This is a genomic window from Xanthomonas sp. LMG 8993 (assembly GCF_009835065.2).
Taxonomy (GTDB): Bacteria; Pseudomonadota; Gammaproteobacteria; order Xanthomonadales; family Xanthomonadaceae; genus Xanthomonas; species Xanthomonas arboricola.
This window is the reverse complement of record NZ_QVIF02000005.1, coordinates 228,682-285,050: the sequence shown is the minus strand read 5'-3', so window position 1 is coordinate 285,050 and position 56,369 is coordinate 228,682. Positions and strand designations below refer to the sequence as shown.

Annotated in this window: 46 protein-coding genes, 6 tRNA genes and 2 pseudogenes; 18 read left to right on the top strand and 36 right to left on the bottom strand. The window is 66.1% G+C overall.

Annotation, left to right across the window (positions count from 1 at the left end):
- The 4 genes and pseudogenes from DYQ94_RS12390 to DYQ94_RS12375 all read right to left on the bottom strand — a co-directional run bounded on the left by DYQ94_RS12390 (position 1) and on the right by DYQ94_RS12375 (position 3,905).
- On the bottom strand, positions 1-570 hold the full coding sequence (locus tag DYQ94_RS12390) for a 4'-phosphopantetheinyl transferase family protein (RefSeq protein WP_505414908.1): 570 nt from the start codon (positions 568-570) through the stop codon (positions 1-3).
- Between the two features lie 627 nt (positions 571-1,197).
- Positions 1,198-1,344, bottom strand: a pseudogene (locus tag DYQ94_RS12385) (SDR family oxidoreductase); the annotation flags it as partial.
- A gap of 142 nt (positions 1,345-1,486) precedes the next feature.
- Positions 1,487-3,292 (bottom strand): transmembrane repetitive protein, encoded by a 1,806-nt coding sequence (locus tag DYQ94_RS12380; RefSeq protein ID WP_160955142.1) that lies wholly within the window; start codon positions 3,290-3,292, stop codon positions 1,487-1,489.
- A gap of 13 nt (positions 3,293-3,305) precedes the next feature.
- On the bottom strand, positions 3,306-3,905 hold the full coding sequence (locus DYQ94_RS12375; protein WP_024938663.1) for an NfuA family Fe-S biogenesis protein: 600 nt from the start codon (positions 3,903-3,905) through the stop codon (positions 3,306-3,308).
- An 89-nt stretch (positions 3,906-3,994) separates the two neighbouring features.
- Here DYQ94_RS12375 and DYQ94_RS12370 point away from each other — a divergent pair, with 89 nt between their 5' ends.
- The 3 genes from DYQ94_RS12370 to zupT all read left to right on the top strand — a co-directional run bounded on the left by DYQ94_RS12370 (position 3,995) and on the right by zupT (position 5,862).
- Positions 3,995-4,351, top strand: a complete 357-nt coding sequence (locus DYQ94_RS12370) for a 4a-hydroxytetrahydrobiopterin dehydratase (RefSeq protein WP_039815276.1) — start codon at positions 3,995-3,997, stop codon at positions 4,349-4,351.
- Positions 4,348-4,770 (top strand): energy transducer TonB, encoded by a 423-nt coding sequence (locus DYQ94_RS12365; protein ID WP_039527161.1) that lies wholly within the window; start codon positions 4,348-4,350, stop codon positions 4,768-4,770. Before DYQ94_RS12370 ends, DYQ94_RS12365 begins: the two co-directional genes overlap by 4 nt.
- Before the next feature lie 273 nt (positions 4,771-5,043).
- Entirely contained in the window at positions 5,044-5,862 is an 819-nt protein-coding gene (gene zupT / locus DYQ94_RS12360; RefSeq protein ID WP_016904561.1) for a zinc transporter ZupT, read from the top strand.
- Between the two features lie 111 nt (positions 5,863-5,973).
- Here the strand turns inward: zupT and DYQ94_RS12355 are convergent, their stop codons facing one another.
- Positions 5,974-6,960, bottom strand: coding sequence for an RluA family pseudouridine synthase (locus DYQ94_RS12355; protein ID WP_016904562.1), 987 nt, complete (start codon positions 6,958-6,960; stop codon positions 5,974-5,976).
- Positions 6,961-7,370: 410 nt separating this feature from the next.
- On the opposite strand from DYQ94_RS12355, the gene DYQ94_RS12350 reads away from it, so the two are divergent.
- Positions 7,371-11,123, top strand: a complete 3,753-nt coding sequence (locus DYQ94_RS12350; protein WP_160955150.1) for an Rne/Rng family ribonuclease — start codon at positions 7,371-7,373, stop codon at positions 11,121-11,123.
- A gap of 587 nt (positions 11,124-11,710) precedes the next feature.
- Here DYQ94_RS12350 and DYQ94_RS12345 read toward each other — a convergent pair.
- The 3 genes from DYQ94_RS12345 to DYQ94_RS12335 all read right to left on the bottom strand — a co-directional run bounded on the left by DYQ94_RS12345 (position 11,711) and on the right by DYQ94_RS12335 (position 13,730).
- On the bottom strand, positions 11,711-12,358 hold the full coding sequence (locus DYQ94_RS12345; RefSeq protein WP_024938667.1) for a response regulator: 648 nt from the start codon (positions 12,356-12,358) through the stop codon (positions 11,711-11,713).
- 209 nt (positions 12,359-12,567) lie between these two features.
- Positions 12,568-13,329 (bottom strand): sulfurtransferase, encoded by a 762-nt coding sequence (locus tag DYQ94_RS12340; RefSeq protein ID WP_126966127.1) that lies wholly within the window; start codon positions 13,327-13,329, stop codon positions 12,568-12,570.
- A gap of 35 nt (positions 13,330-13,364) precedes the next feature.
- Entirely contained in the window at positions 13,365-13,730 is a 366-nt protein-coding gene (locus DYQ94_RS12335; protein WP_126966126.1) for a DUF6164 family protein, read from the bottom strand.
- A 61-nt stretch (positions 13,731-13,791) separates the two neighbouring features.
- Here DYQ94_RS12335 and DYQ94_RS12330 point away from each other — a divergent pair, with 61 nt between their 5' ends.
- The gene (locus DYQ94_RS12330) at positions 13,792-14,223 is read left to right on the top strand and encodes an FKBP-type peptidyl-prolyl cis-trans isomerase (protein ID WP_160955143.1); all 432 of its coding nucleotides are present in this window, start codon (positions 13,792-13,794) and stop codon (positions 14,221-14,223) included.
- 11 nt (positions 14,224-14,234) lie between these two features.
- The gene (locus DYQ94_RS12325; RefSeq protein WP_126966125.1) at positions 14,235-15,494 is read left to right on the top strand and encodes a TIGR03862 family flavoprotein; all 1,260 of its coding nucleotides are present in this window, start codon (positions 14,235-14,237) and stop codon (positions 15,492-15,494) included.
- Here DYQ94_RS12325 and DYQ94_RS12320 read toward each other — a convergent pair.
- Positions 15,478-16,770 (bottom strand): nucleotide sugar dehydrogenase, encoded by a 1,293-nt coding sequence (locus DYQ94_RS12320; RefSeq protein ID WP_126966124.1) that lies wholly within the window; start codon positions 16,768-16,770, stop codon positions 15,478-15,480. The genes DYQ94_RS12325 and DYQ94_RS12320 overlap by 17 nt on opposite strands.
- Positions 16,771-16,912: 142 nt before the next feature.
- Here DYQ94_RS12320 and DYQ94_RS12315 point away from each other — a divergent pair.
- A tRNA-Leu gene (locus DYQ94_RS12315) sits at positions 16,913-16,996 on the top strand.
- 538 nt (positions 16,997-17,534) lie between these two features.
- On the opposite strand, the gene DYQ94_RS12310 is transcribed toward DYQ94_RS12315, so the two are convergent.
- The 13 genes and pseudogenes from DYQ94_RS12310 to DYQ94_RS12250 all read right to left on the bottom strand — a co-directional run.
- Positions 17,535-17,610: transfer RNA gene (locus tag DYQ94_RS12310), tRNA-Gly, on the bottom strand.
- Positions 17,611-17,691: 81 nt separating this feature from the next.
- Positions 17,692-17,765 (bottom strand) — tRNA-Cys (locus DYQ94_RS12305).
- A gap of 68 nt (positions 17,766-17,833) precedes the next feature.
- Positions 17,834-17,909, bottom strand: a tRNA-Gly gene (locus DYQ94_RS12300).
- 36 nt (positions 17,910-17,945) lie between these two features.
- Positions 17,946-18,578, bottom strand: a complete 633-nt coding sequence (gene pgsA / locus DYQ94_RS12295; RefSeq protein ID WP_024938673.1) for a CDP-diacylglycerol--glycerol-3-phosphate 3-phosphatidyltransferase — start codon at positions 18,576-18,578, stop codon at positions 17,946-17,948.
- Complete coding sequence (gene uvrC / locus DYQ94_RS12290; protein ID WP_054592960.1) at positions 18,578-20,434, bottom strand: excinuclease ABC subunit UvrC; 1,857 nt, start codon at positions 20,432-20,434, stop codon at positions 18,578-18,580. Before uvrC ends, pgsA begins: the two co-directional genes overlap by 1 nt.
- Complete coding sequence (locus DYQ94_RS12285; protein ID WP_160955144.1) at positions 20,431-21,849, bottom strand: hypothetical protein; 1,419 nt, start codon at positions 21,847-21,849, stop codon at positions 20,431-20,433. The genes uvrC and DYQ94_RS12285 overlap by 4 nt, the downstream gene beginning before the upstream one ends.
- A 23-nt stretch (positions 21,850-21,872) precedes the next feature.
- A complete protein-coding gene (locus DYQ94_RS12280; RefSeq protein WP_047125313.1) occupies positions 21,873-22,337 on the bottom strand; it encodes a low molecular weight protein-tyrosine-phosphatase in 465 nt (154 codons plus the stop codon).
- The gene (gene kdsB / locus DYQ94_RS12275; protein WP_126966122.1) at positions 22,334-23,113 is read right to left on the bottom strand and encodes a 3-deoxy-manno-octulosonate cytidylyltransferase; all 780 of its coding nucleotides are present in this window, start codon (positions 23,111-23,113) and stop codon (positions 22,334-22,336) included. The genes DYQ94_RS12280 and kdsB overlap by 4 nt, the downstream gene beginning before the upstream one ends.
- A gap of 283 nt (positions 23,114-23,396) precedes the next feature.
- Positions 23,397-24,434 (bottom strand): tetraacyldisaccharide 4'-kinase, encoded by a 1,038-nt coding sequence (gene lpxK, locus DYQ94_RS12270; RefSeq protein ID WP_102581629.1) that lies wholly within the window; start codon positions 24,432-24,434, stop codon positions 23,397-23,399.
- Positions 24,431-26,200, bottom strand: a complete 1,770-nt coding sequence (gene msbA / locus DYQ94_RS12265) for a lipid A export permease/ATP-binding protein MsbA (protein ID WP_016902580.1) — start codon at positions 26,198-26,200, stop codon at positions 24,431-24,433. The genes lpxK and msbA overlap by 4 nt, the downstream gene beginning before the upstream one ends.
- Positions 26,197-26,661 carry an ExbD/TolR family protein gene (locus DYQ94_RS12260; protein ID WP_024938679.1) on the bottom strand — a complete coding sequence of 155 codons (465 nt, stop codon included), beginning with the start codon at positions 26,659-26,661 and terminating at the stop codon, positions 26,197-26,199. The genes msbA and DYQ94_RS12260 overlap by 4 nt, the downstream gene beginning before the upstream one ends.
- 3 nt (positions 26,662-26,664) lie before the next feature.
- Entirely contained in the window at positions 26,665-27,327 is a 663-nt protein-coding gene (locus DYQ94_RS12255; protein WP_039514427.1) for a MotA/TolQ/ExbB proton channel family protein, read from the bottom strand.
- Positions 27,221-29,767 (bottom strand): annotated as a pseudogene (locus DYQ94_RS12250) (DNA internalization-related competence protein ComEC/Rec2); the annotation flags it as partial. The pseudogene DYQ94_RS12250 and the gene DYQ94_RS12255, both read right to left, overlap by 107 nt.
- Positions 29,768-30,023: 256 nt before the next feature.
- Between DYQ94_RS12250 and DYQ94_RS12245 the strand changes: the two are divergent.
- Positions 30,024-31,088 (top strand): SDR family oxidoreductase, encoded by a 1,065-nt coding sequence (locus DYQ94_RS12245; RefSeq protein ID WP_039521715.1) that lies wholly within the window; start codon positions 30,024-30,026, stop codon positions 31,086-31,088.
- Between the two features lie 241 nt (positions 31,089-31,329).
- Here DYQ94_RS12245 and lolD read toward each other — a convergent pair whose 3' ends face one another.
- The 10 genes from lolD to DYQ94_RS12195 form a co-directional block, all read right to left on the bottom strand.
- On the bottom strand, positions 31,330-32,064 hold the full coding sequence (gene lolD, locus DYQ94_RS12240; RefSeq protein WP_160955145.1) for a lipoprotein-releasing ABC transporter ATP-binding protein LolD: 735 nt from the start codon (positions 32,062-32,064) through the stop codon (positions 31,330-31,332).
- Entirely contained in the window at positions 32,057-33,298 is a 1,242-nt protein-coding gene (locus DYQ94_RS12235) for a lipoprotein-releasing ABC transporter permease subunit (protein ID WP_024938683.1), read from the bottom strand. Before DYQ94_RS12235 ends, lolD begins: the two co-directional genes overlap by 8 nt.
- 23 nt (positions 33,299-33,321) lie before the next feature.
- A complete protein-coding gene (locus tag DYQ94_RS12230) occupies positions 33,322-33,774 on the bottom strand; it encodes a YgfX family protein (protein ID WP_104542253.1) in 453 nt (150 codons plus the stop codon).
- Positions 33,725-33,973: an FAD assembly factor SdhE gene (locus tag DYQ94_RS12225; RefSeq protein ID WP_016902588.1), complete on the bottom strand. Its 249-nt coding sequence runs from the start codon at positions 33,971-33,973 to the stop codon at positions 33,725-33,727. The genes DYQ94_RS12230 and DYQ94_RS12225 overlap by 50 nt, the downstream gene beginning before the upstream one ends.
- A 111-nt stretch (positions 33,974-34,084) precedes the next feature.
- A complete protein-coding gene (locus DYQ94_RS12220; protein WP_024938686.1) occupies positions 34,085-34,867 on the bottom strand; it encodes a succinate dehydrogenase iron-sulfur subunit in 783 nt (260 codons plus the stop codon).
- A gap of 16 nt (positions 34,868-34,883) precedes the next feature.
- The gene (locus tag DYQ94_RS12215; protein WP_024938687.1) at positions 34,884-35,093 is read right to left on the bottom strand and encodes a hypothetical protein; all 210 of its coding nucleotides are present in this window, start codon (positions 35,091-35,093) and stop codon (positions 34,884-34,886) included.
- A gap of 3 nt (positions 35,094-35,096) precedes the next feature.
- Positions 35,097-36,887: a succinate dehydrogenase flavoprotein subunit gene (gene sdhA, locus DYQ94_RS12210; RefSeq protein ID WP_016902591.1), complete on the bottom strand. Its 1,791-nt coding sequence runs from the start codon at positions 36,885-36,887 to the stop codon at positions 35,097-35,099.
- 33 nt (positions 36,888-36,920) lie between these two features.
- On the bottom strand, positions 36,921-37,307 hold the full coding sequence (gene sdhD, locus DYQ94_RS12205) for a succinate dehydrogenase, hydrophobic membrane anchor protein (protein WP_016902592.1): 387 nt from the start codon (positions 37,305-37,307) through the stop codon (positions 36,921-36,923).
- Positions 37,304-37,699, bottom strand: a complete 396-nt coding sequence (gene sdhC / locus DYQ94_RS12200) for a succinate dehydrogenase, cytochrome b556 subunit (RefSeq protein ID WP_026064344.1) — start codon at positions 37,697-37,699, stop codon at positions 37,304-37,306. Before sdhC ends, sdhD begins: the two co-directional genes overlap by 4 nt.
- A gap of 56 nt (positions 37,700-37,755) precedes the next feature.
- Entirely contained in the window at positions 37,756-37,926 is a 171-nt protein-coding gene (locus tag DYQ94_RS12195; protein ID WP_162839016.1) for a DUF1674 domain-containing protein, read from the bottom strand.
- A gap of 39 nt (positions 37,927-37,965) precedes the next feature.
- On the opposite strand from DYQ94_RS12195, the gene ygfZ reads away from it, so the two are divergent.
- A complete protein-coding gene (ygfZ, locus tag DYQ94_RS12190; RefSeq protein WP_126966120.1) occupies positions 37,966-38,856 on the top strand; it encodes a CAF17-like 4Fe-4S cluster assembly/insertion protein YgfZ in 891 nt (296 codons plus the stop codon).
- On the opposite strand, the gene DYQ94_RS12185 is transcribed toward ygfZ, so the two are convergent.
- On the bottom strand, positions 38,853-39,941 hold the full coding sequence (locus DYQ94_RS12185; RefSeq protein ID WP_024938691.1) for an ABC transporter ATP-binding protein: 1,089 nt from the start codon (positions 39,939-39,941) through the stop codon (positions 38,853-38,855). The two genes, ygfZ and DYQ94_RS12185, sit on opposite strands and share 4 nt — an antisense overlap.
- A 421-nt stretch (positions 39,942-40,362) precedes the next feature.
- Between DYQ94_RS12185 and zwf the strand changes: the two genes are divergently transcribed.
- From zwf to DYQ94_RS12160, 5 genes are all read left to right on the top strand, one after another.
- On the top strand, positions 40,363-41,793 hold the full coding sequence (zwf, locus tag DYQ94_RS12180; RefSeq protein ID WP_016902596.1) for a glucose-6-phosphate dehydrogenase: 1,431 nt from the start codon (positions 40,363-40,365) through the stop codon (positions 41,791-41,793).
- Entirely contained in the window at positions 41,790-42,797 is a 1,008-nt protein-coding gene (gene glk, locus DYQ94_RS12175) for a glucokinase (RefSeq protein ID WP_016902597.1), read from the top strand. Before zwf ends, glk begins: the two co-directional genes overlap by 4 nt.
- Positions 42,794-43,513 (top strand): 6-phosphogluconolactonase, encoded by a 720-nt coding sequence (gene pgl / locus DYQ94_RS12170; protein ID WP_126966119.1) that lies wholly within the window; start codon positions 42,794-42,796, stop codon positions 43,511-43,513. Before glk ends, pgl begins: the two co-directional genes overlap by 4 nt.
- Positions 43,514-43,636: 123 nt before the next feature.
- Positions 43,637-45,553: a phosphogluconate dehydratase gene (gene edd, locus DYQ94_RS12165; protein ID WP_160955146.1), complete on the top strand. Its 1,917-nt coding sequence runs from the start codon at positions 43,637-43,639 to the stop codon at positions 45,551-45,553.
- 52 nt (positions 45,554-45,605) lie between these two features.
- The gene (locus DYQ94_RS12160) at positions 45,606-46,265 is read left to right on the top strand and encodes a bifunctional 4-hydroxy-2-oxoglutarate aldolase/2-dehydro-3-deoxy-phosphogluconate aldolase (protein ID WP_102256618.1); all 660 of its coding nucleotides are present in this window, start codon (positions 45,606-45,608) and stop codon (positions 46,263-46,265) included.
- Between the two features lie 936 nt (positions 46,266-47,201).
- On the opposite strand, the gene DYQ94_RS12155 is transcribed toward DYQ94_RS12160, so the two are convergent.
- Genes DYQ94_RS12155 through DYQ94_RS12145 form a run of 3 tightly spaced genes read right to left on the bottom strand, consistent with a single transcriptional unit; the run spans position 47,202 to position 54,924 of the window.
- Positions 47,202-50,288 carry an efflux RND transporter permease subunit gene (locus DYQ94_RS12155; RefSeq protein WP_065031465.1) on the bottom strand — a complete coding sequence of 1,029 codons (3,087 nt, stop codon included), beginning with the start codon at positions 50,286-50,288 and terminating at the stop codon, positions 47,202-47,204.
- Positions 50,285-53,794, bottom strand: coding sequence for an efflux RND transporter permease subunit (locus tag DYQ94_RS12150; RefSeq protein ID WP_126966118.1), 3,510 nt, complete (start codon positions 53,792-53,794; stop codon positions 50,285-50,287). Before DYQ94_RS12150 ends, DYQ94_RS12155 begins: the two co-directional genes overlap by 4 nt.
- Positions 53,791-54,924 carry an efflux RND transporter periplasmic adaptor subunit gene (locus tag DYQ94_RS12145; RefSeq protein WP_160955147.1) on the bottom strand — a complete coding sequence of 378 codons (1,134 nt, stop codon included), beginning with the start codon at positions 54,922-54,924 and terminating at the stop codon, positions 53,791-53,793. Before DYQ94_RS12145 ends, DYQ94_RS12150 begins: the two co-directional genes overlap by 4 nt.
- Before the next feature lie 204 nt (positions 54,925-55,128).
- Between DYQ94_RS12145 and DYQ94_RS12140 the strand changes: the two genes are divergently transcribed.
- From DYQ94_RS12140 to DYQ94_RS12125, 4 genes are all read left to right on the top strand, one after another.
- Positions 55,129-55,521: a c-type cytochrome gene (locus DYQ94_RS12140; RefSeq protein ID WP_046342823.1), complete on the top strand. Its 393-nt coding sequence runs from the start codon at positions 55,129-55,131 to the stop codon at positions 55,519-55,521.
- Between the two features lie 8 nt (positions 55,522-55,529).
- Positions 55,530-55,991 carry a c-type cytochrome gene (locus DYQ94_RS12135; RefSeq protein ID WP_160955148.1) on the top strand — a complete coding sequence of 154 codons (462 nt, stop codon included), beginning with the start codon at positions 55,530-55,532 and terminating at the stop codon, positions 55,989-55,991.
- A 104-nt stretch (positions 55,992-56,095) separates the two neighbouring features.
- Positions 56,096-56,171: transfer RNA gene (locus tag DYQ94_RS12130), tRNA-Ala, on the top strand.
- 45 nt (positions 56,172-56,216) lie between these two features.
- Positions 56,217-56,292, top strand: a tRNA-Glu gene (locus DYQ94_RS12125).
- The last annotated feature ends 77 nt before the right edge of the window (positions 56,293-56,369 follow it).

The following is a 56,369-nucleotide window of genomic DNA, read 5'->3' as shown; positions in this document are numbered from 1 at the left end:
TTAGAGCGCAACTGGAGTCCGACGCGCCAGCGCCGCAGCGGACACGTACGCTTCCTGTAGCAGGAAGCGCACTGGTACGACCGTCCCCCGCATCCAGTCCGGGCTCCAATGCTCGCTCAGCTGCAAACTCAGCTCCTTGTCGTTGGCATCGACCAAGCGCGCAGCGGAAAATTCCATGAAGCGTCTTGTCGATGGGTAAAGCGCCTTGAATAGCGCCTCCTTGGCCGAAAACAGCAGTGTCAGTGCTCGCTCCGGCGGCAGCGCGACCAGAAGTTCCAGCTCTGCCTGGCTTGCAATGAGGCGACAGATTTGCCCGGCCTGATCTGCATTGATCCAATGCTCCACGTCCAGGCCCAAGGCCGTCCCTGGAGCGCGAGCGACAACTGCAGCTGCTGCGATGCCATCTGCGTGACTGATTGAGCCGGTCCATCCGGGCGGCCAGATGGGGAGACGATCGCTTCCCCGCGGGAGCCAACAGCCAGCTTCAGCACCTGCGGCCGCTAGCGCGCGCTCGGCGCAATAACGTCCAGCCAGGTATTCAGTAATCCGCTTGGGACTAACCTGTCGCATGTCGGCCGGAAGACGATCGGCAAACGCTGCAAATGGCATTTCGCCCTCGAAGCCGACAGCATGCCAAAACATCGTGAAGCCTGCGCCTGACCTCAGCAGCGGGCTCAACTCACTTGCTGGGCGGTCGCGGTAGTATGAATGTATTTCCGTCCCCGCGATCGGCTCCGCTCCGACATCAAACGGCGCTGTCATTTTTTGTGAATGCTCTGATGAGATTCTGCTGCCGATTCAAAATTGACTGCTTTCCGGTCGCCATACTACCGATAAATCCTTGGAGCCTTCTAGTCCGCTTGCGTTCCTGATTGCCCGAAGAGATTAAGGCATGAGGCGAGCCATCTCGGCTGACCCAATCAGCGCAACCAGCAGGACGAAGAATCCTCGACACTTGGATGATGCCTACGGCGGCGAGCGCAACCTTGCAAGGTCAGTCATCGATCCAATGCAAGCCCTTCTGTTGTTGCCTTGAATACCATGCAGGACCAGCCGTCATGGCAGATGGCAATCGACGGTGTAGAACGGCCTCACCCAGGTTGCGGCGCCTGATTGGAGCACGTACGCCCAGGAGTGGAGATCGGACATCGGGGAATATTCAATCGACACTGCTTCCGAGCGTTTGCCTCGCCCGGCTCAACTGGCGATGGCAAACACCGAGCCTGAGTCTATGCACACGCCGGCCCCATCGATGAAGCTGGCCCGCTCCGAATACAGGAATACGACCAGCGAGGCCATTTCCTATGACCGACCGAGCCGCCTGAGCACGATCCCGGAGCGCTCATAGAACCATTCGATGTGGGAATCGAACTCGAGGAAGAGCCATGCCTCGTACTGACCAGGGCATAGCTCGACGCGTATGCCAGTCGCGGAGAATGGGCAATAAGGATATTGAAGCGATAGAACTCTGGTGAGCTCATCTCTCTTAAAGAGTACGCTTGCGCATCCCGACATCCTCCTGCAGCTCCGGCTTGAACGGCACATCCGGCGGCGGTCTGGCTGTTGCCGGTTGATCGTTGAGGTTCGGGTCGCTCAGGCCGCAGCCGCCGCCGAACTGCAGCAACGACACCACGCAACTGATCTTGGTGGTCGTTCCCGGGATCGGGATTTCGATCTTCTTCAGGCCGCGCCGCACCCATTCCTGCAGCAGCGACTGGTTCGGCATCCAGTACTTGTCCAGCGAGGTCGGTGTGTAGCCGTACGGCGGACGTTTGAGCCAGGTGCCGCCCTGGGCGATCTGGTCGCGGGTCCAGGTATCGGTTTCGCTGCCTGGCGGTCCGCGATCACCGGCGCCGTTGCCGGCATCGCCGGCTCCGGCGGCGACGTGAACGCTGCCGTCTGCATTGAACATGCCGTTGCGTGCTCCATTGGCGCCTGTGGTTTCGCCGGCGCGACGACGGTCGGATTTGCTCCAGTCGTCCGCGTTGGCCGCGACATCCCAGCCGCCGCTGCGGTCTGCTGGCGCCGGACCGGCATTGCTGGTCGCCGGCTTGGCTGCCGATGCGGCTGCCGCCGTGGTGCTGCTGGGTTGCGCCGATCGCGCCGAATTCGCCTGTGCCTGATTGGGCTGCGTGGGGGCCGCCGATGGCTGGGTTGCTGCAGCTACCGACGTCGACGATGTCGGCGCTGGAGTCGTCGGCGTCTGCTGGGCTGGCGCTGCCGGTGCCGGTTGGGGCGTCGGGTCCGGCACGCTTGGCAACTCGGCCGTTCGAATGGCCACCTCAGGCATGCGCACCGTCGGTGTGATCTCGCGGCTGCGCACCGACGGCGCAACGACCTGGGGCCGGTCCGGCACGACGATTTCCCGCTCGCGCACCGTCGGTGCGGTGGCAGTGCGCATCGCGACGGTCGAAGCGGGACGCTGCAATTCGCGTAGCTGCGGTTGCTCGGTCACGGTCTGGACATCGCGCTGACGCACCTCGATCTGCGGTGCGGCCGGCGCGACCGGACGCGGCGCCACCGTGATCGTCGGCGGTGGCGGCACGACAAAGTCGTTCGTGGCCACCAGTGTTTCGGTGACCTGTAGCGGCGATTCGATCGTCACCGGCGGCACCTGCACGGTCACGCGTGGTACCTCCGGCGCCACCGGTTCGCTGGCAGCGGCAGCCACCGGTTCCGGCGCGGTGTCCTGGGCCTGGGCTGTGCTTGAAGGAGGGTCGACGGACTCGACAGGCGCAGGCACCGACGGCGCTGCGCTTGGCTTGTCGGTCGCAGCGGATGCACTGGACTGCGGCGCCGAAGCCGCATCGCCCGAGGCGGCCTGCGCAGCGTCAGCGGGCTGCCCTTGCCCACCGCCCTGCTCTGCCGCACCGTCGCCGATGAAGGTCATGCGCACCCGTGATTCGTCGCCGGTCTGGGTGTCATCCGGCGCCCAGCGCACCGTGACGACCCAAATGAGCAGTGCGATGAAGCCAAGATGGATCAACAGGCTGCCGAGCAGCGCCAGCCAGTGCTGTGGTCGCTGGTCTTTTGGTCGCGGCTCCCAGTGCTGCCACCACAGGCTGCGAAATGCCTGAAACGGCGACAACAACGCCACGCCAGCGCCTGCAGGCGGTGCTGGCCGTGCCAGCAGCACGCCCAACACCTGGTCATCGTCGAACGCAGCCGCCGGCCCGAGGCGGCTGCTCATCCAGGTTGCCCAGCCGTAAGGCAAACCGGTGCGCCGATCCAGGATGAGCTTGCCCGGCATGCGCGCGCGCAGTGCCTGCAGCAGATCGGCGGCCGTGGTCACCGGTGGCGCGGAATCAGGCCGCGCTGTCGCGCGGGATATACGGTGCGTCGCCGGTGGCGTGGTCGGTCGCGTCGCGCACCGCAATCACGCCGGGCACGCGCCCCATCAGGGTCTTCTCGATGCCCTGCTTCAAGGTCACATCGGCCATGCCGCAGCCGTGGCAACCGCCGCCGAAGCGCAGCAGCACGACACCCTCTGCCGAGACCTCCTGCACCGCCACGCGGCCGCCATGCGATGCCAGCTGTGGGTTGATCTCGTTCTCCACCACCCAGCGCACGCGCTCCACCATCGATGCGGACTCGGCCGGCGCTTCGCCCTTGATCTTGGGTGCCTTGATGGTGAGCTGCTGGTTGCCGGTGGACTGGGTGACGTAGTCGATCTCGGCGCCATCCACCCAGGGCACGCTGGCGGCGACGATATATAAGGTGAAGCCGTCGCAGTCGATCGCCCATTCGTCGCCGCTCAGGTCCGCCGGTTCGGCGAACTCCAGCCGGGCGTCGGCGCGCGGGGTGCCCGCATCCACCGCGCTCAGGCGCACGCCCATGCCGGGCACGCCCTCGCGTTCGATGAGCTTGCGGAAATAGGTTTGGGCTTTGTCGGATATCTGGATCATGCGGGTTATTCTACCGCTCAATGCGCCTGCGCTCATGGAACACCGTGATCCTGAGTGAACGCGCTGTCCGCCACCCCTGCGAGACTGTCATGACCGATCTGATTCCCCTGGAACAGGCCCATTGCCTGCCGCGCAAGGGCAGCGACCACAAGCTTGGCGAAGCGCGTCTGGCTGAACTGCTGCCGCAGGTGCCGGGCTGGGAGCTGGCCGAAGTGGGCACGGCAATTACCCGCACCTTCCGCTTTGCCGACTATTACCGCACGCTGGCCTTCGTCAATGCGCTGGCCTGGATCGCCCACCGCGAAGACCACCACCCCGACCTGGGCGTGCATTACGACCGCGTGGTGGTGCGCTATTCCACCCACGACGTTGGCGGATTGAGCGAAAACGACTTCATCTGTGCGGCCAAGACCGCCCAGCTTTACGATCAAGGAGCCACCCCATGACCCTGTCTCGCGCTGCCCTCGCCGGCCTGTTCCTTGCCGTCGGCATCAGCGGGTGTGGCAAGTCGTCGCAGCAGCCCACCGCCCCGGCGGTGGCACCGACCGAACTGGCCGCCTTGAAGACCCCGCCGCCGGAATACTCCCCGCAGCTGGCCTGTGCCGGCATCGGTGGCACCTCGGTGCTTCGGGTCGTGGTCGGTGTCGAGGGCACCCCGACCGACGTCTCGGTATCGCAAAGCAGCGGTCAGCCGGTGCTGGACGAAGCCGCGCAAAAACGCGTGCGCGAATGGAAATTCCGGGCCGCCACGCGCAATGGCCAGGCAGTGCCGCAGACGATCCAGGTGCCGGTCGCGTTCAAGCCGCCGGTGCCGCGCCCGGACGAATGCTTCGCCATCGAAGAGCGTGCGCGTCGAGGCGGCTAAGCCGCCTTCGATGCCTTGCGCGTACGGCCGCGGCAACGCGCCGGCGCGCAGCGCGCAAGACTGAGCACGGCGAACGGCCTGCATCAGCTCCAGCTACCCACGGTGCGCGCCTGATGCCAGCGTGCACGCGTCGGGGTTATCGCGCCAGACACCACGCGTTCGTCATCCAGGCATGGCCATCCTGCAGCCGCAGTGTGGTCATGCGCAAAGTGCGCAGCAGCAGTCGCCACGCTCCCCGCCGAGTACGTTCTATTCCACGAGGTCGTGCGTCACATGCTCGAAGTGTCATCCCACAATGTCTGGACCGCATTTGCGGTCACGCTGGCCGCTGGCCTGGCGACCGGACTCGGCAGCCTGATGGTCGTGTTCTCCAAGAAGCCCAACCCGCGCCTGCTGGCATTCGGGCTGGCATTCGCCGGCGGTGCGATGGTGTATGTGTCGCTGTCGGAGATTCTCAACAAGTCGATCGCCTCGTTCTCCAACGCCTACAACGACAAGCTCGGCTTCACCTTCGGCACGCTGGCGTTTCTGGCCGGCATGCTGCTGATCATGGTGATCGACCGCCTGGTGCCCAACCCGCACCAGAGCCTGTCCAGCGACGATCCGCTGTTCCGCGACGACAACCGTGCCTATATCCGCCGGGTCGGCTTGATGACCGCCATCGCCATCACCGCGCACAATTTCCCCGAAGGCCTGGCGACCTTCTTCGCCACACTGGAAAGCCCCGCGGTCGGCATGCCGCTCGCGTTCGCCATCGCCATCCACAACATTCCCGAGGGCATCGCCATTGCGGTACCGGTGTACTTCGCCACCCGCAACAAGTTCTACGCCTTCGGCGCCAGCCTGCTCAGCGGACTGGCCGAGCCGATCGGCGCCGGCATCGGCTATCTGGCCTTGTCCAGCGTGCTGTCAGAAGCGGTGTTCGGCACGGTCTTCGGCCTGATTTCCGGGGTGATGGTGTTCCTGGCGCTGGACGAATTGTTGCCGGCGGCCAAGCGCTACGCGCAGGGCCACGAGACGGTCTACGGCCTGGTGGCCGGCATGGGCACACTGGCGATCAGCCTGGTGTTGTTCCGCTTCGCCACGCCTTAACACCCGGCCGAACCGCAGCCGCAGTGCCGGCACGACCATCGGCTCGACCGCCAGGACACATCGGCGACGCGCTGGCGGCCACGACCGGGACGGATGCGTCGCCGCGGCGCCTCAGCGCCCCAGCCGGTCCAATGCCTCGGCCAGTTCCGGCGCCAGCGGCGCGCTCAACACATAGGGCGTCTTGCCGGCATCCAGCGCAAATTCCAGCGAAGCAGCGTGCAGGAACAGGCGCTTCAGGCCGAGCTGGTCGCGCAGGCGCTTGTTGACCTCCGCTTCGCCGTACTTGTCGTCGCCGGCCACCGGGTGCCCCAGGTGCTGGGCGTGCACGCGGATCTGGTGGGTGCGGCCGGTTTCGATACGGACTTCGCAATAGGAGTGCCCGCCACGTCGCTCCAGCAGCTTGAAATGGCTCAGCGAGGGCTTGCCGATCGCATTGACCTGCACATGCCGCTCGCCGCCCTGGCGCAGCCCGATGTGCAGCGGCGCATCGACCGTCATCACCCCGTCCGGCATGCGGCCGACCAGCAAGGTCAGATAGCGCTTGGTGATGCCGCGCCCTTCGACACGGTCGTCCTCGCGCATCAAGGCCTGCAGCTCGGTCAGCGCCGAACGCTTCTTCGCCACGATCAGCAGGCCGGAGGTATCGCGGTCGAGCCGGTGCACCAGCTCCAGGGTCTGGTTCGGCCGCAGGGCGCGCAGGGTTTCGATGGCGCCGAAGCTGATCCCGCTGCCGCCATGGCTGGCGACCCCGGACGGCTTGTTGAGCGCCAGCAGGCGCGCGTCCTCGAACACGATCGCCGCTTCCAGCCGCGCCAGGAACGATGCCGGTGGCGCCGCTTTGTCGCCCTCCTCGGCCACGCGCACCGGCGGGATTCGCACTTCTTCACCACCCTCGAGCTTGCGCTCGGCCTTGGCCCGCCCGCCGTTCACGCGCACCTGTCCGCTGCGCACCAGCTTGTAGATCAGGCTGCGTGGCGCGCCCTTGAGCTGGCCGAGCAGGAAATTGTCCAGCCGCTGCCCAGCACGGTCTTCCGGAACTTTGAGAATGCGCACGCCCACACGGTCGGTGGGCGGCTTGGGGGTCTGGGGGTCGGTCATCCGGCTCTTTATTCTGTTACACTCGGCGAGCGAGATAAGGGTTTGATTTCGTTGGAAGTTGATTGGCCAGAAGCCTGCCTTCCGATGATTCCGGCACAGTGCGCGACCACCGCCCCCGGGGCGGCCATGTTAGCGGCTCACCGGCCTACCCGGCCATCGCCGGCGGTTTTTGACCGTCGCGCTGAACATGTCCCGTGCGCTGCCCCGGTTCGTCCGGACGCGGCTGCCGGCCCTGAAACACCTATAAAACTTAAGACAAGCGCTCCCGCGGCCTGCCGTGGTGTTGCAGCGCTGGAAACCCTGGTCAGGCCTGTCCGCGCGTTGCGCGAAGGGCCGACAAGCTGTTCCAGAGGCGAAACGTCACGGCGTTCCGCGCGGTAGAGCGCGAGAGGAACGCAACAATGAAGCGAATGCTGATCAACGCAACGCAGGCCGAAGAGCTGCGCGTGGCGATTGTGGACGGCCAGACCCTGTACGACATCGACATCGAACAGCCGTCCAAGGAACAAAAGAAGTCCAACATCTACAAGGGCCGTATCACCCGGCTCGAGCCCTCGCTGGAGGCGGCGTTCGTGGACTATGGCGCCGAGCGCCATGGCTTCCTGCCGCTGAAGGAAATCTCCCGCGACTATTTCCAGGCTGGTGTCGACCACAACAAGTCGACCATCCGCGAGTTGCTGCGTGAGGGCCAGGAAATCGTGGTGCAGGTCGACAAGGAAGAGCGTGGCAACAAGGGCGCCGCCCTGACCACGTTCATCTCGCTGGCCGGCCGCTACATGGTGCTGATGCCCAATTCGCCCAGCGCCGGTGGCGTCTCGCGCCGGATCGAGGGCGAAGACCGTGCCGCGCTGAAGGAAGCGCTGGACAAGCTCGACATCCCCGACGACATGGGTGTGATCATCCGCACCGCGGGTGTCGGCCGTGACGCCGAAGAGCTGCAGTGGGATCTGGACTACCTGCTGCAGACCTGGAAGGCGATCGCCGAGGCGGCGCTGAGCAAGCCGGCCGCGTTCCTGATCTACCAGGAATCGCGCCTGATCATCCGCGCCCTGCGCGACTACCTGCGCGCCGACATCGGCGAAATCCTGGTCGATACGCCGGAGCTGTATGCCGATGCCCAGGAGTTCATGCAGCAGGTGATGCCGCAGAGCCTGCGCAAGCTCAAGCACTACACCGACGACATTCCGCTGTTCAACCGCTTCCAGATCGAATCGCAGATCGAAGGCGCCTACGAGCGCAACGTGCGCCTGCCGTCGGGCGGCTCGATCGTGGTCGACCAGACCGAGGCACTGACCGCCGTCGACGTGAACTCCTCGCGCGCCACCAAGGGCAGCGACATCGAAGAAACCGCCTTCCAGACCAATCTGGAAGCGGCCGAGGAAGTGGCCCGCCAGTTGCGCCTGCGCGACCTGGGCGGCCTGGTGGTGATCGACTTCATCGACATGTCCTCGACCAAGCACCAGCGCGAAGTGGAAAACAAGCTGCAGAACGCGCTCAAGTACGACCGCGCACGCGTGCAGTTGGGCCGCATCTCGCGCTTCGGCCTGATGGAAATGAGCCGCCAGCGCCTGCGTCCGAGCCTGGGCGAATCCAGCCAGATCGTGTGTCCGCGCTGCGACGGCCATGGCCGCATGCGCAGCGTCGAGTCGCTGTCGCTGTCGATCATCCGCGTGGCCGAAGAGCACGCTATGAAGGAAAACACCGGACAGGTGCTGGTCCAGGCCCCGGTGGAGATCGCCAACTACCTGCTCAACGAAAAGCGCAGCGCGCTGCGCGAGATCGAGCAGCGCCACGAGTCGCCGATCATCATCGTCGCCGACGAACAGCTGCACACCCCGCACTACGAAGTCACGCGGTTGCGTGAGAACGAGCTGGGCGAAGACAGCGGCAAGCCGAGCTACCAGCGCGGCACCCCGCGCAAGCTGCCGGTGCATGCGCTGACCAAGGCACAGTTGAATATCCCGGCTGCGCCGGCAGTGACCTCGATCAAGCCGAGCCAGCCGGCTCCGCTACGTGAAGAGGCCCCTGCCCCGGTTGCCGCTGCACCTGCACCGGCTCCGGTCGCACCACTGCCGCTTCCCGCGCCGGTCACCGGTGTGGTCGGCTGGCTGAAGCGCATCTTCGGCGGCGTCGAGCCGGTCGCGCCTGCGCCCGAGTCGACCCAGCGTCCGCGTCAGAACGATGCCGGCCGCAGCAGCCGCAACGAGCGTGGCGATCGTGGCGGCCAGCGTCGCGACGGCCGCGATGCCCGCAATGGCGGCAACGGTGGCAATCAGCACCGCGGCAATGGCGGCAACGGCAATGGCGCCAACAAGGAGCGTCGTGACGAGCGTCGCCAGCCGGCCAACGGCCAGGCTGCGCAAAACGGCGGTCAGGCGCAGCAGGTGCAGGTGCCCAAGCCGCCGCGCAACGAGGCACAGCAACAGCCCAAGCAGCCGCAGCAGGCCCAGCAGCAGAAGCAGAAGCCGCAGAACCAGGCACCGCGCCCGCCGCGTGCAGCTGCGCAGCAGCAGGACGGCGCGCCGTCCGAGCGGCAGCAGCGCCCTGCGCGTCAGGAAGAAGGCACTGCCTCGGCGCAGACGCTGACCTCCACCGCTGCAACCGCAACGACTGCCACCGTGGTCGCGGCAATTGCCGACACCGCAGCACCGGCAACGCCGGCAGCGGCAGCTTCGGCCACCCCGGCGCACCCGGTCGAGGTCATCGTGACCGAGTCGCAGGCCGATCGCGGTACCGATGCAAATGCGGAGGGTCAGCCGCCGGAGGCAGCAGGCGATGATGCGGCAAATGGCGAGGGCGGCAGCCGTCGTCGTCGCGGTCGTCGCGGTGGCCGTCGTCGTCGTCGTGGCGCTGGCGCAAACGGTGAAGGCGGTACCGGCGTCGATGGTCTGGAGACGGACGATCTGGACGGCGATGCCGAAGGCGATCTCGATGGCGACAACGAGAGCGACGAAGCCGGTGCGCAGGTCCACACCTCGGCTGCCCCGCGCGCCGGTCAGCCGGAGTTCGACTTCGACGATGACGCGAGCACGCCCGCGGTATCGGTACGCGCCAAGCCGGAATCCAGCGTTCCGGCCGCAGTGAAGCCGCGTCCGGTTCCGAAGGAACGTGCGGAAGCACCGCTGGCGGCCGACACGACGTCGACCACGGCGCCGGTTTCCAATGCCACGCCGTCGTTCGAGCAGCAGGCTGCAACGCCGTCAATCACCGCAGCCGAGCAGGCACGTGGCGATGCATCGGCGGCCTCCGCGGCACCGGCTGCAACCGCCTCGGCCAGCAACACGGCGTCGGCTGCATCGGCACCGGCTGCGCAGGCTTCTGCCGTTGCATCGACGAGCCCGCAAGCGCCTCAGGCTTCGGTTGTTGCGCAGGAATCGGCGACCTCGCCGGCTCAGGCTCCGGTTGTCGCTTCGGCTCCGTCCGCTGCCTCGACGCAGGTTGACACCTCGGCTCCGGTCGCGACGCCAGCTGCGGCTCCTGCAGCTCAGCCGGTCGAGCGTGCGGCTCCTTCGGTCGTGCGTTCGCCCGAGCCGGCTGTGCAGTCAACGTCGGTGCCGTCGGCATCGTCGGCATCGTCGGCATCCGCCGACGCTGCAGCGCCTGCGGTTGCTCGGCAGGAACAGGCAGCACCGGCTGCAACTGCGGCAGCAACGCAAGCGGAGCCGGCGAAAACCGACGCAGCACCGGCAGCCGTCAGTGTGCCCAAGCCGGTCGCTGCTGCGCCTTCCAGCGCGCAGGCAGACGTCGTGACATCCAGGCCGCCGCATGCCGAGCCGTCAACGGCGGCAAGCCCGGCTGCCGATGTTGCTGCGACGTCCACCGCCACGGTGCCGCAGACCTCGCCGGCTGCCGATGCTGCGCCGGCACGCAAGCCGTACGCTCCGGTGCAGACCACGCTGCTTGACGCATTGGCTCCGGCCGACGCAACAGCAGCAGCGACCGCGACATCGACGCAGGCCGAAACGCCGGTGCCGTACAAGGCGCCTGAGCGGCCTGCAGCGGTCACGCCCGTGCTGTCTGCAGACGCCAACGAGCACACTGCCGACAAGCCGACGCCGACGGTCGTCGTGTCAGAGGCAGCAAAGCCGGCAGATGCAGCGCGCAATGGCGATGACGCGCAGGAGCAGCAGGACGACACCAACAAGCCGCGTGGCGATCACTGATCGTTTCCCAGCCGGTTGAAACCGCCTGCGTGAATCCAGGCGGGCAGTGTCAAACAAGGCGGCCTTCGGGCCGCCTTGTTTTTGCGTGCGGCAGTGTCATGCCGATAGTGGGTGACCAGGCCTTGCAGGAATCGCAACGAAACAGTTGCTGCGCTCGCAGTCGCGCTTGACCCGGGCACTGTTTCCCGCCGCATCAACGAGCGCCGGGGCGATTGCCGCCAAAATCAGGACTCAGGCAGAAGCCAGCGCCATCATGGCCCTGCGCCGTAACTGCATCCACGCCAGCAGACCGAAATGTCCGCTGCTGCGCATCGGCAACCGCTCGTCATCGAATGCAGCGGCGTTCAAACCGATTCAATCGCCCTGCTCCAATGGCGCGGCGCACTGCGCTGTAGCGACACGTCGTCATCGGCAGCCGTCGCAAGCGAAGCGCCTCTCGGGCAGTGAATGCCGACGTGAGCACGCGCGTTCGCTTGCACGCCGGAGTGCCGCTCCTGCGCAAAACAGCGTATGCCTGTTTTCATCGACGCGTTGTGCAGCAGCATCTGACGGCTATGTCTGCGAGCGCGAAAATCCGAAGGCGCGGTTTACAAGGTCCGCGCCGGATCGGTCAGGCCGTACTGATTGGCCAGACGCGCCAGGGCGATGTTGTCCTGGATGCCGACCTTCTCGAACAGGCGCGCCTTGTGCGTGTTGATGGTCTTGGCGCTGAGGTTCAAGCGCTTGGCGATGTCTTCCTGGCGCAGACCCTGGGTCAGCAACAGGGCGACCTCCAGTTCGCGCGGCGACAGTGCATCGAAGGGCGAGCCGCCCCCCTCCAGGTTGGACAGGGCCAGATTCTGCGCAATGGTATTGCCGAGATAGCGCCGGCCCAGGGCGACTTCGCGCACCGCGCGCAGCAGTTCCTGCGCATCGCCGCCCTTGCCGACATACCCCGATGCGCCGGCTTCGAGCAGACGCTTGGGCAATGGGCCATCTTCCAGCACCGAGACAATGATGACGCGGGTGCCGTAATCGCCCTTGACGATGCGCTCGGTGATTTCCAGGCCGCTGACACCGGGCAGGTGCAGATCGCACAGCACGATCTCGGGCTTGAGCTGACGAATTTGCGGCAAGGCCGCTTCCCCGCTCTCCGCTTCTCCCACCACATCGATGTCCACTTCCTTGGACAGGATCATCTTCATGCCGGTACGCACGAGTGCATGATCGTCGATCAGAAAAACTCTGATGGTCATCCTTGTTGTCCTCGCTGTGCGGCTGGCTGGTGCAGCCTATCTCCGTGAATAATTCAGGGCAAGCTCGATGCGACGTATTACGTTCGAGTCAGAACGCGAAGTACTCTGCCGCCGCGTGTCATGGTAGGCATTGCATGCACTATCGCGGCGTGATCGGATGATGCGAGCGGGCCCAATACGCGAACATCGGGCATTTCACTCGCGCTCGGTCAGATTTTTCCTGCTTCGGTGCTGCGCTCGGCATCCACCAATGGGCGCAATTGCGCATCGAGTGCAACGCGTTCGTCGAACACGAAGCAGCGGCCGTCATAGCCTTCGCCACCGACTTCTTCGAAATAGCCGAGGATGCCGCCTTCGAGCTGCAGTACGTTGTCCATGCCGTCGGCCTGCATCCACAACGCCGCCTTCTCGCAACGAATGCCGCCGGTGCAGAAGCTGACCACGGTGGCGTCGGCCAATGCAGCGCGATGCGCTTCCAGCGCCGCCGGCAGGTCGGTGAACTTGTCGATCGGCAACGTCAGCGCGCCCTGGAACGTGCCGTACGCCACTTCCTGGGCATTGCGCGTATCCAGCAGCACCAGCGGGCGGCCGCGATCGTCGCGCCCTGCCCGCATCCACTCGCGCAGCGTGGCGGGCGTCACCGCCGGCGCACGGCCCTGCAGCGGCGAGGCATCGTCGCGGCGAAAGCTGATGATCTCCAGCTTGACCTTCACCTTGAGCCGCGCGAACGGCTGCAACGCGCTCAGGCTGTACTTGATGCGCATCTGCGCAAAGCGCGCATCGGCCTGCAGCCACGCATAGAACGTGTCGATCTGCTCGGCTTCGCCGGCCAGAAACAGGTTGATCCCTTCTTCGGCCACCAGCACCGATCCCTTCAAGGCCTGCTGCCCGGCGTGTGCCAGGACGCTGTCGGCGAGCGACTGCGGGTCCTGGATGGTGACGAATTGGTAGGCAGCGGTATTGGTGATCATGCGGCCATTTTAAGCCGATGCGGCCGCAGGTGCGATCAGCCGCGCAACAGCAGGAACGGCAGCAGGACCAGCGAGGCGACAACCAGCATGCCGATCAACGTGGCGATCACGAACAACGGCCGCTTGCGCAGCAGCGCGCCGAAGGTTTCGGCCGTGCCGGCAGCGAGCGCATCCTGGCGCTGCGCACGCGCCACGGCGCCGCGCTGGGCCTGATACGCATCCATCAGCGCCTTGGCGCGCGGGTGATCGGCATCGTCACTGAGCCAGATGCCGCCGGCGGAGATGCCCCAGTTGCTGGGCCGGGTTTCGTAGATCTGCAACAGATGCTCGCGCATCAGTGCCCGTACCTCGTCGGCTTCGTCATCGGGAACATTGCGCAGATTGAGCAGCAGCTTGGCCATGGGCGCGATGATACCGGGAGCCAGGTGCGATAATGATGCACTCCCTTTGCTGGACCATCCCATGCGCCTTCTGTCGACGCTTTGTGCTGCCCTGCTGCTCGCGGGCTGTGCGCCTGCCCTGCCGCCGTCCGGCGGCACCATCGCCACGTTCGAGCGGATCGACCGCAACATAGGCACCGGTGCCGAAGCCACACCGGGCGCGCTGGTCACCGTGCACTACACCGGCTGGCTGTACGACGAAAAAGCCGCCGACAAGCATGGCAAGAAGTTCGACAGCTCGCTCGACCGCGCCGAGCCGTTCCAGTTCGTGCTGGGAGGCCATCAGGTGATTCGCGGCTGGGACGAGGGCGTGGCCGGCATGCGTGTGGGCGGCAAGCGCAGCTTGATGATTCCGCCCGCGTACGGCTATGGCGACAACGGCGCTGGCGGCGTGATCCCGCCCGGCGCATCGCTGGTGTTCGATGTGGAATTGCTCGGCGTGCAGCCGCGCTGAAGGGCTGAGCAATGACGGATGCGAGCAAGCGGCGGCTGGCCATCATCGGTGGTGGACCGGCCGGCCTGATGGCGGCAGAGGTGGCATGTGCGGCAGGCCTTGCGGTCGACCTGTACGAAGCCAAGGGTTCGGTCGGGCGCAAGTTCCTGATCGCCGGCAAGGGCGGCTTGAACCTCACCCACTCCGATCCGATGCCGTTGTTTGCGCAGCGCTATCGCGAGCGCAGCGAGGCCGTTGCATCGTGGTTGCAGCAGTTCGATGCGGACGCGCTGCGCGCCTGGGCGCGCGACCTGGGCGTGGAGACCTATGTCGGCACCTCGGGGCGCGTGTTCCCGATGGATCGCAAGGCCGCGCCGCTGCTGCGTGGCTGGGTACGTCGACTCAAGGAACAAGGCGTTGTGTTTCATGTGCAGCACCGTTGGCTTGGCTGGAGCGATGACGGTGGCTTGCGTTTCCACTCGCCCACCGGTGATGTCGAACGCACCGCAGATGCGGTGGTGCTGGCGCTTGGTGGCGGCAGCTGGCCGCAGCTCGGCTCCGATGGTCTCTGGCAAGGCGTGCTGCAGGATCGCGGCATTGCGGTGGCGCCGCTGGTGCCGGCCAACTGCGGCTTCGACATCGCCTGGAGCGCGCACTTTGTGCAGCGGCATGCCGGTGCGCCGCTCAAGCCCGTGGTCGCACACTGGCAGGATCGCAGCGGCACACCGCAGCAACTGCAGGGCGAGTGCGTTGCGACCTCCACCGGCATCGAGGGCAGCCTAATCTATGCGCTGGCTGCGGATCTGCGCGCGCAGATCGATGCCGATGGCGTCGCCGAGCTGGGCCTGGACCTGCTCCCGGGACGCTCGCTGGAACGCATCAGCGCCGAACTGGAAAAACCGCGCAAGGGACGCAGTTTCAGCGAGCATCTGCGCCGGCAGGTCGGCATCGACGGCGTCAAGGCCGCCTTGCTCTACGAACACCTGGGCAAACAGGCGGGCGACGATCTTGCGCTGGTGGCGCGTACGCTCAAACGCCTGCCGTTACGCCTGTTGCGAGCGCGTCCGCTTGCCGAGGCGATCAGCTCGGCCGGTGGCGTGCAGCTGGAGGCGCTGGATACGCAGCTGATGGCGCGCGCGCAGCCTGGCGTGTTCTGCGCCGGCGAGATGCTCGACTGGGAAGCACCGACCGGCGGCTATCTGCTGACTGCCTGCTTCGCCAGCGGATTACGTGCCGCGCATGGCGCGGTGCAATGGCTGCAGCAGACCGACCGCGCTACAGACGATCGCTGACCGCCTCGCGCGGCCACACTGATTTGACGTCGTAAATCACCGCACCCGGTTTGCCCAGTGCGGCAATACGCTGGGTGTCGTAGTCGCGGTATTGCGCATGCGCGACTGCCAGCACGACGGCGTCGTACGCACCCTCGTCCGCAAGCTCGCACAACTGCACGCCGGCGTGTTGCAGCGCTTCTGCGGGGTCGGCCCACGGGTCGCAGGTGTCGACCTGCACGCCCGCGGCTTGCAGCAGCTGCACCAGCTCCAGCGCGCGGCTGTTGCGCAGGTCCGGGCAGTTCTCCTTGAAGGTGGCGCCCAGCACCAGCACCCTCGCCTGCGCAAGCACCACGCCACGCGTGGCCAGCATGCCGCAGACGCGCTCGGCCACGTGCCGGCCGACGCGGTTGTTGACCTGGCGCGCGGTGTGGATCAGGTCCGGGTGATAGCCCACGCTTTCGGATTTGTGCATCAGGTAATACGGATCCACCCCGATGCAGTGACCACCCACCAGGCCGGGACGGAACGGCAGGAAATTCCACTTGGTTCCGGCGGCTTCCAGCACCTCCAACGTATCGATGCCCAGCTTGTCGAAGATCAAGGCCAGCTCGTTGACCAATGCGATATTGACGTCGCGCTGGATGTTTTCGACCACCTTGGCGGCCTCGGCCACGCGTATCGACGGCGCCCGCCAGGTGCCGGCAGTGATGATGCTGGCGTACAGCGCGTCGACCGCATCGGCGGCTTCTGCGGTGGAGCCGGAGGTGATCTTGCGGATATCGCGCAGACGCCGCTGGCGATCTCCCGGGTTGACGCGCTCGGGGCTGTAGCCACAGAAGAAGTCGTCATTGAAACGCAGCCCCGATGCGGCTTCGAGCAAGGGCACGCAGACTTCTTCGGTAGTGCCCGGGTAGACGGTGGATTCGTAGATCACCAGATCGCCGGGTTTGAGCGCAGCGGCGATCAAGCTGGTGGCACTGCGCAGCGGTTCCAGGTCGGGCTGCTCGAAGCTGTCGATCGGCGTCGGCACTGTGACGATGAAGATGCTGCACGTAGCCAGGTCCGCAGCATTCGCGGTGTAGCGCAACCGGGTGGCGGCAGCCAGCTCGGTGTCGTCCAGCTCCAGTGTGGCATCGTGGCCGTCGCGCAGCTGCGCGACCCGCTGCGCATCGATGTCGAAGCCCAACGTATCGCGTTGCTCGCCGAACGCGACGGCCAACGGCAGGCCGACATAGCCCAATCCAATCACCGCGATGCGGGCCTGCTGCGGAGCGAGTAGCGTGGTGCTGGACATGCGGTTCCTTCGATCGTGCGCAGCCGGTTGCTGCGCGCCTGCGCGGTGGGAGCATAGCGCAGGCAACCATCGGACCATGAGTGCGGCGAACTGGCGACGCGGCGATTCACAATCGGCGCGCAATCAGGCACGCTATCGCAATGCCCGGGTGGCGAAACTGGTAGACGCAAGGGACTTAAAATCCCTCAGCTGCAAGGCTATGCGGGTTCGATTCCCGCCCCGGGCACGCTCTAGTGGCACTGCAAAGTGCGCAACGCCATCGACGCGTCGACAAACCTTGCCTGCTGCGATGTCGCATCGCTCTCGCATTGAGCAGTCCAGCCTCTGCGTTGCGCTTATCAAGTGCATGACGCGCCCTCAGCCCGCTCCCCTGTCTCGGATATCACCGCAATCCTCAGCGCAGCGCAGGCTGAGGTGGAACAGCGCGAGCAGATTGGTGATCACGGCTGCGCTAGACGTGGACAGCGATGCCCGACGAGATGGAACGGCGCGCCATTGCATAGCATGCAGGCCGCAGTGCCCTCCCGTGCGCCTGGAGAGCACCAACCGCAGCATCTATGCAGCGCCACGCACAACGATGCGATCTTGTTTACGACAGAAGTCCTGGCGCCAGCGGAGCACCAGGCGCAATGCGCATCTGGCATCAAGCACGCCGCACTACGTCAGCGAGAAGAAGGCCAAGAGTTGCCCTCCTCAAGTGCTAGCCCGACCGGCATCGGCCAATAAAAAACCCCGTATATCGTTCGATATACGGGGTTTGAATTTGGAGCGGGAAACGAGACTCGAACTCGCGACCTCAACCTTGGCAAGGTTGCGCTCTACCAACTGAGCTATTCCCGCGTGGAGCAAAATTGTACAGCTTGTTACTTCGTTGCGCCAGTCCTGTCGTCGTTGCCGACGCATGAAACAACGCATGCAATGTGGAGGCCTGGGCCGGAATTGAACCGGCGTACGCGGATTTGCAGTCCGCTGCATAACCACTCTACCACCAGGCCGAAACATCAAACCCAAGGCATCCTGCCTTGAAACAACGAGACCTCCGGCAAGGGGCCTTGTCTACATCTGGAGCGGGAAACGAGACTCGAACTCGCGACCTCAACCTTGGCAAGGTTGCGCTCTACCAACTGAGCTATTCCCGCTTGGGAGGCGAAATTCTACAGCGAACAGCATCGCTGTCAACTATTGCTTTCGACTTTTTTCGGTTTGCTGGTGATCGCGGCTTTTTCGTCGGCGCGTAGGCTCGGCCAGGCGGCCTGCAGGTACTGGAATCCGGACCACAGCGTCAGCAATGCGGCGATCGCCAGCGTCCAGTATCCGGCGCGGAAAATCAGGTTGCCGAACCAGATTCCGTGCGTGGGCATCTGCCCCGGCGTCACCGAATACAGCAGACACAGCAGCGCGACCATCTGTGCGGTGGTCTTGACCTTGCCGATCACCGCCACACGTACCTTGGCGCGCTGGCCGATTTCGGCCATCCATTCCCGTAGGGCGGAGACTGCGATTTCGCGGCCGACGATGACCGCCGCCCAGAACGCCATCCATGGTGTGGGGTGGCCCTGCACGATCAGGAACAATGCCACTGCGACCATCAACTTGTCGGCCACCGGGTCCAGGAATGCGCCGAAGGCCGAATACTGGTGATAACGCCGCGCGACCCAGCCATCCAGCCAGTCGGTGATGGCGGCCAGCGCGAACACGCCGGCGGACGCGAAATTGGTCCAGGTGTACGGCAGGTAGAACACCACGACCAACACCGGGATCATCACGATCCTCAGCAGTGTCAGCCACGTGGGGATGGTCAACTTCATTACGGACTCGACTCGCCTGCCGCATCGGGAAGCGCCAGCCCGTGCAGGTTAGCGTAGATTCGCGCGGCAAGTGCGGCATTGACGCCCTCCACCCGCGCAATCTCGGCCTCGCCGGCGGCCTTGAGCCCGACCAGGCCACCGAAATGCTTGAGCAGGCTCGCGCGTCGGCGCGGACCGATGCCGGGGATATCCTCGAGTTTGCTGGTCATGCGCGCCTTCTGGCGGCGGCCGCGGTGACCGGTGATCGCAAAGCGGTGCGCCTCGTCGCGCACCTGCTGGATGAACTGCAGTGCCGGCGATGCCGCACCCGGCCGCAGCTCGCGGCCGTCGGCCATGATCAGCGCCTCGTGCCCTGCCCTGCGCTCCTCGCCCTTGGCCACGCCGACCAGCAGCACATTCTCGATGCCCAGATCGGCCAGCGCGCCCTTCGCCTGTGCGAGCTGACCGGCGCCACCGTCGATCAGCAGCACATCCGGCAGCACGCCGTTTTCTTCCACCGCGCGTCGAAAACGCCGTTCGATGGCCTGACGCATCGCCGCATAGTCGTCGCCTGGCGTGATTCCGGAAATATTGAAGCGCCGGTATTGGCCGCGCACCGGGCCGCTGGCATCGAACACCACGCACGAGGCCACCGTCGCCTCGCCCATGGTGTGACTGATGTCGAAGCACTCCACTCGCCTCACCTGCTCGGCCAGCCCCAGCATCTCGCGCAATGCCTCGCTGCGTGCATGCTGCGCGCTCTGGCTGGTGAGTTCGGTGACCAGGGTCAGCTGTGCGTTGCGTGTCGCCAGCAGCAGATAGCCGGCACGCTCGCCGCGCACGTTCCACTTCAACGTCACCTTGTATTCGGCGGCGGCGCTGAGTGCGGCCTCGATCAGCTCGGCATCGGGAATTTCTCGATCGAGCAGGATCTCGCGTGGCGGCGAATGTTCGGCGTAGTACTGCGACACGAACGCAGCCAGGATTTCGTCCGCGCTGTCTTCGCCGTTGGTCTTGGGAAAGAACGAGCGCGTGCCCAGGTTGCGGCCGTCGCGAAAACTCAGCAGCAGCACACAAGCTTGGCTGGCTTGCGTGGCGCAGGCCAGCACGTCCAGATCCGCCGCGCGGCCGTCCACGTACTGGCGGTTCTGCATGCTGCGCAGCGAGGACAGCAGATCGCGCAGGCGTGCGGCGCGCTCGAACTCCAGCGCCTCGCTGGCCTGCTGCATCGACTGCATGATCTCTTCGCCGAGCTGATCGCTCTTGCCCTCCAGAAACATGGTGGCGCGGCGTACCGATTCGGCGTAATCGGGCGCGGCGACCAGCTCCACGCAGGGCGCGCTGCAGCGACCGATCTGGTATTGCAGGCACGGCCGCGAGCGGTTGCGGAACACGCTGTCTTCGCAACTGCGCAGCTTGAACAGCTTGTGCATCAGGCTCAGCGTTTCGCGCACGCCGGTAACGCCGGTGTACGGGCCGAAGTAACGCCCCTGCACGGCACGCGGGCCACGATGCAGGGCGATGCGCGGCCACTGCTCGCGGGTCAGCAGCACGTAGGGATAACTCTTGTCGTCGCGCAGCGACACGTTGTAGCGCGGCGACAGCGACTTGATCAGCTGGTTTTCCAGCAGCAGCGCTTCGGCTTCGCTGCGGGTCACGGTGACGTCCATCCGCGCGACCTGCGACAGCATCGAGGTCAGCCGCGCATTTTTCGGCGTGCCGTTGAAATAGCTACCCACGCGCTTGCGCAATGCACCGGCCTTGCCGACATACAGCAAGGTGTCGTCGCCCGCGTACATGCGGTAGACGCCGGGCGCGGTGCTCAATTGCGCAGCAAACGCCTTTCCATCGAAATCGGATTGGGGCCTTGCGTTCATTCTTCTATCGAAACATCGCGCAGTTCGCCGCTCGCCAGGTCGTAGCGCAACACGGCATGGGCATCGGTCTCGGCAATCCACACCGCGCCGGCGGCGGCCGCCAGCCCGGCCGGGCCATGCAGGCGGCGTGGCAGCGCGACCGTGGTCAGTTCGCCGCCACCCAGACGCAGGCAGCGCAGGCGGCCGTTGCCGGTGTCGGCGATCCACAGCATCGGCGAATCGGCCGCCAGCGCGATGGCTTGCGGAAACTGCAGCCGCGCAGTGCCGCGCGGGCCGTCCTCGTCGCCGAACTGCCAGGTGCCCTGCCCGCCGACCAGGGTCTGCACCAGATCGCCACGCAATTGCATGGTGCGGATCGACGAGCCCAGCCCATCGCAGATGTAGGCCACCTGCTGCACCGCGGCCAGGCCGGCCGGCTGTGCGAATGCGGCCAGGTGCCCGCTGCCATCGCGAATCTCGAGCGCGCCGGTACCGGCGCGTGCGCTCAATGCGGCGCGGCCCAGGTCATAGCTCCAGATGCGGTTGTCGCCCGCCATGGCGATCAACACCTGATTGTCGGCAACGGCCAGGCCTTGCGGGTAGTTCAGCGCCGAGGCACCGGCGAACGCCAGCGGCCCCTCGACCGGCTCGCCGGAGCGCCCGGTGCCGCACAAGCTGTCGACCTGCCCACTGCGCAGGTTGATGCGACGCAGGGCGTGATTGCCGGTGTCGGCGACATACAGCTGGTCGCGCTCCAGCGCCAGGCCTTGCGGACGCCGGAACGCCGCCTCACCGACGCCTCCATCGATGAAGTCCGCATTACCGTGGCCGAACTGGCGCAGCACGCGGCCGCCGTGCGTGCATTCGAGCACGCGGTGATGGCCGGTGTCGGCGATGTACAGGCGGTCCTCGGTGGCGGCCAGACCGGTTGGAAACCGCAGCTCCAGGCGCGGCTCGGGATCGCGCTCGGCCACCCCATGCAGGTCGGCATCCGATGGCGGCTGCTGGCCTTCGCACAGGGCGACCAGCGCCTTGTCGAGATCGCCGGTCACGCCGACCAGACGCTGACGCTCGCGGCCGTAGGCATCGAGCAGCACCAGCGTCGGCCAGGAGTCGATGCCGAAACGGCGCCAGGTCTCCCAGTCCCTGTCGAGCAAAATGGGCGCACTGACACCATGGCCGCGCAGCTGCTTGAGCGCGCGTTGCGGCTCGCGTTCGCTGTCGAAGCGCGGCACCTGCACCACGATCACCTGCAGCCGGCCGGGGCTGCGCGCCTGGAACTGCGCCAGCTCGGCCAGGCGCTCGGCGCACCACACCGAGCTGGCATTGACGAATGCCAGCACCAGCGCCCGCCCGCGATGCTCCTGCAGGGTGGATGGCCTGGCATTGAGCCAGGTAGGAAATTCCGGCAATTCCTGGGTAAGCTGGGCAGTCATACCGTAATTATGCCCAAGCCCGATTAGCTGCGGGTGAGTCTGGCCACGGTCTGGCGCGCAGCGGTATCGACCAGTTGCCAGGCACGCTCGAAATCGTCCATGCCGCCGGTGTAGGGGTCGGGGATATCGTCACGCTCTTCCACACCGGCCCAGGGCAGCCAGAGCGCGACCTTGTCGCGCAGCGGCGCCGGGGCGAGGCGTTGCAGATCGCGCAGATTGCTGCCATCGGCGCACAGCAACCAGTCGAAGTGTTCGAAGTCGGCGCCGCGCACCTGGCGCGCGCGCAACCCGGAGATGTCCACGCCATGGCCGCGTGCGCAGCGAATCGCGCGTGGGTCCGGCGGATCGCCGGCATGCCAGTCGCCGGTGCCGGCGGAATCGACCTCGATCCGCCGCGACAGCCGCGCCTCGTCCAGCCGCGCACGCAGGGCGCCCTCGCCCATCGGCGAGCGGCAGATATTGCCCAGACACACGATCAGCACCCTCATGCCGCCGCCACGCGGGTTTGCGCGCGCGCCAGATCGTCCGGGGTATCGATGCCGGCCGGAAACTGCTCCGGCGTCAACGCCACCGCGATACGGTAGCCGGCCTCCATCACGCGCAATTGTTCCAGCGACTCGATGCGCTCCAGCATGCCGGGCGGCATTGCCGCGAAGCGCTGCAGAAATCCTGCGCGGTAGGCGTAGATCCCGATATGGCGCAGCCATTGCCCGTCACCGGGCAAGCTGTCGCGCTGACTGGCGAAGCTGTCGCGATGCCAGGGAATCGGCGCGCGACTGAAGTACAAGGCGTCGCCACCTGCGTTACGCACCAGCTTGACCACGTTCGGATCGAACAGTTCGTGCGCGCCGTCGACCTGTGCGGCCAGCGTGGCCATTTCGGCGCCGGAGTGCAGCAGCAGCTCGGCCACCGCACGGATGCCGGCGGCCGGCGCGAACGGCTCGTCGCCCTGCAGGTTCACCACGCAGGTCTCGGCTTCCCATCCGGCGATCCGCGCGCATTCGGCAAGCCGGTCGGTACCCGATGCGTGCGCGTCGCCGGTCATCGCCACATGCACGCCGGACAGGCCTTCGACCACCTCGGCAATGCGTGCATCGTCGGTGGCCACCCAGACCTCGCGCGCGCCGGCCAGCAGCGCCCGCTCGGCCACATGCTGGATCATCGGGCGATCGCCGATCAACTGCAGCGGCTTGCCCGGCAAGCGCGTGGAAGCGTAGCGTGCGGGAATGGCGACGACGAAATCTGCAGGCGTTGAGTTAGTCATGCGTGCGCGCTCTGGAAAACAGGAAGAGTGGAAGAAACGAGATAATCGAATCGCATGATGTCGTGGTGTGATTGAGCGAAGTCGCGGTGTTCAGTTGAGCAGCGATGCCCTACATCAGCACTACGCGCCGCTGCATGCACTGCTCGCACAGGCACACCGACATCTTGATTGGTCTTTGCCCACCCACCGTCGCGGGACCTTGATGTTCTTGCGGCGTGTCCCACGACGGTGAGTCGGCAAGGACCCTGCAACCAAGCCGCAGATCGCCCTGCCGGCGCAGCGTTCACACGCCCTGCCGGCTGGCCAACTTGTCCAGTCGATCCAGCAGGCTCACCCAGAACGCCGCCGGCAGCTCCGCCTTGAGCGGCACGCTGTACAGCCATTCGTCGGCAAATGGCCTGCATTTCACCGCATCCTTTTCGGTCATCAGCACTGGCAAACGGCTGCCGAAACTGAAATCCGCCGCGCGATACACGTGATGATCAGGGAAGGCATGCGGCACTACACCGATGCCGCGCGCACGCAGCATCGCGAAGAAGCGTTCCGGGTGCGCGATCCCGGCCACGGCATGCACGCGCTGGCCGGCCAGCCGGCTCAATGGCTGAGCGCGCTTGCCATCCATCGGCTGCACGCTGTCGATGCTCAGGCGCATCTGCCATTCGCCGAATCCGGTGTCATCAGGCGCGGGTGCGGTCGCTGCTGCGCTGGCCTGGCCCAGATTGACCACGCGGAAATCGCAGTCGCGTGCACGTGCAGCTGGCTCGCGCAGCGGCCCGGCCGGCAGCAGACGCCCATTGCCGTAGCGGCGCTGGCCATCGACCACTTCGATCTCGACATCGCGGGCCAGCCGGTAGTGCTGCAGCCCGTCGTCGCAGACGACGATGTCGCAGCCCGCTTCGACCAGGGCGCGCGCCGCAGCCAGGCGATCGCTGTCCACGCGTACGCGGGCACCGGTCTTCCAGGCGATCAGGACCGGCTCGTCGCCGCCGAGCGCGACCGGCGTGTCCGCCTCGACCCAGCGCGCCGTGCCCGATTCGTCACGGCCATACCCGCGGCTGGCCACGCCGGGCGTCCAGCCGGCCTCCTGCAACTTGGCGACCAGAGCAATCGTCAACGGCGTCTTGCCGGTGCCGCCGGCAGTGACGTTGCCCACCACGATCACCGGCACCGGCACGCCGTGGCGCTTGCGCCAGCCGCGGCGATACAGGGCGCGTCGCAGCGCGATGGCAGCGCCGTAGACCGGCGCCAGCAGGCGCGCCGACAGCGGGATCGGCGCATTGTCGTACCAGTAACCCGGCGTGCGGGTGCCGCGCTTGCTCATGCCTGACGTTCGCGGAACTGCATGCCGTGCAGGTGCGAGTACAAGCCGCCCTGCTCCAGCAATTGGTGATGGGTGCCGCGCTCGACGATACGGCCCTGGTCCATCACCAGCACCTGGTCGGCATGCTCGATGGTAGACAGGCGGTGCGCGATCACCAGCGTGGTGCGGTCCGGCATCAGCTTGTGCAAGGCGTCCTGCACCAGGCGTTCGGATTCGTTGTCCAGCGCCGCGGTGGCTTCGTCCAGGATCAGGATCGGCGCGTCCTTGAGCATTGCGCGCGCGATCGCCAGACGCTGGCGCTGGCCGCCGGACAGGCGCCCGCCCTTGGTGCCCACATGCGACTGCAGGCCTTCGGGCAGCTGCGCGACGAACTCCATCGCGTTGGCGCCCAGGATGGCGCGTTCCAGCTGGCCGGCATCGGCACTGCGCATTTCGCCGTAGGCGACGTTGTCGGCGATGCTGCCGTCGAACAGCATGACCTGCTGGCCGACCAGCGCGATCTGCCGCCTCAGATCGGCCAGCGCGTACGCCTGCACCGGGTGCCCGTCGAGCAGGATCTGCCCGGACTCTGCTTCGTAGAAGCGCGGGATCAACTTGATCAGGCTGGACTTGCCGCTGCCGGAACGCCCGACGATCGCCGTCACCGTGCCCGGTTGCGCCACGAAACTGACCTCGGCCAGGGCCGGGTTCACCTGGCCCGGATAGCGTGCAGTGACATTGCGGAATTCGATCAGGCCCTTGGCGCGCGTCAGCGGCACCGCGCCCTGGTCCGGCTCGTCGGGACTGTCGAGCACCGAGAACAGGCGCTCGGCCGAGGCCAGGCCGCGCTGCACCATGTTCTGCACATTGGTGAGCTGCTTGAGGCCCGGGATGATCGTCAGCATCGAGGTCATCAGCACCACGAAGTCGCCGGCGGTCAGCCGCCCGGCCAGTGCCTGGGCCCCGGCCACGAACAACAGCGCCGACAGGCCGATCGCACCGATCATCTGCACCGTGGCGGTGGAAATGCCCCGCGTGGATTCGACCTTCATTGCCAGACGCAGATTGCGGTCGGCCAGCGCGCCGTAGCGCTCCATTTCGGTCTGCTGGGCACCGTAGATCTTGACCTCCTGATGGCTGGACAAGGTCTGGTCGGCCGCCTGCAGCAGATGCGCGCCGCTTTCCTGGATGCTGTGGCTGATGCGCCGATAGCGCCGCGCCACCTTGTCCATCACCCAGGCCAGCACCGGCGCCAGCACCAGGATGGTCAGCGTGACCTGCCAGCTATGCCACAGCATCAGCGCCAGCGCACCGATCACCTGCAGTGACTGCTGGATCATCACCTTGACCGCATCCACCGCCGCCTGCGCCACCTGATCCGAGTCCGAGCCCAGGCGGATCAGCATCGACGGCACCGGTTCGGAGTCGAAGCGCGATCCCGGCAGGCGCAGATATTTGGACATCACCTTGACGCGCAGGTCGCGCGCGATGCTGCGTGCGGATTTGCCCATCGCCATATCGGTGATGTAGCCGGCGACGCCGCGCACCACGAACAACAGGATGATCTGCACCGGCAGCCAGCGACTGACTTCGGCATTCTTGTAGATGAAGGTCTCGTCGGTGATCGGCTTCATCAACGCCAGGAAGCCGGTCGTGCCGGCCGCCTCGATCAGCGCGGCAATCAGCGCGGCAACCAGCAACAGGCGATACGGCTTGGCGAAGGCCAGCAGGCGACGGTACGTGCGCCAGGACGAAACTGGCGCCGGGCGGTCGTTGGAGGTGGTCACTGGCGGGTTCCGTTAGTGCGGGTCTGGCCGGTCGTGGATGTCGCCCCGGCTTGAGGCGCTGTGGCGATCGCGATGCGGCGGAAGCCGAGTTGCCCCAATGCATCCTGCGCGGTCACCACCGCTTGATACGGCGTGCGTGCATCGGCGCGCAGCAACACCGTCTGCTCGCGGTCGTCGCCGGCGAGCTGGGCGATGGTCTGCTTGAGCGAGTCCACGTCCGAGCGCAGCACTTCCTGATCGTTGATGAAATAACGCCCATCGGCATTGACCAGCACGCTCAGCGAACGTGGCGGTGTGCTGCTGTGCTGGTCGCTGGCGGTCGGCAGCTGCAATTGCAGCGTGGAGCGTGCGTCGAAAGTCGTGGTCACCACGAAAAAGATGATGAGGACAAGGATGACGTCAATCAATGGCACCAGATCGATATGCGGCTCGTCCTGGCCTCGGTCACTGCCGATGCGCATCCGTCAGCCCTTTGCCATGACGGGTTTGCCAGCTGCCGCGACCGGCGCCGTGGCGGCTGGCACCACGCGGCCGTCCATCGTGTCCAGCAACAAGGTGGCTTCCTGCTCCATCTCGATGATGTAACCGGCGATGCGGCCCTTGAAGAAGCGATGCGCCATCAATGCCGGTACCGCGATGATCATGCCGGTGGCCGTGCACACCAGCGCCTTGCCGATGCCGCCGGCCAGCTGGTTCACATCGCCCACGCCGTGATCGAGGATGCCCAGGAACATCTGGATCATGCCGACCACCGTGCCCAGCAGTCCCAGCAGCGGCCCGGCCGAAGCGATCGTGCCCAAGGCATTCAGATAGCGCTCCATGCGGTGCACCACATGCCGGCCGGTGTCCTCGATACGCTCGCGAATCAATTCACGCGGACGACCGCGCACGTCCAGCGCTGCGGCCAGCAAGGCGCCCAGCGGCGAATTGCGCCGCAGCGACTCGATGTGGCTGGGATCCAGTTTGCCGCGCGCGGCCCAGTTGCGGACCTCCTCGCCCAGACCTGGCGGGGTCACCTCGTTGCGGCGCAGGCTCCACAGACGCTCTAGCACGATCGCCAGCGCAATCACGCCCAGCAACAGCAACGGCACCATCGGCCAACCGCCTGCCTTGACCAGCTCCAACACGATTCGATTCCTCCGGCAACGCGGCCGCCTATTCGCTGGTCGATAGGATAGCAGCCGACCGCCGCCGTTCCGCAGCATCCCAGAGCCGTGGCTGCCAGCGCCGCCGCTCGCGTACCTGCAGGCCGTCGGCGCCCAGCCAGACCCGGATTGCCCCGGCCCGGGCCGTGTCGAGCAACTCGGCGCCACTGCCCTGCCAGCGCTGCACCACCTCGGCACGCGGGTGACCGAAGCGATTGCCGTGCCCGGAGGACACCAGCGCCAGCCGCGCGCCGGTGGCGGCGATGAAAGCGGCATGCGAGCCGTCGGCGCTGCCGTGGTGCGGGACCACCACCAGATCGGCACGTAACTCCGCGGCATGTTCACGCAGCAGGCGGCGCTCGACGAGCTCGCCGATATCGCCCGGCAACAAGGCGCTTCCATATCGCGTCTCGATGCGCAGCACGCAACTGGACTGATTGCGCAGATACGGAAAGCCGGCGCTGGGGTGCAGGAAGCCAAAGCGCACCCCGTCCCATGCCCATTGCTGGCCGGCACGGCAGCGGGTGCTGACGTCCAGTGGCGCCTGTGGCGGTGCCGCAGTCATCGCCACGGGTAATCCCGCACGCACCGCTGCATAGCCGCCGGCATGGTCGGCGTCGGCGTGACTGAGCACGATGGCATCCAGGCGGCGCACCCCGAGCGCGCGCAAGGCCGGCAGCACTACCCGCTCGCCCGCATCGAAGCCATCGCGCACCGCCGGGCCGGTGTCGAACAGCAATGCATGCCGTTGCGTGCGTACCAGCACGGCCAGACCCTGCCCCACGTCCAGCACCTGCACGTCGGCTTCGCCGGCCGCGGGCAGCTCGCGGTCCGGCCACAGCAGCGGCAACCACAACAACAGCGCCATGGATTTGCCGGGCGCGCCGCGCGGCAGCAGCAACCAGAACGCGCCGAGCAAGGCCGCGACCAATGCGAGCGCATCGGACTCGGGTACCCACCACAACGCCACCGAGGTCTGTCCAAGCCAGACCAGGCCTGGCCAAGTCAGCTCGAAGCACCAACCAGCCAATCGCCATGCCCACACGCCCGCTCCCGGATGTACTGCTTCCAGCCCGGTGCCCAGCAAGGCGAGCGGCACTACTACAAAAGTCCACCAGGGAATGGCGAGCAGATTGGCCAATGGCCCCACCAGCGATGCCTGGCCGAACAGGCTGACGGTCAACGGCAGCAGGCCAACAGTGGCGACGGTCTGGGCGGACAGGAAGCCGCGCACGACCGCGCGATCGTCCGCTGGCAGGCACCACACCAGCCAGGCCACCCCGGCAAAGCTGAGCCAGAAGCCCGCCACCAGCACGCTGAGCGGGTCCCACAGCAGCACTGCCAACAAGGCCAGCGCGAGGATCTGCACGGTGCTGACGCGCCGCCGCAGCACCCGCGCCAGGGCGACCACGGCAATCATCAGCACGGTGCGCACCGTCGGCAGCGCCAGGCCCGCCAGCGCCGCATAGCCTGCGGCACCGAACAAGGCGGCGACCGCAGCTACATGGGACCGCGGAATCCGCGTTCCAAGCACCGGCCAGGCTCGCCAGAGTCCGGCGACCAGCAGGGCGACGAATGCAGCGACCAGCCCCACATGAAATCCCGAGATCGCAATCAGATGGCTGAGCCCGGTCGCACGCAGCGTGGCCCAGGCTGCGTCGTCCAGCCCGCGCGTGTCGCCCAGGGCGAGCGCGCGCAGGTAAGGCGCCGATGATCCAGGCACGCGGTCGGCAATGCGCTGCGACATCGCTTCGCGCCAGGCATCCACGCCGCGCGGTGCAGCGGTCTGCCGCGCCGCAATCGGCACCCGCACATAGCCGCTGGCGGCAATGCGCTGCGCCAGTGCCTGCCGCTCGGCATCGAAGCCACCAGGGTTGCGCAAGCCGCGCGGCGCACGCAGCTTGAGCCGCAGCTGCCAGGCGGCGCCCGCGCGCAGCGCGGCACGCGGCCCGATGCGCTCGGCACCGAAGTCGTCATACCAGGCCAGCTGCAGCAGCTTGCCGCGCAGTGCGGCAGGCTGTGCGGGATCGTCATCCACGCGCAGCTGAAAGCGCGTGCGTCGTGGCTCGGCGACCGGCAGTTCGACAACCTGCCCGCGCACGGTCAGTTCCCGCGCTTCATCCTGCGGGTGCAATTGTGCCTGCAGGACGCCGGTGACCTGCCAGCCCATCAGGCCGAAACCGAACACCGCGCTGGCCAGTGTCCCCACCAACACGATCCGCCGCGGACGCAGCCATGTGCCGAGGCCGATGCCCAGCACCGCTGCAGCAAGGCATGCCGCATAGACCGCACGCGACAGCAGCGCAGGCGACCACGCGCACACCACGATGCCCAGCAACAAGGCCGCTGCCGCGGTCATCGTCGGTATCCGCCGCGGTGTAGGCGGTGCCTGTGCTGACGCATCCATGCTGTCGGTCGCCATCCCGGCCGTGGTCCATCCACCGACTCAAGTTAGACCAGCGTCTGCGTCGGGCACAGCAGCGAGCGGCGCATTGCGCGGTAGGAATAAGACTGCGACTGCCGTGGTACATCCAGCCGGTGGAAGGTGCTGCCGCACGCGTGCGATGCGCCAGGCAGGACAGCGTCTGCAGGCCGCACAGCAACCGTATCAGACTGCATTCGCCTCGATTTCATGACTGCCGCGTTATGTTCGCCACTGTTTCTGAGGAGCTTCCCCCATGCGTAAAGGCACTGCACTGATTGTCGGCGTGACCGGCATTTCCGGTTACAACCTCGCCAATGTCCTGGTGGCCGATGGCTGGACCGTCTATGGCCTGGCACGGCGCCCGCTGCCTCAGGACGGCGTGATCCCGCTTGCGGCCGATCTGCTGGATGCCGACAGCACCAGCACCGCGCTGCGTGGCCTGCCGATCACCCACGTGTTCTTCTGCACCTGGACACGGCGCGACACCGAGCGCGAGAACGTCGAAGCCAACGGCGCGATGATGCGGCATCTGTGCGAAGCGCTGAGCGATGCGCCGCTGCAGCACATGGCGCTGGTCACCGGCACCAAGCATTACCTGGGCGCGTTCGAGAACTACGGCAGCGGCAAGGCGGAAACGCCGTTCCGCGAAAGCGAGCCGCGCCAGCCCGGTGAGAACTTCTACTACACGCTAGAAGACCTGTTGTTCGCACATGCCGAGCAGCATGGCTTCGGCTGGAGCGTGCATCGCTCGCACACCATGATCGGCATGGCCAATGGCAGCAATGCGATGAACATGGGCGTGACGCTGGCGGTGTATGCATCGCTGTGCAAGCACACCGGCCAGCCGTTCGTGTTTCCCGGCTCGCAGGCGCAGTGGAACAGCCTCACCGACCTGACCGATGCCGGCCTGCTCGGCAAGCAGTTGGCCTGGGCCGGCCTGAGCCCGGCCGCACGCAATCAGGCCTTCAACACCGTCAACGGCGACGTGTTCCGCTGGCGCTGGATGTGGAGCCAGATTGCCGACTTCTTCGGGCTCGACGCTGCGCCCTGCCCCGAGACCCCGCAGCCGCTGGAGGCACGCCTGAGCGAGACCGCGCCGGCAATATGGAGCGAGATCGCCAGCCAGCATGGCCTGGTGGAGGCCGACGTCAATCGATTGGCATCCTGGTGGCACACCGATGCCGACCTGGGCCGCGAGATCGAGTGCGTCAACGACATGACCAAGAGCCGCGAACTGGGCTTTACGGATTTCTACGACAGCCGTGCATCGTTCCTGGAACTGTTCACGCGCCTGCGCGCGCTGCGCATCATTCCCTGATGCGCTGGGTCGTCGCCACACCCGTGGCGGCGACCGTTCTTCCTGTCAACGCAATTCCTGTCGACGCGAGCATCGGCGCGTTGCTGCGCGCGGGCACTTTGTGCTGAGCGCGCATGCTGTGGCCACCGCCAGTCGATGCATCACGCGAATGCACCCGCAATCAGCCCCAGGATCTTCAATCTGAGACCGCGGGTTCACCGCCGCCCAGCCGCCAGGAATTCCGACGGCCAGGCAGTGCTTCTTACACCGCAGAAGGTGCCAGTTCGCGCAGCCTGCCCTGATGCAGCTCGAGCACGCGGTCCAGGCGTCGCGCCAGACTGCGATCGTGCGTCACCAGGACCAGACTGGTGCGCTGTGCACGGTTGAGCTCCAGCATCAGCTCGAACACGGTCTCGGCGGTCTTGTCGTCCAGGTTGCCGGTGGGCTCATCGCCCAGCACGCAGCCCGGCTTGTTCACCAGTGCGCGCGCCACCGCCGCACGCTGACGCTCGCCGCCGGACAATTCGCTGGGCTTGTGCTCGATGCGGTGTCCGAGCCCGACCGATTCCAGCAACTGCAAGGCCTGCGCCCGCGCCACTGACACTTCTTTCCCGGACAACAGTACCGGCATCATCACGTTTTCCAGCGCGGTGAATTCCGGCAGCAAATGATGGAACTGGTAGACGAAACCCAGGGCCTGATTGCGCAGCTTGCCGCGCTCGCCATCGGACAACGCTGACATGCGCCGGCCGGCCACGTACACCTCGCCCGAGGTCGGAATGTCCAAGCCGCCGAGCAGATGCAGCAGCGTGCTCTTGCCCGCCCCTGAGGCGCCGACAATGGCCACGGTTTCGCCTGTCGCCACGGTCAGATCCAGACCGTCGAACACCGGCGTGCGCATCTTGCCCTCGGCGTAGGTCTTGCCCAGACCCTCGGCGCGGATCACCGCCTCTGCATGGTTTGGCGTTTGCACGGCCGATTCCCTGATCTCATTCATAACGCAGCGCCTCCGCCGGCTGCGTGCGCGAGGCGCGCCATGCCGGATACAAGGTCGCCAGGAAACTCATCACCAGCGCGACGACGGTGATCACCACCACGTCCTGGGTCTGCATGTCGGTCGGCAAGCCGGTGATGTAATACACGTCCTCGGGCAGCAGCTTGACGCTGAAGATGGTCTCGATCACACCCAGGATGCGCTCCAGGTTGAGCGTCAGCACGATGCCGCCGATCACGCCCATGATCGTGCCCATGAAGCCGATCAACGAACCCTGCACCATGAACACCTGCATCACCCCAGCAGGCGACAGGCCCAGGGTGCGCAGGATGGCGATATCGGCCTGCTTGTCGGTGACCAGCATCACCTGCGAGGACACCAAGTTGAACGCGCCCATCGCCACGATCAGCGACAGCAGGATGCCCATCACGGTCTTTTCCATCTTCAACGAGTGGTAGAGATTGGCGTTCTCCTGGGTCCAGTCGCTGACCCGGTACGGGCCATGCAACTTCACCGCCAGATCGCGTGCCACCGGCCAGGCCTGATCCATGTCGTGCAGGCGCAGCCGCACGCCGGTGACGCCGTCCATGCGCAGCACGCGTGCCAGGTCCTGCATGTTGACCACGGCCAGGCCGCGGTCGATCTCGTTGTAGCCCGCCTCGAAGATTCCGCTGACGGTGAAGCGCTTGAGCCGCGGCATCGCGCCCAGCGGCGTGGCCTGGGTATCGCTGAGCAGCACCACGATGCTGTCGCCCATGTCCACGCCCAGCCAGATCGCCAGCTCCTTGCCGATGACGATGTTGTAGGAGCCCGGGGTCAGGCTGTCGACCGACCCCTGCTGCATCTTCTTGGCCAGCACCGATACCTTGCCCTCTTCGGCAGGAACGATGCCGCGCACGATCGCCGGCTGCTTGCGCGGGCCCTGCAGCAGCGATTCGGTTTCGATGTAGGGCGCGGCACCGGCGATGCGCGGATCGGCCATGGCGACCTCGACAGCATGCTGCCAGTCGTGCATCGGCGCGCCGTCCGCACTGACCGTGGCATGCGCGGCCATCTGCAGCAGGCGGTCGCGGATTTCCTTCTGGAAACCGCTCATCACCGCCAGCGTGGTGATCAGCACGGTCACGCCCAGGGCGATGCCCAGGATCGATGCCATCGAGATAAACGAGATGAAGCCATTGCGCCGCTTGGCACGCAGGTAGCGCAAGCCGATGGCAACCGGGATAGGTTTGAACATGCGGTTCAACCAGGAAAGGGACGCTATGGTGCCACTTGCGGCCGCCGGGACGAAATGGCGTGTGCCTGAGCGGCCAGACGCAGTTCACGTCGCTGCGCTGCGGGCAAGGTATCCGGCCAGAAAAGCAGGCGTTGGCGACGTGCATCCAGGCCAGTCCACGCCACCACCGCGATCGGCCCGCGCCACGCCACCTGCAGGCCCTGCACCTGCACACCGTCAACGCTGGCGGGCGTTTCGCTCCAGGGCACGATCACTTCCCGCGCTGGCGAGCGCAACAGCAGGCGCAGTGATCGTCCACCGGTCAACACCGTATAGACAGACAACAGCATCGCCAGCCATGGCGGCACCCCACTCCGCCAGAGTGCCCACAATGCGAGCGCGCTCAGCACGCCCAGCGCGCAGGCAAGCCCGCGCGAGGGTCGCCATTCAAGCCGGCATGGCGCGAATATCGGCGATGAGTGCGGCGTTGACGGCATCGGGGCAGGCCTCGTATCCCATGAACCAGCGCCACAACTTATCGTCTTCGCAATCCAGCAGCTGTAGGAAAACCGCGCGCTCGGATTCGGAAGCCTGCGCCCAGCGTTGATCCAGATAGCGCCCGAACAATTGATCGAGCTCGCGCATGCCGCGCCGGCAACGCCAGCGCAGTTTCTTCAACAGCGTTTCTTCATCCATCTCACTCTCCACCTCGCCTTGCCGGCACCGAAAACGACAGCGGCACCAGACCAAGGGCCGGTGCCGCTGTGAACCATCTCCCCGCCGAAGCGGGGCCGCATTGCCCTGCGATCAGGCGCGACGCGCCATCATCAGCTTCTTGATCTCGGCAATCGCCAGCGCCGGGTTCAGGCCCTTGGGGCAGGTCCGCGCGCAGTTCATGATGGTGTGGCAGCGATACAGCTTGAACGGATCTTCCAGGTCGTCCAGGCGCGCACCGGTGTCTTCGTCGCGCGAATCGATGATCCAGCGATACGCCTGCAGCAGGATCGCCGGGCCCAGATAGCGCTCGCCATTCCACCAGTAGCTCGGGCAGCTGGTCGAGCAGCAGGCGCACAGGATGCACTCGTACAACCCATCGAGCTTGCGGCGGTCTTCCGGCGACTGCAGGCGCTCGCGGTCCGGCGGCGGCGGGGTCTGGGTGCGGATCCACGGCTTGATCGACGCGTACTGCGCGTAGAAATGCGTCAGATCCGGCACCAGGTCCTTGATCACGCTCATGTGCGGCAGCGGATAGATCGGCACCTCGGCCTTGCCGCAGGCGGCAATCGCCTTGGTGCAGGCCAGCGTATTGGTGCCGTCGATGTTCATCGCGCACGAGCCGCAGATGCCCTCGCGGCAGGAGCGACGGAACGCCAGCGTCGGGTCGATCTCGTTCTTGATCTTGATCAGCGCGTCCAACACCATCGGACCGCACTTGTCGAGATCGATCTCATAGCTGTCGGTACGCGGGTTGGCTTCGCCATCCGGATCCCAGCGGTAGACCTTGAAGGTGCGCGTGTTCTTGGCGCCCTGTGCAGGGTAATGCTTGCCCTTGCCGATCTTTGAATTCTTGGGGAGGGTGAACTCTGCCATAGCTGCTCTCGTTGGCTCAGGCGATGCGCGGTGCGAACGACAACCGCACCGTGCGCATGAAGGTAAAGATGACGGATGCCACCGCCGCGGCGGTGGCGCAACCGCCGGCGGCTTGCCGGCGTTGCCCCTGCGTCATGAGGCGATCCGGCTGTCGCGGTGCACGGCTGCGGTACCCGGACAGGCCGGCCAGCAGAGGCAATGCGAAAGCGGATCGATCCATGCGCATCGATCAGTAAACGCGCGGCTTCGGCGGGACCACGTCCACGTCCTTGCTCAGCGTGTACATGTGCACCGGACGATATTCGAACTCGCACTTGCCCTTGTCGTCGACGGTGACCAGCGTGTGCTTCTGCCAGTTGACGTCGTCGCGGTCCGGAAAGTCTTCGTGCGAATGCGCGCCGCGGCTCTCATGCCGCTGTTCGGCCGAGTTGATCGTCGCCACTGCATTGAGCAGCAGGTTGTTCAACTCGTAGGTTTCGATCAGGTCCGAGTTCCACACCAGCGAGCGGTCCGAGACCTTGACGTCCTCGAAGCTGGCGAAGATCTCGGCCATCTTGTCGACGCCCTCTTTCAGCGTCTTGCTGGTACGGAACACTGCCGCGTCCGACTGCATGGTGCGCTGCATGTTGTCGCGGATCACCGAAGTCGGCGTGGAGCCGTTGGCGTAGCGCAGCTTGTCCAGCAGGCCCAGCGCCTTGTCGCAGGCATCGGACGGCAGCGTCTTGTGCGGCTGGTTGGGCTTGACCGTCTCGGCGCAGCGGTTTGCCACCGCACGGCCGAACACCACCAGATCCAGCAGCGAATTGGAACCCAGGCGGTTGGCACCGTGCACCGACACGCAGGCAGCTTCGCCGATCGCGTACAGGCCCGGCACGACTGCATCCGGGTTGTCGCCCTGCTTGCGCACGACTTCGCCATAGAAGTTGGTCGGAATGCCGCCCATGTTGTAGTGCACGGTCGGCAACACCGGAATCGGCTGCTTGGTCACGTCCACACCGGCAAAGATGTGCGCGCTCTCGGCGATGCCGGGCAGCTTTTCGTTGATGACTTCCGGGCCGAGGTGGGTCAGGTCGAGCAGGATGTGATCCTTGTGCTCGCCCACGCCACGGCCTTCGCGGATCTCCACTGTCATCGAACGCGATACCACGTCGCGCGATGCCAGATCCTTGTAATGCGGTGCGTAGCGCTCCATGAAGCGCTCGCCGTTGCTGTTGCGCAGGATGCCGCCTTCGCCACGCACGCCCTCGGTGATCAGGCAGCCCGCACCGTAGATACCGGTGGGATGGAACTGCACGAACTCCATGTCTTGCACCGGCAGGCCGGCACGCATCACCAGGCCGCCGCCGTCACCGGTACAGGTGTGGGCGGAGGTGGCGCTGAAGTAGGCACGGCCATAGCCGCCGGTGGCCAGCACCACGCCGTGGGCGCGGAACAGATGCAAGCTGCCATCGGCCATATCCAGCGCCAGCACGCCGCGGCAGACGCCTTCCTCGTCGAAGATCAGGTCGAGTGCGAAGTACTCGATCATGAAGCGTGCGTTGTGCGCCAGCGACTGCTGGTACAGCGTGTGCAACATCGCGTGACCGGTACGGTCGGCCGCCGCGCAGGTGCGCTGCGCGGACGGGCCTTCGCCGTACTTGGTGGTCATGCCGCCGAACGGGCGCTGGTAGATCTTGCCCTCTTCGGTCCGCGAGAACGGCACGCCGTAGTGCTCGAGCTCGATAATGGCCGGAATCGCCTCGCGGCACATGTACTCGATCGCGTCCTGGTCGCCCAGCCAGTCCGAGCCCTTGATGGTGTCGTAGAAGTGGTAGCGCCAGTCGTCTTCGCCCATGTTGCCCAGCGCGGCGGAAATGCCGCCCTGCGCCGCAACGGTATGCGAGCGGGTCGGGAAGACCTTGGTCAGGCAGACCGTCTGCAGGCCCTTCTGGGCCAGGCCGAACGTGGCGCGCAGGCCGGCGCCGCCGGCGCCCACCACGACCATGTCGTACTTGTGTTCTGTGATCTTGTAAGCGGACATCGAATTATGGATTCCTGTTTGGTCGCGGACGACTCAGCTGATGCCCAGCGCAATACGCGCCACGGCAAACACGCTGACGATGGCGCCCAGCACGGCGACGAAGCGCACGATGGTCTGCGCAGCAAGCGCGAGCAGCGAGTTGTGCACGTAATCTTCCAGCACCACCTGCATGCCCAGCTGCGCATGCCAGAACGAGGCGATCAGGAAGCCGACCAACAGGATCGCGTTCCAGGGCTTGGCCACGGCAGCGCTGGCCGCAGCGTGATCGGCACCGATCAGGCTCAGCACGAAGATCAGGAACCAGATCGACAGCGGCACCAGGGCGGTGGCGGTCAGGCGCTGCACCACGAAGTGCTCGGTGCCGGTCTTGGCGGCACCCAGGCCACGCACGTTCTTCAGCGGGGTACGGTAGCGGTTCATACGGCACCTCCGGCCAGCAGTACATATGCCCAGATCGCAGCGGTGAGCACGAAGCTCAGGATTAGCGACAACCAGCCAAGACTGACGAACGAGCGCACTGCATAGCCCTGTCCGAAGTCCTGCATGATGTGGCGCAGTCCACCGAACAGGTGGAACGCGAAGCACCAGGTCCAGCCGAACAGGAAAACCTGGCCGTACCAGGCGCCTGCGTGCTCGCGGAAACAATTCCAGTGGTCGGGGCCGAGCATCAATGTCAGCAAGGCGGCAGCAATCGCCAGGGCGCCGATGGACAGTACGATGCCAGTGGCTCGATTGAGAATCGAGGTCACCATCTGTATCTGCCAGCGGTACACCTGGAGATGCGGGGAAAGAGGACGTTCGCGGATCGCCATTCGCTGGGCTCGTTTTCTCGGCTGGGCGGCACTAGACCGCTGTGGCTAAAAGCTGCTCAAAAATCGATGCAGCGTCCATTTTTTTCCCAGTCGCCGTAGCGCGTTGGCTCGGGGCCGTCGCGTCCACCAATCTCCTTGGGCAGTGGCTGCTTCTCGGGAAGATGCTCCTGAGGAGAAGGCTGCGTCTCGGAATCCTGCGCTGGGGTGGGGGTTGGATGGCCTATCATAGTGGTCTCACAACATTGCGATTTTAGTCCTCCCCTTCCATGGCTGACAACCTGAATCTTATTCCACAGGGTTTTGGCTCCCTGCACGACATGCAATACGTCCGCTTGATCGGGACGGATGCAGTGGCGTTCGCGCATGCGCAATTTGCCAACGACGTACAGGCGCTGGCGATCGGGCAGTGGCAGTGGAATGCGTGGTTGACGGCAAAGGGGCGCGTGATCGCCATCTTCGCACTCCTGCGTGAGGACGACACCCACCTGCTGATGCTGTTGCCCGATGGCAATGCGGCCGAGATCGCAACGCAACTCGGCCGTTTTGTGTTCCGACGCAAGCTCAAGATCGGCGTGGCGGCGCTTTTGGCGTTTGGCGGCCTTGCCGCGCCCGCGCGCGCCCAGGGCGCGCAGGCCGATATCGGAACGCAGCGTATCGAATTGGACCTGGGCAGCCCTGCCCTGCCGCGCACGCTGATGTTGCTGACGAACGATGAGGCATTGGCCGCGCCTATCGAAGTACCGCGCATGGACGCCGAGTGGCGCCGTACGGACCTACAACTGGGGCTGGCGCGCCTGCCCGATGCGCAACGCGAGCAGTGGACGCCGCAGCAGCTGGCGCTGGATCGCCTGCAGGCCTTCAGCGTCAAGAAGGGCTGCTACCCGGGCCAGGAGATCGTGGCGCGTACGCATTTTCTAGGCAAGGCCAAGCGTGCGCTGCAGCTGCTGCAGGTCGATGCCGTTGGCAGCGATGCGCTGGCCGAGGCCGGCCAGGCCGTGCTGCTGGGCGATGCCACCGTCGGCACGCTGGTCAGCGTGGCGGGCGATCTTGCACTGGCGGTGCTGCCGCTGGAGCTGACCCTGGAGGCCGACGCCGTGCTGCAGGCGGGCGCGCATGCCGCCCGCCCGCTTGCATTCGTGCAGGGACTGGCGCGTTAGGCCAGCGCCAGCCGTTCGCCGCTGGCCGGGTCGAAGAAGTGCAGCGCCTCGCTGCGCAGTGCCAGGCGCAGTTGCTCCCCCACCGCCGGCAAGGCCTGCGGTGCGACCCGGATCACCAGCGGCTGGCCGCCACGGTCGAGGTTGAGGAAGATCTCGTTGCCGACCGGCTCGATCACATCGATACGCGCGTCAAAGCCCAGCGCGGCGTCGTTTGACGGCTGCAGGTGCTCCGGACGCACGCCGACGATCACCTCGCGACCGAACCAGCTGCGCTCGACCCGCGCCGCACCCAGCGGCACACGCCAGCCATCGGCCATGACCAGATGCAGGCCGTCCTGCTCATCCAGGCGCCCCTGCAGCACGTTCATCGCCGGGCTGCCGAGGAATCCGGCCACGAACAGATTGGCCGGGCGGTCGTACAGCGCCATCGGGCTGTCGATCTGTTGGATCACCCCATCCTTGAGCACCACGATGCGCTGGCCCAGCGTCATCGCCTCGACCTGATCGTGCGTGACGTAGATCATCGTGGTGCCGAGCTTGCGATGCAGCTGCGCGATCTCGGTACGCACGCTGTGGCGCAGCTTGGCATCCAGATTGGACAGCGGCTCGTCGAGCAGGAACACCGACGACTCGCGCACCATCGCCCGCCCCAGCGCCACGCGCTGACGCTGGCCGCCGGACATCGCCTTGGGCAGCTTGTCGAGCATCGGGGTCAGCCCCAGCAGCTCGGCGGCGTTGTTGACGCGCTCGGCGATGACCTGCTTGGGGTGGCCGCGCAGCTTGAGCCCGAAGGCCAGGTTCTCGGCCACGGTCATGTGCGGGTAGAGCGCATAGCTCTGGAACACCATGGCGATGTCGCGGTCCTTGGGGGCCACGTCGTTGACCACGCGCTCGCCGATCTTGAGCGTGCCGGCGCTGATGTCCTCGAGCCCGGCGATCATGCGCAACAGGGTCGACTTGCCGCAGCCGGACGGACCGACCAGCACCATCAGCTCGCCATCGGCGACCTCGAAGCTCGCACCCTGCACCGCGACCTGGCCGTTCTCGTAGACCTTGCGGACACCTTCCAACTGCACTTTCGCCATCTTCGGCCTCAACGTAAGTTGTGCGCCCTGCCCTCGGCCCTCCCGACGGCGGTGACGCCGCATGCGCCTGCAAGGAAATCCCCTGCAAACGAATGCATTGGTTTATTCTGACATGTAATCGTTTTCACATGGCAACATCGATCTCGGGAGGGACCATGCCGCCACCGACCCAAGCCGCTGTCTTAAGCGGTGCAGCCTACCTTGCGAGGCCCGCCATTCGGCCACGCATGTGCAGGTCAACCGCCGCGGCGCTAACCGCTGACGGCCACTTGCTGCAACAATCGGGGATTGGGCGTACGCGTCCATCCCCCGCTGCGCGCACACCAGTGTCGCTCAGGAACAGACATACCGACCGCCGGCTGTCCGGCGCCTTTCCGACCAGCTGCTGATCACGATGTCTCCAGAATCTGAAATTCGGTCCATGCACAACACCCTGATCCTGTTCGGCGCCACCGGCGATCTCGCCCAGCGCTATCTCTTCCCGTCCCTGCTGCGATTGTTCGTCGATGGCCTGCTGCCGGAGGATTTCCGTATCCGTGCGCTGGCATTGTCGCCGCACGACACCGAGGCGTTCCGCGAGGTCCTGCGCCCGCGCCTGGCTGCCGCGCTGCCGATCGCCACGCCCGAGCAGATCGAAACGCTGCTGCAGCGGGTCGACTATCGCTCGGTGGATCTGCGCGATGCCGAGTCGGTGGCCAATGCCGTACGCGAGCTGGCCAGCCGCCAGTGCGTGAGCTACCTGGCGATTCCGCCGGGCCTGTACATCAGCACCTGCCAGGGCCTGGCCCTGGGCGGTGCGCTGGCCGCGCCGCACCGGCTGATGCTGGAAAAGCCGATCGGCCACGACTCGGACAGCGCCCGCGAGATCCTGCAGTCGATCGGCGCGCTGATCGACGAAGACCGCGTGTTCCGCCTGGACCATTACCTGGGCAAGGCGGCGGTGCAGAACCTGATCGCGCTGCGCTTCGGCAATACCTTGCTGGAAGCGGTGTGGAACCGCACCTATATCGAGTCGGTGCAGATCCTGGTGGCCGAGAGCGAAGGCGTGGATGGGCGCGATGCCTACTACGCGCGCTCCGGCGCGCTGCGCGACATGGTGCAGAGTCACATCCTGCAGTTGTTGTGCCTGGTGGCGATGGAGCCGCCAGCCTCGCTGGAAGCCGATCGCATCCGCGACGAGAAGGTCAAGGTGCTGCGCGCGCTGCGCCCGATGACCGCCGAGCATGCCGCCCACGACAGCGTGCGTGGCCGCTACACCGCCGGCAGCATCAACGGCCAGCCGGCGCAGGCCTATCACCCGCCGGAAGGCAGCGACGTGGAAACCTTCGTCGCGGTGACCGCGCATATCGATAACTGGCGCTGGGCCGGGGTGCCGTTCCACCTGTGCACCGGCAAGCGCCTGGCCGAGCGCTCCACCCGTATCGTGGTCACGCTCAAGCCGGTGACGCATTGGCTGTTCGAGCGCCCGGACCGGCAGAACGCGGTGCCCAACCGCCTGACCTTCCAGCTGCAGCCGCAGGAAAACATCGAGCTCGGCCTGATGAGCAGCCTGGCCGGCCCGGAATGGGGTGCGATCGAACTGCAGCCGCTGGAACTGGAACTGTCGGTGCCGACCGGCCTGCACCGCCGCATCGCCTACGAGCGCCTGTTCGTGGATGCCTTCAACGGCAACCCGGCGCTGTTCGTGCGCGACGACGAGGTCAAGGCCGCCTGGTCGTGGATCGACAGCGTCAGCGATGCGTGGAAAGACGCGCAGCTGCCGCTGCAGCCCTACCCGGCCGGCAGTTGGGGCCCCGATGCCGCGGCGCCCTTCCTGCCCCCGGCCACCGACGCACAGGGACACACCGCATGACCGCTCCTTCCAAGCCGGTGCTGGTTGCCGATATCGGCGGAACCAATGCGCGCTTCGCGCTGGCCGACGTCGACGCCTCGGTGCCGCTGCTGGATGACACCTCGCGCGAATTTGCGGTGGTCGATTTCGGCTCGCTCGGCGAAGCCGCGCGTTATTACCTCGACCAGATCGGCGTGCAGGCCACCCAGGGCGTGTTCGCCGTGGCCGGCCGCGTGGACGGCGACGAGGCGCGCATCACCAACCATCCGTGGGTGATCTCGCGCTCGCGCACCGCGGCGATGCTGGGCTTCAGCACCCTGCACCTGATCAACGACTTCGCCGCGCAGGCCATGGCGATCAGCCTGCTGCGCCCGCAGGACGTGGTGCAGGTCGGCGGCGCCAGCTGGCGGCCGGCGCCGATCGATCAGCCGCGCAACTACGGCGTGATCGGCCCGGGCACCGGGCTGGGCGTGGGTGGGCTGATCATCCGCAACGGGCGTTGCTTTCCGCTGGAAACCGAAGGTGGCCACGTCAGCTTTCCGCCCGGCACGCCAGAGGAGATCCGCATCCTGGAGATCCTTTCCGAGCAGTTCGGCCGGGTCTCCAACGAGCGCCTGATCTGCGGCCCGGGCCTGGTCAACATCCATCGCGCGCTCAGCGAGATCGCCGGGGTCGACCCGGGCCCGCTGCAGCCCAAGGACATCACCGCGCGTGCGGCGGCGGGCGACCCGCGCTCGTCGCGCACCATCGATCTGTTCTGCGCCATCTTCGGTGCGATCGCCGGCGACATGGTGTTGATGCAGGGCGCATGGGACGGCGTATTCCTCACCGGCGGGCTGGTGCCCAAGGTGCTGGATTCGCTGCAGCATTCCGGCTTCCGCCAGCGCTTCGAACACAAGGGACGCTTCTCCGCGATCATGTCGCGGGTGCCATCGCTGGCGGTCATGCACCCGCATGCCGGCCTGCTCGGCGCCGCCGCCTATGCGGTGGATGCGCAGCGTCAGCATCCAGGGGAGCAGCGATGAACCTGCAGGACAATCCGCGCATCACACTGGTGCGTTACGAAGACCCGGCCGAATGGACCGAGGCGGTGGCCAGCGAAATGGCCGACCTGCTGGAACAGGAGATTTCGCGCCGCGGCCAGGCGCGCATGCTGCTGTCCGGCGGCACCACCCCGGCGCCGGTGTACGAATCGCTCGCCCACCGTCCGCTGGACTGGTCGCGGGTGGAAGTGGGCCTGGTCGATGAGCGCTGGCTCTCGCCGCAGGATCAGGACAGCAACGCCTGGCTGGTCAATCACAGCTTTCTGACTCACGCATCGGCGGCGACCTTCATCCCGCTGGTGCGCCCGGGCAAGCAGTTGCCCGAGTGCGTGCACACCGCGAACCTGCAGGCCAGGCACGCCGAGCCTGCGTGCCTGGCGGTGCTGGGCATGGGCGGCGACGGACACACCGCCTCCCTGTTTCCGGGCTCGACCGACCTGAGCAAGGCGCTGTCCAGCCCGCAGCCGTACGCGTCGCTGGATGCCACCGGCTGCCCCGGCTCGAATCAGTGGCCGCTGCGGATCACGCTGACACCGGCCGGACTGGCCGCCATCCCGACCCGCCTGCTGCTGTTGCGCGGCAAGCAGAAGCTGGACGTGCTGCAGGCTGCATTGGCCGGTGACGATGTCAGCGAGTATCCGATCCGCGTGGCGCTGCAGCCGCCGGGCCCGAAATTGCGGGTTCACTGGTGTGCTTAGGTGCGAGTCCCTCGCAAAAGCCGATTTTGTGCGAGTCCTTCGCAACAGCCCGCACATCCATGTGCGGGTATCAAGAAGAGCGTGCTTACTTTCTTCCCCCCCGTTTCTCATAGCCGGTAGCCAATGAGCCTGCATCCGAACATCCAAGCTGTCACCGACCGTATCCGCAAGCGCAGCGCGCCGTCGCGCGCGGCGTATCTGGCCGGTCTCGATGCCGCCCTGCGCGAGGGTCCGTTCCGTAGCCGTTTGAGCTGCGGCAACCTGGCGCATGGTTTCGCCGCGTCCGAGCCGACCGACAAGTCGCGCCTGCGCGGTGCGGCCACGCCCAACCTGGGCATCATCACCGCCTACAACGACATGCTGTCGGCACATCAGCCGTTCGAGCATTACCCGCAACTGATCCGCGACACCGCGCGTACGCTCGGTGCCACCGCGCAGGTGGCCGGCGGCGTGCCGGCGATGTGCGACGGCGTGACCCAGGGCCGCGCCGGCATGGAGCTGTCGCTGTTCTCGCGCGACAACATTGCCCAGGCCGCGGCGATCGGCCTCAGCCACGATATGTTCGACAGCGTGGTGTACCTGGGCGTGTGCGACAAGATCGTGCCGGGCCTGCTGATCGGCGCGCTGGCGTTCGGGCATCTGCCGGCGCTGTTCATGCCGGCCGGCCCGATGACGCCCGGCATTCCGAACAAGCAGAAGGCCGAAGTGCGCGAGCGCTACGCCGCCGGCGAAGCCACCCGCGCCGAACTGCTGGAAGCCGAGTCGTCCTCGTATCACTCGCCCGGCACCTGCACCTTCTACGGCACCGCCAACTCCAACCAGGTGTTGCTCGAGGCGATGGGCGTGCAGCTGCCCGGTGCCTCGTTCGTCAACCCGGAGCTGCAGTTGCGCGATGCGCTGACCCGTGAGGGCACCGCGCGTGCGCTGGCAATTTCTGCGCTGGGCCAGGACTTCCGTCCGTTCGGTCGCCTGATCGACGAGCGTGCCATCGTCAATGCCGTGGTCGCCCTGATGGCCACCGGTGGTTCGACCAATCACACCATCCACTGGATTGCGGTGGCGCGTGCGGCCGGCATCGTGCTGACCTGGGACGACATGGATCTGATCTCGCAGACCGTGCCGTTGCTGACCCGCATCTACCCCAACGGCGAAGCCGACGTGAACCGCTTCCAGGCCGCGGGCGGCACTGCCTTCGTGTTCCGCGAGCTGATGGACGCCGGGCTGATGCACGACGACCTGCCCACCGTGGTCGAAGGCGGCATGCGCGCCTACGCCAACGAGCCGCGCCTGCAGGACGGCAAGGTCGTCTACGTGCCCGGCACTGCAACCACCGCCGACGACAGCGTGGCGCGTCCGGTCAGCGCCGCATTCGAATCGCAGGGCGGCCTGCGCCTGCTGCGCGGCAACCTGGGCCGCTCGCTGGCCAAGTTGTCGGCGGTCAAGCCGCAGCACCGCACGATCGAAGCGCCGGCAGTGGTGATCGATACGCCGCAGGTGCTCAACAAGCTGCATGCCGCCGGCGTGCTGCCGCACGATTTCGTGGTGGTGCTGCGTTACCAGGGCCCGCGTGCCAACGGCATGCCGGAACTGCATTCGATGGCGCCGTTGCTGGGCCTGTTGCAGAACCAGGGCCGGCGTGTGGCCTTGGTCACCGACGGCCGTCTGTCCGGCGCCTCGGGCAAGTTCCCGGCGGCGATCCATATGACGCCCGAAGCCGCACGCGGCGGGCCGATCGGGCGTGTGCGCGAAGGCGACATCGTGCGCCTGGACGGCGAAGCCGGCACGCTGGAAGTGCTGGTCTCGGCCGAAGAATGGGCATCGCGCGAAGTCGCGCCCAACACCTCGGTGGCGGGCAACGACCTGGGGCGCAACCTGTTCGCCATCAACCGCCAGGTGGTTGGCCCGGCCGACCAGGGCGCCATCTCGATTTCCTGCGGCCCGACCCGCCCGGACGGCGCGCTGTGGAGCTACGACGCCGAGTACGAACTCGGTGCCGATGCAGCGGCCGCCGCCGCACCGCACGAGTCCAAGGACGCCTGATTCCCCTTCCCTCTGCGCGACCGCCCCGCGGTCGCCGTCTAACGGAGTTGCAATGACGATTGCCCAGACCCAGAACACCGCCGAACAGCTGCTGCGCGATGCCGGCATCCTGCCGGTGGTCACCGTGGACACGCTGGACCAGGCGCGCCGCGTGGCCGATGCGCTGCTCGAAGGCGGCCTGCCCGCGATCGAACTGACCCTGCGCACCCCGATTGCGATCGAAGCGCTGGCCATGCTCAAGCGTGAGCTGCCCAACATCGTGATCGGCGCCGGCACCGTGCTGAGCGAGCTGCAACTGCGTCAGTCGGTGGATGCCGGTGCCGACTTCCTGGTCACCCCCGGCACGCCGGCGCCGCTGGCGCGCCTGCTTGCCGATGCGCCGATCCCCGCCGTGCCCGGCGCGGCCACGCCGACCGAGCTGCTGACCCTGATGGGCCTGGGCTTCCGCGTGTGCAAGCTGTTCCCGGCCACCGCCGTGGGCGGCTTGCAGATGCTCAAGGGCCTGGCCGGCCCGCTGTCCGAACTCAAGCTCTGCCCCACCGGCGGCATCAGCGAGGCCAACGCGGCCGAGTTCCTGTCGCAGCCGAATGTGCTGTGCATCGGCGGCTCGTGGATGGTGCCAAAGGACTGGCTGGCACAGGGCCAGTGGGACAAGGTCAAGGAGAGCTCGGCCAAGGCGGCGGCGATCGTGCGGCAGGTGCGTGCGGCCTGATTCTCTGGCCGCTGTATCCAGCGGCTTGGAACCCAGGTTGCCGGGAAAGCTGGATGGCTGAGGACAGCTGATCAGTTGGCGCTTTGGTTTTGAATGAGGAAAGCCCGGTTTGCTGGCGCTTTCACTTTGGTTGAGGAAAGGCTGCTGGCAGGCGCCTTGTTTCATGCGTGCGAGCGGCCCGCGGGCGCCGGGCAGGACACGCCGTGAACCCATCCATGGGGGCTCTTACACGCGCCATGTCGTGTAAGGTCCTGCCCCGGCGCCCGCGGACCACTCTTCGAATGTTCCTGTGTTGGCGGAACGGAGAGCAGCCGCTGCCGCAGGGCATGCTCGACCTAGGTTTTGATCGTTGCCTCGGCTATTGGGGCAGAGGCCTCTTCGCATCCCTCTTGAAGGCAGCGGATTGAGAGCGCTGGAAACCGTGCACTTCTGAGTAGTTGGTATCTGGGCGGTGTGTCTGGGAGCTACGAAGTCGAAGGTTCAGAAGACGTGCAGCGACCTTGGCGGATGATTGGCACCAAAATCGACCACTGAATCGGCTGTCGTTTTTCGTCGCTCAACGTCACGGAAACGACTCGCCGAGGCGGCAGCGTGGCCGGGGATTGGCGGAGAGCGGCACAGGGATGTGCCGCGGCGGCGAGTCAGACAGGATGTCTGACCGAGCCGAGGAGCCAGTCCGCGGACGCGCTGTCGCCCTCACCAAAGCCAGCGAAACACAGCCGCGTGCTTGGCAGTGCCCCGGAAGAGAAACCGTACCCTCACCCCAACCCCGCTCCCGGCCCACGCTTGCGGCGCGGTAGATCCAAGGCACGCGCGTCCATGGCGCGTAAGCCGTGCCTTCTCGCCCCACCGGGAGAGTGGCTTGCGCCTTGTCACTCACGGCCTCAGTGCGCTGGTGAATGCCTTAGGCCGTGGAAACTTCAGCAGTGTTGGCGCTCACGATTCCAGCGCAACGCTTGCCGGCGGCGTCTTCGGCACGCCACGCGCACGTCGTACCAGCGCGGCTGCGCCGTTGCTCATGTCATCGAGAATTGCGTAGATCGTCGGCAGGAACAGCAGGCTCACCACCGTCGAGAACGCCAGTCCGCCGGCGATCGCGCGGGCCATCGGGAAGTACGGCGGGCCATCGCTGAACATCGTGGTGCTGGTCAGCGAGATCGGCACCATCGCCAGGATGGCGGTGCCCATCGTCATCATGATCGGCCGCAAGCGCTCGCGTGAGCCTTCGATCAAGGCCTGCGTGCGGCCCATGCCGCGGCGGCGCAGGTTGTTGATGTGCTCGATCATCACGATGCCGTTGTTCACCACCACGCCCATCAACACCAGGATGCCGATGAATGACATGATCCCGAACGAGGTGCCGGTGATCCAGAACAGCCAGAACACCCCGAAGATCGAAAACACCACGCCGCTCATGATCGCCGCAGGAAACAGCAGCGATTCGAATACCGCTGCCATCACTACATAGATCATCACCAGCGCGATCACCAGGTTGAACACCATCTGGCCCATCGCTTCGCCGTCGTTCTGGTAATCGCCGCCGTCGAAGGTATAGCTGTAACCGGCGGGGAAACTCATCGCCTTGAGCGGCTTTTCCATTGCCGCGCGTGCTTCCGGCACGGTGACCTTGCTGGCCAGATTGGCCTTGATGGTCAGCGTGGTCTGGCGATTGGTGCGGCCGATCTGGGTGGCGGCCGGGCGAATCTGCACATCGACCAGACTGAGCAACGGCACGCTGCGGCCATCCTTGGTGCGTACCGTGAAGCTGGCCAGGTCTTCCGGCTTGCTCTGTTCGGCGCCGGCAAAGCGCACCCACACCGGTACCTCGTTGTCGCCGCGGCGGAACTCGCGCAACGGCGTGCCACGCAACGCCAGACCGACGAAACTTGCTACCTGCTCGGCACTGAACCCGAAGGCTGCCGCACGCTCGCGATCGACCCGGATCGCCAACTCGCTGGTGCGGTCGCCGGTGTCCACGTGCACGTCGCGCAATTCCTTGCGCTGCGCCAGCAGCGGCATCACATCGTCGGCCAGGGCCTGCAAGGCCTGGGTCGAATCGCCGACCAACTGCACCTGCACGCCTTGATTGCCGCTGCCGCCATCGCCCTGGTTGCCGATGCTGTAGTCCGCACGTGCCGAGCGCGGCAAGGCCTTGCGGATCTGTTCCAGCAACGCCGGCAGCTCCTTGACCTTGCCCGCGTCGAAAGTCACGGTGGTGCTGCCGCCTTCCGCTTCGCTGAACCACGAATAGATCTGGGTGATGTGGTACTTGTCGCGATTGGCTTGCAGGTAACGCTCGACCCGCCCCACTTCCTCACCCATCTGCTCATGCGTGTACGAGCCTTTCCATTGATACTGGATGAAAGCCTCGTTGCCGCCATCGCCGCCGAACATGTCGACCTTGGTCAACTTCATCGGCACCAGGCTGATCGCACTGACCAACACGATGCCGGCCACGCTCCAGCCGCGATGGGCCAGCGTCCATGCCAGCACTTTGGCATAACGGCGCTGCAACCGCGCGATCACGCCGCGCTCGGAGCTCACCATCGGCGGTGTCTTCATACGCGCCGACAACATCGGAATCAGGCTGATCGCCACCAGCCACGAGGCCAGCAGCGACACCGAAATGGTGATTGCGATCTGCGCCATGAAGATGCTGATGTTGTTGGTCTCGCCGAACAGGTTCGGCACGAACACGATGCAATGGCACAAGGTGCCGGCGCTGAGCGCGATCGCCACGCTGCGCGTGCCGAGCAGGGCCGCCAGCTGCGGTTGACCGGGCATGCGCTCGCGTTCCTGGTAGATGCTTTCCACTACCACCACCGCGTTGTCGACCAGCATGCCGACCGCCAGCAGCAGGCCCATCATGGTCAGGATGTTGAGCGTGACGCCGACGAAGTACATGAAGCCCAGCGTGATCGCAAAGCAGATCGGAATCGCCAGCGTCACCATCAGCGTCGATGGCCAGTGGCGCAGGAAGAAGAACAGCACCGTGATCGACAACAACAGGCCCACCGCGCCGGCTTCTGCCAGTTCCGCCAGCGACGAGGTCACCGCCTTGCCCTGGTTGTCGATCACCTTGATCTGCACATCGCGCATCGCAGGTTCGGCGCGGATGTCCTCGACCTCCTTCAACGCCGCCTTGGACACATCCACCAGGTTGGCGCTGCGCTCCTTGTAGATGTCGAGCCCGATCGCCGGGCGCCCATCCAGGCGACGGCCGTAATTCATCCGCGTCGGCTTCAACCGCACCTGCGCGATATCGGCCAGCCGCAGCCCCTTGGCATTGAGCACCAGGTCGCGCAGTTCCTGCAGGTCGCGCAATTCGCCGATCGGCTGTACCCGAATGCGCTGGCCGTTGTCGTCGATCTGGCCTGCCGACACCGAAAAATTGAGCTTGCCCAGGCGCTCGCTCAAATCATTGAGGCTGAGGTCGTGCGCGGTGAGCCGATCCGGCGCGATGGCAATCTCCACTTCGTTCGGCGGTGCGCCGGAGATCTCCACCTTGGCCACGCCGGGAATCCGTTCGATGCGCCGCTTGAACTCGCGGTCGAGCATGTCGTACGCGCCGGTCAGATCGGTCTGGCTGGCCAGGCGCACCTTCAGCACCGGCTCGTCGCTGCTGGACCATTTGTAGATGTGGAAGCGCTGCAGATCTTCCGGAAAATCGTCGCGGATGGCATCCAGCCGCTCGCGCGCATCCGATGCGGCGATGGCGATGTCGCGGTCCCAGTCGGAGAACTCGATGAAGATGTTGGCGCCGTCGGCGGTGGCGGTCGAGCGCATGCGCTTGATGCCGGTCATCGTCGCCAGCGCCTCTTCGGCCGGCCGCACCAGGTTGCGTTCCACCTCGTCCGGGGTGGAACCGGTGTACGGCAGTTGCACGAACAGGAACGGTGCGGAAATGTCCGGCAGCGCTTCCAGCGGCAACCGGAACGCGGCAATCAGCCCCACCACCACCAGCGAGACGAAGCACATGATGGTGGTGACCGGCCGACGGATGCTGAAGGCGGCAACGCTCATAGCGCCTCCAGCCCGTCGGAGTTACCGGTCGCCTGCGCACGTTGGCCGGCCGTGCGCCGGCCACGCTCCAGGTAGTACGCATCGGCGCGACGGTCCAGCAGGTCGTACACCACCGGGATCACCAGCAGGGTCAGCAGCGTGGACACCAGCAACCCACCGATCACGGTGATCGCCATCGGCGCGCGCACCTCGGCGCCCTCGCCCATCGCCACCGCCAACGGCAGGAAGCCGAACAAGGTGCACAGCGTGGTCATCACGATCGGCCGCAAGCGCGAGCGCGCGCCCTCGATCAAGGCCTCGCGCTTGGGCACGCCTTCCTCGCGCAGCTGGTTGACCTTGTCGATCAGGATGATCGCGTTCTTGGTCACCAGCCCCACCAGCAGGATCAAGCCGATGAACACCACCACCGACACCGGCTTGCCGGTCATCAGCAAGGCCAGCACCGCGCCGACCATCGCCAACGGAATGGTGAACAGGATGACGAACGGATGCAGCAGCGATTCGAACTGCGAGGCCATCACCAGATAGACCAGAAAGATCGCCAGACCGAACGCGAACAATAGCGACTTCACCGATTGCGCCAGTTCCTCGCCCTGCCCGCCGATATGCATGCCCACGCCAGCGGCCAGCGGATCGTTGCGCACCATCGACTCGACCTCGCGCACCGCGCCGCCCAGATCCATGTCATGCAGGCTGGCCGAGACGATCGCCACGCGGGTCTGATCGGCGCGATGGATCTCGCTCGGCCCGGTCGTCGCCACTACCTCGGCCACCGCCGCCAGACGCACCGGCCGGCTGCTGCCCGGGTTGACGATCAGCTGCCGGATCGCATCCACACTGGCGCGGTCGCTGTGTTGCGCACGCACCAGCACATCGATCTTGCGATCGCGAAAGCTGTAGCGCGTGGCCACATCGCCGCGCACCTTCTTGACGATCACATCGGCGATCTGGCGGGTGGTCAGGCCCAACGCAGCGGCGCGTTCCTGATCGAAACGGATCTGGATTTCCGGGAAGCCCTCTTCCACCGTCGACTTGACGTCGGCGTAATGGCCATTGGCCCGCAGCATCGCCGCCAGCTTCTGCCCGGCACGTTCCAGCTCGCCCAGATCCTGCCCGCGCAGCTCCACTTCCAGCGGCGTGGAAAAACTGAACAATGCCGGCCGTGCAAAATCCACCTGCGCTCCCGGATGGTCCACCATGCTGCTACGCAGCCGCCTGGTGGCCGCCGCTTCCACTTCCGGGCTGCCGCCGCCGGCCATCACCACGGTGAGCTTGCCGATGTTCTCGCCGCTCTCGGTGGGGTTGGCGTCCAGCCGCGTACCGCTGCCGCTCACCCCATACAACGAGGCGATGCCCGGATCCTTGTCGTGCGCCAGCTGCAACTCGCGCACCAGGGCGTCGGTCTGCGCCAGCGGCGTGCCGGAAGGCAGTTTCACCGTCATTTCGAAGCGGTCCTGTGCCAGCTGCGGAATCAAATCCGCACCCAGCATCGGCACCAGCAACACGGTGCCGATAAACGCGGCGGCCGCCAGTCCCAGCACCAGGCCGGGCCGCCGCAATGCCGCCGGCAGCATCGCCAGATAACCACTCTCGGCGCGGGCATACGGCGCCATCGCCAGGTCGCTGGCCTTGCGCATCACCGGCGATACCACCCGTGCGATGCCGCGCCACAGCTTGACCACCGCCCACGCCACCGCGAAGAACGCGTAGCGCACGCTCGCGCCGGCCCCGCGCCGGCCGGCAGCCACCGGCTTGAGCCAGCGCTGCTGCGGCTGCCACTGCGGCTGGCTGGGCTCGTCCGGGAATGCCATCGGCGGCGCACCCTTGAGCGAACTCAGCATCGGGATCAGCGTCATCGACACCACCAGCGAGATCGCGATCGCGATCGCCACGGTCAGCGCCTGGTCGCGGAACAGCTGCCCGGCGATGCCCTCGACGAACACCAGCGGCAGGAACACCGCGATTGTGGTCAACGTGGACGCCATCACCGCCATGCTGACTTCACGGGTGCCGGCGATTGCCGCATCCAGCACGCTCAGGCCACGTTCGCGCGCCTTGGCGATGCTTTCCAGCACCACGATCGAGTCGTCCACCACCAGCCCGGTGGCCAGTGCCAGCCCGCCCAGCGACATCACGTTGAGGCTCAGGCCCAACTGGCCCATGAAGAAGAAGGTGGTGATGATCGACACCGGCAACGACAGGCTGATCACGAAGGTGCTCCAGCCATCGCGCAGGAACAGGAAGATGATCAGGATCGCCAGCACGCCGCCAATCACCGCATCCTTCTTGACGTCGCTGATCGCGTGCTCGATGAAGTGCGACTGGTCCTCGATGGTGGTGATCTCCACATCGCCGGGCACGGTCGCCTGCAACTGCTCCAGCCGCTTGCGCAGCGCCGCGGCGGTGGACACGGTATTGGCGTCGCCTTCCTTGTAGATCGCCAGCTCCACCGCTTCCTTGCCGCCCAGGCGGATGATCGCCTCGCGTTCCTTGTAGCCCTGGCGCACCTCGGCCACATCCTTCAATCGCACCGGCATGCCGCCGGCGATGCTGCTACTGGACGCCGACGAGGTGCTCTGCACTTCGGCCGCTGCGGCCAGCGCCGCCTGCGACCCGGTGGACGCGGCGATCGCATACATCTGCTGCATCGCCGCTTCCGCGGCGCTGCCGCTGCTGCTTTGCGTGGTCACCAGCATGTTGCGGATCTCGTCCAGATCCACGAACTGGTTGACCGTGCGCACCAGATACCGCTGCGAGCCTTCTTCCAGCCGGCCGCCGGAGATATTGACGTTCTCCTCCTTGAGCCGGGTGATCACGTTGTCGATCGGCAGGTTGAGCTGCGCCAGTTTCTGCTGATCGATATCGACCTGGATCTCGTCTTCCAGCCCGCCGCCGACCTTGACCGCGGCCACGCCGGCCACCGGTTCGAGCTTCTTCTTCAGGTCTTCGTCGGCGTAGCGACGCAGCCCGGTGAGCTGGCGGATCGCATCGTTGTCGGAGGCCGGCGCCTGTTTGGGCGACAGCGCCAGCCGCATGATCGGCTCGGTGGATGGATTGAAGCGCAGCAGCACCGGCGGCTTGGTTTCCAGCGGCAGCGACAGGGCTTCCATCTTGTCGCGCACTTCCAGGCTGGCCTGGTCCATGTTGGTGCCCCAGGCGAACTCCAGCACCACATCGCTCTGCCCGGTGCGCGAGATCGACTTGAGCTTGCGCAGGTTCTTGACCACGCCGACGGCTTCTTCCACCGGCTCGGTCACCAGCGTTTCGATTTCCGCCGGCGCCGCGCCGGTGTATTCGGTGCGCACGGTCAGCGTGGGGTAGCTCAGGTCCGGCAACAGGTTGACCTTGAGACTGCGCAACGCGATCAGCCCGAACAGCAGCATGGTCACGGTGATCATCGCGATGGTCACCCGCCGCCGCGTGGCGAAGGCCACCAGACCGCCGCCGCCGGGCAAGGGGGCATGCGGGTCGTGCACGGGTGCGTGCGGGTTGCCGTGCTCGCTCATGAGCGTTTCCCGTCGCTGCCGGCTGCCGGTGCCGCAGCGGCAACCGGCTTGCGGTCGGGCTGGCCGATGACCTGCACCGCAGTGCCATCACGCAGTGCCACCTTGCCGGCGGTCACCACCTGGTCGCCTTCCTTCAGCCCTTGCCGCACTTCCAGCCACGGGCCTTCGGCATAACCAAGTTTCACCGGCACCCGGCTGGCCTTGCCGTTACGCACCACGAACACCGCCGGCTCGCCATCGTCCAGCAGCGCCAGGCGCGGGATCACCAACGCGTCCTTGCGCTGGTCGTAGTCGATGCGGATGCGCCCGAACATGCCCGGCTGCAGCGCTTCGGCGCCCTGGCCGAACGCACAGATCACCCGGAAGGTACCGCTGCCCGAATCCACCACCGGCGCAATGCGGTCGACCTTGCCGATGAACTGCTGACCGGGCAAGGCATCGGCCAGCAAGGTCACCGGCTGGCCGGACTTGAGCGTGGCCAGTTCGCGCTCGGGCACGTTGAGCGTGGCTTCCAGCTGCGAATCGTCGACGATGCGGAAGATCGGCGTATTGATCTGCACGAAGTTGCCGGTCTTGATCGAGCGCGAGGCGATCACCCCGGAAATCGGCGCCTGCACCGTGGTGTAGGACAGCTCCAGCGATGCCAGGCGATGCTGCGCGCGGCTGTTTTCGACATCGAACTTGAGCTGGTCGACATCGGCGGCACTGACCAGCTGCTGCCCCACCAACTGGGTGGCACGGCGGTAACTGTTCTCCAGTTTGCGCAGCTGCGCTTCGCTTTGCGCCACCGCCAGATGCGCACGGTCCGGATCCAGGCGAACCAGGGCCTGACCCGCGGACACCTTCTGGCCCTCTTCCACCATCACCGCCAATGCAACGCCGGAGGTCTTGGCCACCACCTGCGCTTCGGCACGCGGCTCCAGGGCGGCGGTGCCGGTATAGCTGGCCGCCACCGCACGGCGTGCGGCCTTGGCAATTTCCACCGGCACCGCATCGACGGTTTTCTTCTCCTCGGCGGCCGTGGCCTCGCCATCTCCCGCCTTGCAGCCGCCCAGCAACAGGCTCGTGGTGATCAACAATGCAGCGGCGCAGGTTCCGCTGCGGCCGGGCAGGAAGGAGAGTGGCGACATCGTCGTGTCCTAGTGGATGCGTGAACAGGTGTTGTAGGCAAGTAGACCACCAGAACGATCATGTCGCCAATGCGCCAAAGGTCATGGTCTGTTCAAGTTCGCGTATTCACCCCGTTTGCGCCACGCCAAATCGCAGGCATACTCGGACCGGTTCCGCCACGCCCCCACGTGCGGACGTTCAATCAGTCTTCCGGATACGAAACCATGCGCCCGCAGCCGCTCGCCGCTTGTCTCGCTCTGGTCGTCTTCCTGCCGTTTGGGGGCGCATCAGCGACACCGTCAGTCACGCCAGCCGCACCCGCCACCCCTGCGCCCGCCGCGGCAGTGGCTACACCCGCAGCGCCCACCGGCAATCCGTCCAACGGCCGCTTGCTGGCCTACACCTGCCAGGGCTGCCATGGCGTCACCGGCTACAAGAACGCCTATCCCAGTTATCGCGTGCCCAAGATCGGCGGCCAGTCCAGCCAGTATCTGACCCAGGCGCTGACCGAGTACCGCCAGGGCAAACGCAAGCATCCCACCATGCAAGCGCAGGCGCAGAGCTTTTCCGAGCAGGACATCGCCGATATCTCCGCCTACCTGTCCACCCTCAAATAAGCGCCCACATGCCGAACGCCCTGCACGCTCCGCGTCTAGCCATCGCCCTGGTCGCTGCCCTGATGTTGGCGGCCTGCTCCCAATCCCAGGTCGAGTCCACCGACCATTCCGCCGGCGATGCCGGCCACGCCAGCGGCGAACATGGCTCCGGCTCGTCTGCCGGCCTGCCGACCGGGCGCGCCGACGCCGGCGACAAGCTGGCGCACGCGAAAGGCAAGGCCACCGGCCAGAGCTGCGTCGATTGCCACGGCGCCGACGGCAATGCCCCCATCGACCCCAGCTATCCCAAGCTCGGCGGCCAATACGGCGATTATCTTGCGCACGCCTTGCAGGCCTACCGCAGCGGCGATCGCCAGCACCCGTTGATGACGGCGCAGGCCACTGCCCTGAGCGATCAGGACATCGCCGACCTGGCCGCCTACTTCGGTGCTCGACAGACGCAGCTGCGCGACCTGCACGGCGTCAACTGAGTTGCCGATGCGCAGCGTGCCCCGCGCACGCTGCGTCTCATGCGAAATGAAAAAGCACTTGCGCGAACATTAACAGGCCGCTATCATTTCGTTCTCAGTTTCGTGGGGCCATAGCTCAGCTGGGAGAGCGCCTGCATGGCATGCAGGAGGTCGGCGGTTCGATCCCGCCTGGCTCCACCACTCCTGACTTAGGCCGTCAGGGTGACAACTCAGGTTTTGATACGCGTCCCCATCGTCTAGAGGCCTAGGACACCACCCTTTCACGGTGGACACCGGGGTTCGAATCCCCGTGGGGACGCCAATCATCTGAAAGCCCCGGCACTGCCGGGGCTTTTTTTTTGCGTGTTTTTCAGCATCGATTGCGTGCGCGGCTATCTG

Bases quoted from the DNA above. Each gene is read 5' to 3' on its own strand.
- DYQ94_RS12140 (WP_046342823.1), top strand. From the start codon at position 55,129: ATGCGCCCGCAGCCGCTCGCCGCTTGTCTCGCTCTGGTCGTCTTCCTG.
- DYQ94_RS12285 (WP_160955144.1), bottom strand. From the start codon at position 21,849: ATGACTGCCCAGCTTACCCAGGAATTGCCGGAATTTCCTACCTGGCTC.
- DYQ94_RS12350 (WP_160955150.1), top strand. From the start codon at position 7,371: ATGCTGATCAACGCAACGCAGGCCGAAGAGCTGCGCGTGGCGATTGTG.
- DYQ94_RS12260 (WP_024938679.1), bottom strand. From the start codon at position 26,661: ATGCGCATCGGCAGTGACCGAGGCCAGGACGAGCCGCATATCGATCTG.
- DYQ94_RS12370 (WP_039815276.1), top strand. From the start codon at position 3,995: ATGACCGATCTGATTCCCCTGGAACAGGCCCATTGCCTGCCGCGCAAG.
- DYQ94_RS12230 (WP_104542253.1), bottom strand. From the start codon at position 33,774: ATGCCGTCAACGCCGCACTCATCGCCGATATTCGCGCCATGCCGGCTT.
- lpxK (WP_102581629.1), bottom strand. From the start codon at position 24,434: ATGAGCAAGCGCGGCACCCGCACGCCGGGTTACTGGTACGACAATGCG.
- DYQ94_RS12155 (WP_065031465.1), bottom strand. From the start codon at position 50,288: ATGAGCGTTGCCGCCTTCAGCATCCGTCGGCCGGTCACCACCATCATG.
- DYQ94_RS12220 (WP_024938686.1), bottom strand. From the start codon at position 34,867: ATGGCAGAGTTCACCCTCCCCAAGAATTCAAAGATCGGCAAGGGCAAG.
- DYQ94_RS12325 (WP_126966125.1), top strand. From the start codon at position 14,235: ATGACGGATGCGAGCAAGCGGCGGCTGGCCATCATCGGTGGTGGACCG.
- DYQ94_RS12335 (WP_126966126.1), bottom strand. From the start codon at position 13,730: ATGGCCAAGCTGCTGCTCAATCTGCGCAATGTTCCCGATGACGAAGCC.
- pgsA (WP_024938673.1), bottom strand. From the start codon at position 18,578: ATGAAGTTGACCATCCCCACGTGGCTGACACTGCTGAGGATCGTGATG.
- DYQ94_RS12340 (WP_126966127.1), bottom strand. From the start codon at position 13,329: ATGATCACCAATACCGCTGCCTACCAATTCGTCACCATCCAGGACCCG.
- DYQ94_RS12375 (WP_024938663.1), bottom strand. From the start codon at position 3,905: ATGATCCAGATATCCGACAAAGCCCAAACCTATTTCCGCAAGCTCATC.
- DYQ94_RS12135 (WP_160955148.1), top strand. From the start codon at position 55,530: ATGCCGAACGCCCTGCACGCTCCGCGTCTAGCCATCGCCCTGGTCGCT.
- DYQ94_RS12185 (WP_024938691.1), bottom strand. From the start codon at position 39,941: ATGGCGAAAGTGCAGTTGGAAGGTGTCCGCAAGGTCTACGAGAACGGC.
- sdhD (WP_016902592.1), bottom strand. From the start codon at position 37,307: ATGAACCGCTACCGTACCCCGCTGAAGAACGTGCGTGGCCTGGGTGCC.
- uvrC (WP_054592960.1), bottom strand. From the start codon at position 20,434: ATGAACGCAAGGCCCCAATCCGATTTCGATGGAAAGGCGTTTGCTGCG.
- zwf (WP_016902596.1), top strand. From the start codon at position 40,363: ATGCACAACACCCTGATCCTGTTCGGCGCCACCGGCGATCTCGCCCAG.
- glk (WP_016902597.1), top strand. From the start codon at position 41,790: ATGACCGCTCCTTCCAAGCCGGTGCTGGTTGCCGATATCGGCGGAACC.
- DYQ94_RS12215 (WP_024938687.1), bottom strand. From the start codon at position 35,093: ATGCGCATGGATCGATCCGCTTTCGCATTGCCTCTGCTGGCCGGCCTG.
- sdhC (WP_026064344.1), bottom strand. From the start codon at position 37,699: ATGGCGATCCGCGAACGTCCTCTTTCCCCGCATCTCCAGGTGTACCGC.
- zupT (WP_016904561.1), top strand. From the start codon at position 5,044: ATGCTCGAAGTGTCATCCCACAATGTCTGGACCGCATTTGCGGTCACG.
- edd (WP_160955146.1), top strand. From the start codon at position 43,637: ATGAGCCTGCATCCGAACATCCAAGCTGTCACCGACCGTATCCGCAAG.
- DYQ94_RS12160 (WP_102256618.1), top strand. From the start codon at position 45,606: ATGACGATTGCCCAGACCCAGAACACCGCCGAACAGCTGCTGCGCGAT.
- DYQ94_RS12195 (WP_162839016.1), bottom strand. From the start codon at position 37,926: ATGATAGGCCATCCAACCCCCACCCCAGCGCAGGATTCCGAGACGCAG.
- DYQ94_RS12245 (WP_039521715.1), top strand. From the start codon at position 30,024: ATGCGTAAAGGCACTGCACTGATTGTCGGCGTGACCGGCATTTCCGGT.
- DYQ94_RS12345 (WP_024938667.1), bottom strand. From the start codon at position 12,358: ATGACCATCAGAGTTTTTCTGATCGACGATCATGCACTCGTGCGTACC.
- DYQ94_RS12225 (WP_016902588.1), bottom strand. From the start codon at position 33,973: ATGGATGAAGAAACGCTGTTGAAGAAACTGCGCTGGCGTTGCCGGCGC.
- DYQ94_RS12145 (WP_160955147.1), bottom strand. From the start codon at position 54,924: ATGTCGCCACTCTCCTTCCTGCCCGGCCGCAGCGGAACCTGCGCCGCT.
- DYQ94_RS12365 (WP_039527161.1), top strand. From the start codon at position 4,348: ATGACCCTGTCTCGCGCTGCCCTCGCCGGCCTGTTCCTTGCCGTCGGC.
- DYQ94_RS12320 (WP_126966124.1), bottom strand. From the start codon at position 16,770: ATGTCCAGCACCACGCTACTCGCTCCGCAGCAGGCCCGCATCGCGGTG.
- DYQ94_RS12355 (WP_016904562.1), bottom strand. From the start codon at position 6,960: ATGACCGACCCCCAGACCCCCAAGCCGCCCACCGACCGTGTGGGCGTG.
- kdsB (WP_126966122.1), bottom strand. From the start codon at position 23,113: ATGACTAACTCAACGCCTGCAGATTTCGTCGTCGCCATTCCCGCACGC.
- DYQ94_RS12280 (WP_047125313.1), bottom strand. From the start codon at position 22,337: ATGAGGGTGCTGATCGTGTGTCTGGGCAATATCTGCCGCTCGCCGATG.
- DYQ94_RS12330 (WP_160955143.1), top strand. From the start codon at position 13,792: ATGCGCCTTCTGTCGACGCTTTGTGCTGCCCTGCTGCTCGCGGGCTGT.
- pgl (WP_126966119.1), top strand. From the start codon at position 42,794: ATGAACCTGCAGGACAATCCGCGCATCACACTGGTGCGTTACGAAGAC.
- lolD (WP_160955145.1), bottom strand. From the start codon at position 32,064: ATGAATGAGATCAGGGAATCGGCCGTGCAAACGCCAAACCATGCAGAG.
- DYQ94_RS12150 (WP_126966118.1), bottom strand. From the start codon at position 53,794: ATGAGCGAGCACGGCAACCCGCACGCACCCGTGCACGACCCGCATGCC.
- sdhA (WP_016902591.1), bottom strand. From the start codon at position 36,887: ATGTCCGCTTACAAGATCACAGAACACAAGTACGACATGGTCGTGGTG.
- DYQ94_RS12390 (WP_505414908.1), bottom strand. From the start codon at position 570: ATGCGACAGGTTAGTCCCAAGCGGATTACTGAATACCTGGCTGGACGT.
- ygfZ (WP_126966120.1), top strand. From the start codon at position 37,966: ATGGCTGACAACCTGAATCTTATTCCACAGGGTTTTGGCTCCCTGCAC.
- DYQ94_RS12235 (WP_024938683.1), bottom strand. From the start codon at position 33,298: ATGTTCAAACCTATCCCGGTTGCCATCGGCTTGCGCTACCTGCGTGCC.